This window comes from Rhizobium sp. PRIMUS64, from assembly GCF_023006465.1.
In the GTDB taxonomy this organism is placed as follows: Bacteria; Pseudomonadota; Alphaproteobacteria; order Rhizobiales; family Rhizobiaceae; genus Rhizobium; species Rhizobium leguminosarum.
On sequence record NZ_JALBGX010000054.1, the window covers coordinates 1 to 44,967 of the forward strand.

At 61.4% G+C, this 44,967-nt stretch carries 45 protein-coding genes and 3 pseudogenes; 17 read left to right on the forward strand and 31 right to left on the reverse strand.

The genetic code is table 11. The annotated features are described in order from the left end of the window. The 6 genes and pseudogenes from MOV76_RS20875 to MOV76_RS20900 form a co-directional block, all read left to right on the forward strand. Positions 1 to 220, forward strand: a pseudogene (locus MOV76_RS20875) (ATP-binding protein); the annotation flags it as partial. Positions 221 to 444: 224 nt separating this feature from the next. After that, the gene (rpsD, locus tag MOV76_RS20880) at positions 445 to 1,062 is read left to right on the forward strand and encodes a 30S ribosomal protein S4 (RefSeq protein ID WP_004676212.1); all 618 of its coding nucleotides are present in this window, start codon (positions 445 to 447) and stop codon (positions 1,060 to 1,062) included. Between the two features lie 102 nt (positions 1,063 to 1,164). Continuing rightward, entirely contained in the window at positions 1,165 to 2,094 is a 930-nt protein-coding gene (locus tag MOV76_RS20885) for a glutaminase (RefSeq protein WP_247265196.1), read from the forward strand. 60 nt (positions 2,095 to 2,154) lie between these two features. Then, a complete protein-coding gene (gene ttcA, locus MOV76_RS20890; RefSeq protein WP_018242208.1) occupies positions 2,155 to 3,024 on the forward strand; it encodes a tRNA 2-thiocytidine(32) synthetase TtcA in 870 nt (289 codons plus the stop codon). Positions 3,025 to 3,070: 46 nt separating this feature from the next. Continuing rightward, positions 3,071 to 3,898: an inositol monophosphatase family protein gene (locus MOV76_RS20895; RefSeq protein WP_026188410.1), complete on the forward strand. Its 828-nt coding sequence runs from the start codon at positions 3,071 to 3,073 to the stop codon at positions 3,896 to 3,898. Positions 3,899 to 3,938: 40 nt separating this feature from the next. Next, positions 3,939 to 4,763 carry an inositol monophosphatase family protein gene (locus MOV76_RS20900; protein ID WP_130716479.1) on the forward strand — a complete coding sequence of 275 codons (825 nt, stop codon included), beginning with the start codon at positions 3,939 to 3,941 and terminating at the stop codon, positions 4,761 to 4,763. Positions 4,764 to 4,786: 23 nt separating this feature from the next. Here MOV76_RS20900 and MOV76_RS20905 read toward each other — a convergent pair whose 3' ends face one another. From MOV76_RS20905 to MOV76_RS20935, 7 genes and pseudogenes are all read right to left on the reverse strand, one after another. Continuing rightward, a complete protein-coding gene (locus MOV76_RS20905) occupies positions 4,787 to 5,260 on the reverse strand; it encodes a GNAT family N-acetyltransferase (protein WP_247265197.1) in 474 nt (157 codons plus the stop codon). Positions 5,261 to 5,335: 75 nt separating this feature from the next. After that, complete coding sequence (locus tag MOV76_RS20910) at positions 5,336 to 6,175, reverse strand: acyl-CoA thioester hydrolase/BAAT C-terminal domain-containing protein (protein WP_247265198.1); 840 nt, start codon at positions 6,173 to 6,175, stop codon at positions 5,336 to 5,338. A gap of 102 nt (positions 6,176 to 6,277) precedes the next feature. After that, positions 6,278 to 7,558 carry a multidrug effflux MFS transporter gene (locus MOV76_RS20915; protein ID WP_130716476.1) on the reverse strand — a complete coding sequence of 427 codons (1,281 nt, stop codon included), beginning with the start codon at positions 7,556 to 7,558 and terminating at the stop codon, positions 6,278 to 6,280. Between the two features lie 37 nt (positions 7,559 to 7,595). Beyond that, complete coding sequence (locus MOV76_RS20920; protein ID WP_112903302.1) at positions 7,596 to 8,801, reverse strand: multidrug effflux MFS transporter; 1,206 nt, start codon at positions 8,799 to 8,801, stop codon at positions 7,596 to 7,598. Between the two features lie 137 nt (positions 8,802 to 8,938). After that, a complete protein-coding gene (grxD, locus tag MOV76_RS20925) occupies positions 8,939 to 9,274 on the reverse strand; it encodes a Grx4 family monothiol glutaredoxin (RefSeq protein ID WP_018242201.1) in 336 nt (111 codons plus the stop codon). A gap of 145 nt (positions 9,275 to 9,419) precedes the next feature. Next, positions 9,420 to 10,241, reverse strand: coding sequence for a cytochrome c (locus MOV76_RS20930; protein WP_130716475.1), 822 nt, complete (start codon positions 10,239 to 10,241; stop codon positions 9,420 to 9,422). A 49-nt stretch (positions 10,242 to 10,290) separates the two neighbouring features. After that, positions 10,291 to 10,520: pseudogene (locus tag MOV76_RS20935) on the reverse strand (hypothetical protein). A 165-nt stretch (positions 10,521 to 10,685) separates the two neighbouring features. Between MOV76_RS20935 and MOV76_RS20940 the strand changes: the two are divergent. Continuing rightward, the gene (locus MOV76_RS20940) at positions 10,686 to 11,909 is read left to right on the forward strand and encodes a hypothetical protein (protein ID WP_247265199.1); all 1,224 of its coding nucleotides are present in this window, start codon (positions 10,686 to 10,688) and stop codon (positions 11,907 to 11,909) included. Between the two features lie 34 nt (positions 11,910 to 11,943). Here the strand turns inward: MOV76_RS20940 and MOV76_RS20945 are convergent, their stop codons facing one another. The 4 genes and pseudogenes from MOV76_RS20945 to MOV76_RS20960 all read right to left on the reverse strand — a co-directional run bounded on the left by MOV76_RS20945 (position 11,944) and on the right by MOV76_RS20960 (position 16,475). Continuing rightward, the gene (locus tag MOV76_RS20945; protein ID WP_003579540.1) at positions 11,944 to 12,177 is read right to left on the reverse strand and encodes a BolA/IbaG family iron-sulfur metabolism protein; all 234 of its coding nucleotides are present in this window, start codon (positions 12,175 to 12,177) and stop codon (positions 11,944 to 11,946) included. 19 nt (positions 12,178 to 12,196) lie between these two features. Continuing rightward, on the reverse strand, positions 12,197 to 14,428 hold the full coding sequence (purL, locus tag MOV76_RS20950) for a phosphoribosylformylglycinamidine synthase subunit PurL (RefSeq protein WP_247265200.1): 2,232 nt from the start codon (positions 14,426 to 14,428) through the stop codon (positions 12,197 to 12,199). Between the two features lie 131 nt (positions 14,429 to 14,559). Beyond that, positions 14,560 to 14,889, reverse strand: a pseudogene (locus MOV76_RS20955) (acyloxyacyl hydrolase); the annotation flags it as partial. Positions 14,890 to 15,056: 167 nt separating this feature from the next. After that, positions 15,057 to 16,475 carry a PLP-dependent aminotransferase family protein gene (locus MOV76_RS20960; RefSeq protein WP_247265202.1) on the reverse strand — a complete coding sequence of 473 codons (1,419 nt, stop codon included), beginning with the start codon at positions 16,473 to 16,475 and terminating at the stop codon, positions 15,057 to 15,059. A gap of 81 nt (positions 16,476 to 16,556) precedes the next feature. On the opposite strand from MOV76_RS20960, the gene MOV76_RS20965 reads away from it, so the two are divergent. After that, positions 16,557 to 16,814, forward strand: a complete 258-nt coding sequence (locus MOV76_RS20965; protein WP_018242195.1) for a DUF1127 domain-containing protein — start codon at positions 16,557 to 16,559, stop codon at positions 16,812 to 16,814. A gap of 43 nt (positions 16,815 to 16,857) precedes the next feature. Here the strand turns inward: MOV76_RS20965 and MOV76_RS20970 are convergent, their stop codons facing one another. From MOV76_RS20970 to MOV76_RS21000, 7 genes are all read right to left on the reverse strand, one after another. Beyond that, the gene (locus MOV76_RS20970) at positions 16,858 to 17,250 is read right to left on the reverse strand and encodes a hypothetical protein (RefSeq protein WP_018242194.1); all 393 of its coding nucleotides are present in this window, start codon (positions 17,248 to 17,250) and stop codon (positions 16,858 to 16,860) included. An 88-nt stretch (positions 17,251 to 17,338) separates the two neighbouring features. After that, entirely contained in the window at positions 17,339 to 18,010 is a 672-nt protein-coding gene (purQ, locus tag MOV76_RS20975; RefSeq protein ID WP_105006267.1) for a phosphoribosylformylglycinamidine synthase subunit PurQ, read from the reverse strand. After that, entirely contained in the window at positions 18,007 to 18,561 is a 555-nt protein-coding gene (locus MOV76_RS20980; RefSeq protein WP_247265203.1) for an RNA 2'-phosphotransferase, read from the reverse strand. The genes purQ and MOV76_RS20980 overlap by 4 nt, the downstream gene beginning before the upstream one ends. A gap of 44 nt (positions 18,562 to 18,605) precedes the next feature. Next, the gene (gene purS, locus MOV76_RS20985; RefSeq protein ID WP_018072257.1) at positions 18,606 to 18,848 is read right to left on the reverse strand and encodes a phosphoribosylformylglycinamidine synthase subunit PurS; all 243 of its coding nucleotides are present in this window, start codon (positions 18,846 to 18,848) and stop codon (positions 18,606 to 18,608) included. A gap of 15 nt (positions 18,849 to 18,863) precedes the next feature. Beyond that, a complete protein-coding gene (purC, locus tag MOV76_RS20990; RefSeq protein WP_018242191.1) occupies positions 18,864 to 19,628 on the reverse strand; it encodes a phosphoribosylaminoimidazolesuccinocarboxamide synthase in 765 nt (254 codons plus the stop codon). A 250-nt stretch (positions 19,629 to 19,878) separates the two neighbouring features. After that, on the reverse strand, positions 19,879 to 22,176 hold the full coding sequence (locus tag MOV76_RS20995) for a bifunctional diguanylate cyclase/phosphodiesterase (protein WP_247265204.1): 2,298 nt from the start codon (positions 22,174 to 22,176) through the stop codon (positions 19,879 to 19,881). Positions 22,177 to 22,272: 96 nt separating this feature from the next. Next, complete coding sequence (locus tag MOV76_RS21000) at positions 22,273 to 22,827, reverse strand: alpha/beta hydrolase (protein WP_003559738.1); 555 nt, start codon at positions 22,825 to 22,827, stop codon at positions 22,273 to 22,275. Between the two features lie 175 nt (positions 22,828 to 23,002). Between MOV76_RS21000 and MOV76_RS21005 the strand changes: the two genes are divergently transcribed. Further along, the gene (locus MOV76_RS21005) at positions 23,003 to 23,809 is read left to right on the forward strand and encodes a DUF2189 domain-containing protein (protein WP_026188409.1); all 807 of its coding nucleotides are present in this window, start codon (positions 23,003 to 23,005) and stop codon (positions 23,807 to 23,809) included. Positions 23,810 to 23,941: 132 nt separating this feature from the next. Next, positions 23,942 to 24,421 carry a low affinity iron permease family protein gene (locus MOV76_RS21010; RefSeq protein WP_047621273.1) on the forward strand — a complete coding sequence of 160 codons (480 nt, stop codon included), beginning with the start codon at positions 23,942 to 23,944 and terminating at the stop codon, positions 24,419 to 24,421. A 52-nt stretch (positions 24,422 to 24,473) separates the two neighbouring features. Here MOV76_RS21010 and purB read toward each other — a convergent pair whose 3' ends face one another. From purB to MOV76_RS21035, 5 genes are all read right to left on the reverse strand, one after another. Further along, positions 24,474 to 25,781, reverse strand: a complete 1,308-nt coding sequence (gene purB / locus MOV76_RS21015; RefSeq protein ID WP_018242186.1) for an adenylosuccinate lyase — start codon at positions 25,779 to 25,781, stop codon at positions 24,474 to 24,476. A gap of 73 nt (positions 25,782 to 25,854) precedes the next feature. Further along, positions 25,855 to 26,340 (reverse strand): hypothetical protein, encoded by a 486-nt coding sequence (locus tag MOV76_RS21020; protein WP_047621271.1) that lies wholly within the window; start codon positions 26,338 to 26,340, stop codon positions 25,855 to 25,857. Between the two features lie 32 nt (positions 26,341 to 26,372). Continuing rightward, complete coding sequence (locus MOV76_RS21025) at positions 26,373 to 27,098, reverse strand: DUF2259 domain-containing protein (protein WP_168331552.1); 726 nt, start codon at positions 27,096 to 27,098, stop codon at positions 26,373 to 26,375. Continuing rightward, positions 27,095 to 27,772: a ribulose-phosphate 3-epimerase gene (rpe, locus tag MOV76_RS21030; protein ID WP_018242183.1), complete on the reverse strand. Its 678-nt coding sequence runs from the start codon at positions 27,770 to 27,772 to the stop codon at positions 27,095 to 27,097. The genes MOV76_RS21025 and rpe overlap by 4 nt, the downstream gene beginning before the upstream one ends. Positions 27,773 to 27,836: 64 nt before the next feature. After that, on the reverse strand, positions 27,837 to 28,919 hold the full coding sequence (locus MOV76_RS21035) for a branched-chain amino acid ABC transporter substrate-binding protein (protein WP_112903282.1): 1,083 nt from the start codon (positions 28,917 to 28,919) through the stop codon (positions 27,837 to 27,839). A gap of 286 nt (positions 28,920 to 29,205) precedes the next feature. On the opposite strand from MOV76_RS21035, the gene MOV76_RS21040 reads away from it, so the two are divergent. Then, positions 29,206 to 29,700, forward strand: a complete 495-nt coding sequence (locus MOV76_RS21040; RefSeq protein ID WP_018242181.1) for a flavin reductase — start codon at positions 29,206 to 29,208, stop codon at positions 29,698 to 29,700. Between the two features lie 32 nt (positions 29,701 to 29,732). After that, positions 29,733 to 30,050: a TfoX/Sxy family protein gene (locus MOV76_RS21045; protein ID WP_018072246.1), complete on the forward strand. Its 318-nt coding sequence runs from the start codon at positions 29,733 to 29,735 to the stop codon at positions 30,048 to 30,050. Here the strand turns inward: MOV76_RS21045 and MOV76_RS21050 are convergent, their stop codons facing one another. From MOV76_RS21050 to MOV76_RS21070, 5 genes are all read right to left on the reverse strand, one after another. After that, positions 30,051 to 30,473, reverse strand: coding sequence for an NUDIX domain-containing protein (locus tag MOV76_RS21050; RefSeq protein ID WP_247265205.1), 423 nt, complete (start codon positions 30,471 to 30,473; stop codon positions 30,051 to 30,053). 7 nt (positions 30,474 to 30,480) lie between these two features. Continuing rightward, positions 30,481 to 32,043, reverse strand: coding sequence for a DEAD/DEAH box helicase (locus tag MOV76_RS21055; RefSeq protein ID WP_018242179.1), 1,563 nt, complete (start codon positions 32,041 to 32,043; stop codon positions 30,481 to 30,483). Between the two features lie 138 nt (positions 32,044 to 32,181). Further along, positions 32,182 to 33,501: a peptidoglycan DD-metalloendopeptidase family protein gene (locus MOV76_RS21060; protein WP_130716469.1), complete on the reverse strand. Its 1,320-nt coding sequence runs from the start codon at positions 33,499 to 33,501 to the stop codon at positions 32,182 to 32,184. 105 nt (positions 33,502 to 33,606) lie between these two features. Further along, a complete protein-coding gene (locus MOV76_RS21065) occupies positions 33,607 to 34,434 on the reverse strand; it encodes a ferritin-like domain-containing protein (RefSeq protein WP_018242177.1) in 828 nt (275 codons plus the stop codon). Beyond that, positions 34,431 to 34,904 carry a peroxiredoxin gene (locus MOV76_RS21070; RefSeq protein ID WP_018242176.1) on the reverse strand — a complete coding sequence of 158 codons (474 nt, stop codon included), beginning with the start codon at positions 34,902 to 34,904 and terminating at the stop codon, positions 34,431 to 34,433. Before MOV76_RS21070 ends, MOV76_RS21065 begins: the two co-directional genes overlap by 4 nt. Positions 34,905 to 35,029: 125 nt before the next feature. Here MOV76_RS21070 and MOV76_RS21075 point away from each other — a divergent pair, with 125 nt between their 5' ends. Next, on the forward strand, positions 35,030 to 38,428 hold the full coding sequence (locus tag MOV76_RS21075; RefSeq protein WP_247265206.1) for an AsmA-like C-terminal domain-containing protein: 3,399 nt from the start codon (positions 35,030 to 35,032) through the stop codon (positions 38,426 to 38,428). A gap of 222 nt (positions 38,429 to 38,650) precedes the next feature. After that, positions 38,651 to 38,971, forward strand: a complete 321-nt coding sequence (locus tag MOV76_RS21080; protein WP_026230499.1) for a hypothetical protein — start codon at positions 38,651 to 38,653, stop codon at positions 38,969 to 38,971. A 58-nt stretch (positions 38,972 to 39,029) separates the two neighbouring features. Here the strand turns inward: MOV76_RS21080 and tyrS are convergent, their stop codons facing one another. Then, positions 39,030 to 40,286, reverse strand: a complete 1,257-nt coding sequence (tyrS, locus tag MOV76_RS21085; protein ID WP_130652474.1) for a tyrosine--tRNA ligase — start codon at positions 40,284 to 40,286, stop codon at positions 39,030 to 39,032. A gap of 131 nt (positions 40,287 to 40,417) precedes the next feature. On the opposite strand from tyrS, the gene MOV76_RS21090 reads away from it, so the two are divergent. Together MOV76_RS21090 and MOV76_RS21095 are read left to right on the forward strand one after the other, a co-directional pair. Beyond that, entirely contained in the window at positions 40,418 to 41,536 is a 1,119-nt protein-coding gene (locus MOV76_RS21090) for an anhydro-N-acetylmuramic acid kinase (RefSeq protein ID WP_247265207.1), read from the forward strand. After that, positions 41,533 to 42,060: a GNAT family N-acetyltransferase gene (locus MOV76_RS21095; RefSeq protein ID WP_247265208.1), complete on the forward strand. Its 528-nt coding sequence runs from the start codon at positions 41,533 to 41,535 to the stop codon at positions 42,058 to 42,060. The genes MOV76_RS21090 and MOV76_RS21095 overlap by 4 nt, the downstream gene beginning before the upstream one ends. Here the strand turns inward: MOV76_RS21095 and MOV76_RS21100 are convergent. After that, entirely contained in the window at positions 42,057 to 43,232 is a 1,176-nt protein-coding gene (locus MOV76_RS21100; RefSeq protein WP_247265209.1) for an acyltransferase, read from the reverse strand. The two genes, MOV76_RS21095 and MOV76_RS21100, sit on opposite strands and share 4 nt — an antisense overlap. Positions 43,233 to 43,376: 144 nt before the next feature. After that, positions 43,377 to 44,054, reverse strand: coding sequence for an alpha/beta hydrolase (locus MOV76_RS21105; protein ID WP_003559715.1), 678 nt, complete (start codon positions 44,052 to 44,054; stop codon positions 43,377 to 43,379). A gap of 217 nt (positions 44,055 to 44,271) precedes the next feature. Here MOV76_RS21105 and MOV76_RS21110 point away from each other — a divergent pair. After that, positions 44,272 to 44,967: cysteine desulfurase family protein (locus tag MOV76_RS21110; RefSeq protein WP_247265210.1), on the forward strand; the 696-nt coding region annotated here is incomplete at its 3' end.

A 44,967-nucleotide genomic window follows, 5' to 3' on the forward strand; every position in this document is an offset into this window, starting at 1 on the left:
GCCGTGCCCGTCGGATGCGCGGATCGCCCGCGCCTACGGCACCCATTCCGCCCGCCGCGCCCGCCGCCTGCTCGGTTATTTCGAGGAGCAGGGCATCATCGTCGTGCACGCCGATTTTTCCGGCAAGCGTATCGTCGCTATCCCGGATATGGACTGCCAGACGGCGCCGGGCGACGCCAACGCCCCCGACACGGGCGACCAGCCGCTGGCGGCGGAATAGTGGCGCTTTCGGGGTTTGCCGCTGTTGACATTTTCATGACGGCCCTCTAAAGACCGCCGCAAGCACCGGGCAGCAATGTCCGGTGTTTCATTTGACATGTCCCGTGGATCGTTCCTGTTCGCTAACCGGAACATCCTGTCAGATCTCGGCAGAGATCAGAGGAGGGCGTGTTTCCTTCGTGCGGTTTGGCAACAAACCGTCATAAACCTTTGAAAGGAAATACGATGAGCAAGCGCGAATCGTCCAAGTACAAAATTGACCGCCGTATGGGCGAAAACATCTGGGGCCGTCCGAAGTCCCCGGTGAACCGCCGCGAATATGGCCCGGGCCAGCATGGCCAGCGCCGCAAGGGCAAGCTTTCGGATTTCGGTGTGCAGCTGCGCGCCAAGCAGAAGCTCAAGGGTTACTACGGTGACCTGCGCGAGAAGCAGTTCCGCGCGATCTTCGCCGAAGCCGACCGCCGCAAGGGCGACACCTCTGAAAACCTGATCGGCCTGCTGGAATCGCGCCTCGACGCAATCGTCTATCGCGCCAAGTTCGTTCCGACGGTCTTTGCTGCCCGTCAGTTCGTCAACCATGGCCACGTCACCGTCAACGGTGTGCGCGTCAACATCGGTTCCTACCGTTGCAAGGCCGGCGACGTCATCGAAGTTCGCGAAAAGTCGAAGCAGCTGGTGACCGTTCTGGAAGCCGTCAGCCTCGCAGAGCGCGACGTTCCCGACTATATCGAAGTCGATCACAACAAGATGGTCGCAACCTTCGGCCGCGTTCCGACGCTCAGCGACGTTCCGTTCCCGGTCGTCATGGAACCGCACCTGGTCGTCGAATTCTATTCGCGTTAATGCATTCGTCTCGCAGTCGAAACCGATTGCGAGACAACAGCATGCGTCGATATACGGAAAGCCGCTCTTTCGAGCGGCTTTTTTGCGATCTGGAGAGAAGCGATGGCAGATTTGCAGGCGATCCTCGATAGCATCTACGCCGATATCCAGCCGCGGATCGGCGAGGGCAAGGTCGCGGACTATATTCCCGAGCTCGCCAAGGTCGACCCGAAGCAGTTCGGCATGGCGATCGTCACCGTCGACGGCAAAGTCTATCGCGTCGGCGATGCCGACACTGCCTTCTCGATCCAGAGCATATCGAAGGTCTTCATGCTGACGCTGGCGCTCGGCAAGGTCGGCGAGGGGCTGTGGAAGCGGGTCGGGCGCGAACCCTCCGGATCGGCTTTCAACTCGATCGTCCAGCTCGAGCATGAGAGCGGCATCCCCCGCAACCCCTTCATCAATGCCGGCGCGATCGCCGTCAGCGACGTCGTCATGGCCGGCCATGCGCCGCGCGAGGCAATCGGGGAGCTGCTGCGCTTCGTGCGTTATCTGGCCGATGACGAGTCGATCACCATCGATGACAAGGTGGCGCGCTCGGAAACGCAGACGGGATACCGCAATTTCGCGCTTGCCAATTTCATGCGCGCCTACCGCAATCTCGACCATCCCGTCGACCACGTGCTCGGCGTTTATTTCCATCAATGCGCCTTGTCGATGAGCTGCGAGCAGTTGGCCCGCGCCGGGCTGTTCCTGGCGGCGCGCGGGAGCAATCCGAGGACCGGCCATTCGGTGGTTTCGCCGAAGCGGGCGCGGCGTATCAATGCGCTGATGCTGACCTGCGGCCATTACGACGGCTCGGGCGACTTCGCCTATCATGTCGGCCTGCCCGGCAAGAGCGGCGTCGGCGGCGGCATCTTCGCCGTGGCGCCCGGTATTGCCTCGATCGCGGTGTGGTCGCCGGGGCTGAACAAGGTCGGCAATTCGCAGCTCGGCGCCGCGGCGCTGGAAATGCTCGCAGCGCGCACCGGCTGGTCGGTTTTCGGCGATTGATGCTGTGTTGCGAGGTGCGTTTCTGCTAGAGCAAATGTGGAATTTCTGTAGGACGAAGCAATGAATATCGCAGCTAATATCGCCGACGAGTTGGAGAGTGGCGAGGCCGACACCAGCGGCCATGCGCTGTTTGCCGATGCGCCGCGTTCCGTCTCCTTCAACAAGCTGCGCAAGCGGCTGCTGCGGCAGGTGCGCCAGGCCTTCGACGATTTCGACATGCTGAAGGGCCAGAAGCGCTGGCTGGTCGGCCTTTCCGGCGGCAAGGATTCCTACGGGCTGCTGGCGCTGCTGCTCGATCTCAAATGGCGCGGCCTGTTGCCGGTCGAACTCATCGCCTGCAATCTCGACCAGGGCCAGCCGAACTTCCCCAAGCACGTGCTGCCGGATTATCTCACCAAGATCGGCGTTCAGCACCGGATCGAGTATCGGGATACCTATTCGATCGTGAAGGAGAAGGTGCCTGAAGGCGCCACCTATTGCTCGCTCTGTTCGCGGCTGCGCCGCGGCAATCTCTACCGCGTCGCGCGGGAAGAGGGTTGCGATGCGCTTGTGCTTGGCCACCACCGCGAGGACATTCTCGAAACCTTCTTCATGAATTTCTTCCATGGTGGCCGGCTCGCCTCGATGCCGGCGAAACTTCTGAACGACGAGGGCGATCTGATGGTGCTCCGGCCGCTCGCCTATGCCGCTGAGGACGATCTCGCGAAATTCGCCGCCGCCATGCAGTTTCCGATCATCCCCTGCGATCTCTGCGGATCGCAGGACGGGCTGCAACGCAATGCGATGAAGGACATGCTCGCCGATATCGAGCGGCGGATGCCGGGCCGTAAGGAAACAATGCTGCGGGCGCTTTCGCATGTGAACCCGTCGCATCTGCTCGACCCAAAACTCTTCAACTTTTCCACCCTTGGTGTCACCGATCCTTCATGAAGGGCCGGCTATGGAGGCTGGCTATTGAATGAAGGCAGGATTTCGCATGACTATTTCAGACCAGGATATTCTCTTTCTCGGCGACTGCGTCAGGGAGGCTGCGCGCGCCGAGATCATGCCGCGTTTCCGCAATCTCGGCGCTGCCGATGTTTCGGAAAAGACTTCGGCAATTGATCTGGTGACGCAGGCGGACGTGCTTGCCGAACACCGGATCACCGCGGCGCTGAGAGAGCGCTTTCCCGCAGCACTCGTCGTCGGCGAGGAGGCTTATGATGCCGACCGGTCGGTCGTGCCGGCCCTTGCCGATGCGGAGCTCGCCTTCGTCATCGACCCTGTCGACGGGACGTTCAATTTCGCCGCCGGGCTTCCCGTTTTCGGGACGATGCTGGCGGTGACGATCAAGGGCGAGACGGTCGCCGGCATCATTCACGATCCCGTTCTCGGCGATACAGTGACCGCGATCAGGGGCGCAGGCGCCTTTCTGACGCGTCGGGACGGGCAGTCGACAAAGCTGAAGGTCGCTGAGCCGGCTAGCCTGAACCAGATGGTCGGTGGCCTGTCATGGAGCCACATGGACGAACCGGATCGCGCGCGTATCTGCGCCAACATGGCAAAGATCCGGATGACCTTCGCCTTCAACTGCTCGGCCTACGAATACTGGATGGTCGCCTCCGGCAAGATGCATTTCATCGGCCATGCGAAGCTGATGCCCTGGGATCACCTGGCCGGCGTGCTCGCGCATCAGGAGGCCGGTGGCCATACGGCGAAATTCGACGGTACGCCCTATCGCCCCGGCGAGACGACGGGTGGCATCATCTCTGCGCCCGACCGGGAGAGCTGGCAGCTCATCCGGCGCGAGATCGTCGGCATCTGATTCAAGGTTCTCCGGAGAGACCTAAGCGTGAGGATTTGACATGACTTCGACTGTTGACGTGACCGTTCTGGCCGATCTGCTGCGCCGCGCGGCGAAGGCAGAGATCCTGCCACGCTTCCGCCGGCTCGGTCAGGACGATGTGCGCGCCAAGAGCGAGGCGACCGATCTCGTCACCGAGGCCGATGAGCAGGCCGAGCGGATGATCAAGGCGGAAGCTCAGCGGCTCTGGCCGGGCGCGCTGTTCCTTGGCGAAGAATCGGTCGCGGCCGATCCTGATTTGCTCGGCAGCCTCGACCATGCCGATCTTGCGATCGTCGTCGATCCGGTCGACGGCACGTTCAATTTTGCCGCCGGCATCCCGGCCTTCGGCGTCATGGCGTCCGTCATCTCCGGCGGCGAGACGGTTGCCGGTATCATCTACGATCCGATGGGCGACGACTGGGTGATGGCGGAAAAGGGCGGCGGCGCCTGGCTGCGGCGGCCGGAAGGCGGCGCCGAGCGGCTCTCGGTCGCAGCGCCCGTGGGACTGGAGCATATGGTCGGCATGGCCTCGACCGGCTACCTGCCGAAGGAGAAACGCGTCGAAGTGCTCGGCAATCTCGCAAAGGTGCGCTTCCTCACCAATTACCGCTGTGCGGCCCACGAATACCGCACCTTTGCCGGCGGCCATGTGCATTACCTCATGTACAACAAGCTGATGCCCTGGGATCACCTTGCCGGCACGCTGATCTCGCAGGAGGCAGGCGCCTATGCGGCGCGCTTCGACGGCTCGCCCTATCTGCCGCATCATCTCGATGGCGGGTTGCTGATTACCCCCGACAAGGCCTCGTGGGAGGTGCTGCGGCGCGAGGTTTTCACGGTCTGAACAATCGCTCGACCTGCCGCATATTACTCGTAGAGCTTTTCCATGAGAAAGTTTTCCAGGCCTTGCCCACGCTTCTCGACGAATTGCTTCGTTATGACGCGGAATCCTTTGCGCTCAAAAAACGGTCGGGCCGTTCGGCTGGCTTCGGTATAGATTCGGCTAAACCCCAGTTTCAGAGCTTCGCCTTCGACCCTGCTTAACAGGTGGCTTGCTATTCCAAGCCCCTGAAACTCGGGGTGCACAAACATCATGTCCAGGCATCCGTCGCCGGTCAGGTCGGAAAACCCGGCAGGCTGTCCGTCAAATTCTGCGATCCAGGCAGGCCTGCTTGTCCTTCGCTCTGCCCATAGTCCGCGATCTTCCACCTTTGCCCAAGCCTGGATCTGAGCGGGTGAGTAGTCTTTCGACGCGACCTCTCGTATGGCGCTCAGAAAAATTTCAATCGTCGCGTCCACGTCGCCTGGCGCGTAAGGCCTGATCAGAATTCGGTCGTCCATCGAGAGCGCCTTTCGCGCAATGCTGCGCCAATCCGATGGATTGAACCATCGATCAAATCCACTGCAGCGCTCACGCTATAGCATCTCAAGAATATGTTCCCAGGCGAGTCGTCCCAATTTGGCGTCGGCCTCGTCACTTCCACCATGAGCGCGCAGCGATGATCGGGGGGTGGTTTCGCCCGGCAGCAGAATGCGATGGCCCGCATCTTCTCCCAACACAAGCTGGGTGAGTAAGCCCGAAGCTGCGCGCCGCCGAACAAGTGACGCGGCAAATTTGTCTGATGGCCAGAGCGCGTCATCGCATCCTGCTACGAGCAGAATTTCGGCATTCGTTCTCTCCAAAGGGATAGCCGCTGCTTCGATCTCAGACTCGTGCACCTGAAGGCATCTTTCGAACAGGCCTCGATAGGAGACCAGCTCGTCTCTGTATTCTCGCACCCATTCTGGGTCCGACGAAACAAAGGGAAGCGGTGTGCCTCGCAATGTCCACGACGAGCGTTCCGGCCAGCTAATGCCATCAAGCCCTGGACCAATATTTCCCCAGACGACTGACGAAGGGCTCATCGCGACGACCGCGCTGATGCGCGGATCGTATACCGCCGTGAGCAGCGCAGCTTCGGCGCCTTTCGATGTCCCCACCAGGACGATGCGTTTGCAACCGAGTTCGATCAAATAATCAGTAGCAGCGAAGAAGGTTTCCAGCGGCACCTCGCAAATGCCTGGCGCCTGGCCTTCGCCGCCGAACCAGCGAAGCGCGATGACCGTTGCCCCTTGGCTGGCAAACAGCCTGGCACGGGCCACATCCACCCGGCCACTGGAGCCGCCGAGCACCACCACGCCGGTGCCAGTATCTGGTTTGACTTGAAATATCTCGCCCTGCAATGGCGGGGGGAGACGTTGATATCCTGCATCCAAAACCAGGCTCCTTCTTCCAGGGGCATCCAGATTTAGGAACGTGCCGAGTTGCCAACTAATGCAATGCCGCCGGCGATCAATCGCTCCGGCATATTTCCTATTTCAGAAGTGGGCAGCACCCGGATCGAGCTGCGGGCTGTCTCCCGGATGGGTGAAGAGCTTACCGTTCTCAGCCCAGAGGGTGGCTGCGATGGTGACCGCACCGAAGAGGGCGAAGCCGCCGAAGAGCGGCTGCACCGTGCCGTTGAACATCTGGCCAACCAAGCCACCGAGAATGGCGCCGGCCGTCGTCGAGACGAAGCCGGTGATGGCGGTCGCCGTGCCGGCAAGATTGCCCATCGGCTCGAGGCTGATGGCGGTGAAATTGGTGGCGATCACGGCAAACATCATCAGCACGATGGTGAAGATGCCGTAGGCGACGGCGAAATCCGGCTTGCCGGCCAGTGAGAGGAAAAAGCCGGCGGCTGACAGGGCCGTGAAGATCAGCAGGGCGGCGTGCGAGATGCGGCGCATGCCGAATTTGCGCACGAAGAAGCCGTTGGCGAAATTGGCGACGGCGATGCCGCCTGCGGTGGCCGCAAAGGCGATCGGCAGCCAGTCGCCAAGGCCATAGACCTCGCCGAAGACCTGCTGCACCGAGATCACATAGGCGCTGATGACGCCGGTGAACATGGTGAGGCCGATCATGTAACCGCAGGTGATGCGGTTGGTGAGCACGGTCTTGAAGCCCTCCAAGACAGAGCTGACCGACAGCGGCAGCCGCTCTTCCGGTGGCAGCGATTCCTTCAGCCGCAGAAGAGCCCAGACGAACAGGATGGTGGCGATGATACCGAGCAGGATGAAGATCCAATGCCAGTTGGCATAGAGGATGATGAGTTGGCCAACGGAAGGGGCAACGATCGGCACGATCATGAAGACGATCATGACATAGGACATCACGCGGGCCATTTCACGGCCGCCGAAGCAGTCGCGGACGATGGCCATGGTGGTGATGCGCACCGCCGCACCGCCCACGCCCTGAACGAAGCGCATGACCAGCAGCATTTCGAAGCTGCCGGTCGCTGCTGCGGCAAACATTCCGACAACGTAGCAAGCCAAGCCGCCGAGCAGGATGTTGCGGCGGCCGAACGTATCCGAAAGGCTGCCGAAGAAGATCTGCGAGAAGCCGAATCCTAAGAAGAACACGCCGATGATGAGCTGGGCGTCGTTGGTATTGGTGACGCCGAGGGAATGGCCGATATTGGGCAATGCCGGCAGCATGCTGTCGATCGCCATGGCGATGCTGGCGGTCATGATGGCGATGGTGACGATGAATTCGCCAAAGCCCATGCCGATGCGGCGAGAGCCCTGGTTTTCCTGGTGCGGTTTATGCGGCGGCGTCATGTGATTGGAAATCCCGGATGCGGAGGAGGGCGGCCGTTCAGACGGCCGGGTTCTGCGATTGGAAGAGGCGACCCTTTTCGGCGATCAGCACGAAGACGAGCCCGATGATCGACACGGTGAAATAACCGGCGACCATCGGCAGCGCCGTGCCGTCGAAGGCCTGGCCAATGCCGGCGCCGATGATGGCGCCGCCGACCGTGCTCATGAAGCCGAGCACGGAGGAGGCGGTGCCGGCGACGTGGCCAAGCGGCTCCATGGCGAGCGAATTGAAGTTCGAGCCGATCCAACCGAACTGGAACATGGCAAGGCCGAAGAAGGAGATGAACAGAGCGAAGGGCATCGGCTCGGTGCTGGCCATCTGGACGACCAGCCAGATGGTGTTGATGGCGATGAAGCCGATGAGCGAGCCGTGCGACAGGCGGCGCATGCCGAGCTTACCGACGAAGCGCGAATTGAAGAAGGACGACAGCGACATGAAGATCGCCACGCCGGCGAATGCGAAGGGGAAATAGACGCCGAGATCGTATATGCCGACATAGACCTGCTGGGCCGAATTGATGAAGCCGAACAGCGCGCCGAAGATGAAGGTGCTGGCGATGGTGTAACAGAGCGCAACGCGATTGGTCAGAACCAGCTTGAAGGCGCCGAAGATCGAGCGGGCGGTGAAGGGCCTGACATTGGCGGGATGCAGGGTTTCCGGCAGACGGAGATAGGCCCAGACGGTGATACCAGTCGCCATGGTGGCGATGAAAAGGAAGATCAGGTGCCAGTTGCCGAAAAACATGACGATCTGGCCAGTGCCGGGCGCAATGACCGGAACGATCATGAAGACCATCATGATCAGCGACATGACCTCGGCCATCTGCCGGCCGCCATAGATATCGCGAACGATGGACACAGTGATGACGCGGGTTGCGGCTGAGCCGACGCCCTGGATGAAACGCAGCATCAGCAAGCCGGCGAAGGTGGGGACGAAGACGATGCCGATGGCGGAAACGATATAGATGACGAGACCGACCAGAAGCGGCGTGCGGCGGCCGAAGCGATCGGAGAGCGGGCCGTAGAACAGCTGGGCGCAGCCAAAGCCGAGCAGATAGGTGGAGACGACGAACTGCCGGTGATTCTCACTCTCGACGCCGAGGCTCGCGCCGATCTGCTGCAGGGCCGGAAGCATGATGTCGATCGCCAGCGAGTTGACGGCCATCAGGAAGGCTGCGAGCGCGATGAATTCACGCTTGCCCATGGGCAGGCGGCCCGCGGACACGGCTTGTGATGAATCTGTCACAATGAAATTCCCATAAACAGGTCAAGGCGCTGCTGGCCGCAGCGCCTCGAACTCAAGAAACAGATTTGGAAACCGGGCGGACGTCCGGTGACCGGTCAGGCGGCGCCGCGAACGGTGATGCCATTTTCCTGAAGATGCTGCTGCAGCTCACCAGCCTGGAACATTTCCCGGACGATGTCACAGCCGCCGACGAACTCGCCTTTTATGTAAAGCTGCGGGATTGTCGGCCAGTTGGAATATTCCTTGATGCCCTGGCGGATTTCCGAATCGGCGAGCACGTTGACGCTCTTGTAGTCGACACCGATGTAATCAAGAATCTGCACGACCTGACCGGAGAAACCGCACTGCGGAAACTGCGGCGTGCCCTTCATGAAGAGGACGACGTCGTTGGTCTTGATTTCGTTGCCGATGAATTCGTGAATGCCGCTCATGGGATCTAATCCTTTCAACAGGCGGGTTAAAGGCCCACCGTTTCAATCGTTGCCTTTAGATAGCATGCGACGGCAGGAATTCCAGCCGCCCGAACCAAAAAAAGACCAGTTCGCGCAGGCCGTTGCCGGGGTTGTTGCCGTCGCGTTACGGTCGAATGGCGAGATAGGTCTGAATCTGTTCGATTTCGACATCGGTGAAATGGCTGAAATCCCATTGGGAAACCTGTGTCATCACGCCGAGATCCCGGCCGCCGACGCCCTTGCCGGTGCGCAGCAGCGTCTTGAAATCGGCAGCTGAATAGGATTGCGCCAGGGGCTTAAGCGCCGGCGCCAGGAAGGCTTCCGACTGCTTTGCCGTATCGAGATTATGACAGTGGCTGCAATCGGTCCTGAAGGCGTATTCGCCGATATCGGTCGGACGCGTCGCGGCAGGGGAGACGACGGCAGGCACCAGATCGGCCTCGAAGGGGATCTTGTCGAGCGCCAGGCCGATTCGCCCGAGCGGTCCCCATTGCGTCGTTCCGGCCACAGCATCGGGAAGCTGCTTCAAACTGCGCATCCACGCAATGATCGCCGCCATATCGTCATCGGTGATATTGGCGAAGTTGCTTGCCGGCATGATGAAGGCGCCGGTACCGTCCTTCTTGACGCCATGGCGGATGAGGCGCACGAGTTCAGCATCGCTGTACATGGGCACGAAGCGGGTCAGGTTCGGCGCGACGATGCGGCCGATGCCCGGCTCGTCGATGAGCACGTTGCCGGCATCGTGATGACAGCCGCCGCACATCAGCGTGCGGGCACGACGTTCGGCTTCCTCGGCAGGCAGCGTCGTCTTGACGGTGAAATCGGCAACCGCAACGTCATAGGTCCTGGAAAGGCGCATCTCCGACAGGGCGTAGACGCCGGCGACGGCGATGAGACAGATCGCGGCGACGGCCGCGAGAGTGATTTTCAAAATGCGTTTCATCGGTTCAGTCCCCCAGTGTCCCGAAGATGCAGCTTTTGCTCGAAAGATATCAGCTGCGTCGCTGACGGCTGCGGCCAGCGGCGGTGCGGCGCTTGCTGACTTGTTTGCGGGCGGGCTTAGGCTTGGCCGAGGTCGTCTTGCGCGCAACCTTCGTCGTCGCGGCGGGGCGTGTCTTACGCCTCCTGCGCTTCGTCGTGGCGCGGCCGGTGGTTTTTTCAGGATCTCCTTCAGCACGCTGTCGACGACGCCTGATATCAATTCTTTGACTAGGTCGGCCACAAAACCCCTCCGTTCGTGATGGAAACGACATGGATGCTATTGAATTCCGGAAGAGTTCGGTTAGCAAGACGGCTTCGAGACCATAGCTGCTTTTTTGCCCCTATCAGCGGCGCAGCAGCCGGATCGCAGCAACATGCCGGCCATTTGCCCGGCCGGAAGAGTGGAATGAAACTGATCGAGAAGCGGGTCGTCCTGCATTTCACGGGCTTCGAGCCGCTCGACGGCGTTGCCCACAGGGCGCGCTACGAGCGTTCGGCCAGGCAGAGTGCCGCCGTCTGGGGCTATTCGCTTGAAACGGGTGCGCCGGAGGCGGGAAGTGATCCCCTCAGTTTCGTGGTCACGACGGGCGAACGGGCAGCCAAAGCGGCGCCCGCGGCAGCGCCGGTGGCAGCCGACAAGGCGGCGATCGGGGAAGGGACCGGTTCCCACGGCTGGCAGACGAAGAGCCGGATCCACATGGTCGATCATGATACGCTGGTTAGCAGGCTGCGCGGCGGCAACACGCTGAGCCAGATCATGGCAGGCTTCCGGAGCTGCGCCGAGATCATGCTCGAAGGCGGCATGCGCGGATATTTCCGCCACGCCTGGCGCTTCGGCCTGTTCTTCCTCTTCCCGTTCCTGCTGACGGCGCTGGCGATCGCACTGACGGCGCAGATTGCCATCCTGCCCTATGGTCTCGGCTTTTCGCCGTGGCACATGCTCTGGAGCGGACCGCTGGCGCTTTGTTTCTTCATCTTCGCCTTCCTGCCGTTTTCCGAACGCTTCCATACGCTGCATCTGTTCGCCGATTGGGCAATGGCCGTGGCGCTCGGCCGCATGGACCGGACAGATTTCAACGACTGGCTGGAAGGCCGGGCCACTGCCGTGCGCAAGGCGCTTGACGAAGAGGCGGACGAATATGTGATCTCCTCGCACAGCATGGGATCGAGCGTCGCCGCCCATGTCATCGGCATATTGCTGGAAAGGGAGCCGGAGATCTTCAAGGGCAAGCGTGTGGTGTTTGCCACACTCGGCAGCGCCATCCTGCAATGTGCGCTCATGTCATCGGCAACACTGCTTCGCGCCCGCGTCGGGCTGATCGCCCGCTGTCCCGACATTTCCTGGCTCGATGTGCAGTGCCTGACGGATTCGATCAATTTCTACAAGGTACCGGTCGTTGCCGTCTCCGGCCATAGGGATGCGCCTCAGGCGAAAATGATCCTGATCCGCGTCAAGCAGATGCTGACGCGCGAGCACTACCGCAAGATCCGTAAGGACCAGCTACGCGTCCACCGGCAATATGTGCTTGGGCCTGATCTGCAGGCACCCTTCGACTTCACGCTGCTGACATCTGGGCCGATGCCGGCCTCGGTCTTTGCCAATCCCGACGAAAAGAGAATGCCCGGCTGAGGGCCGGGCATCGTCATCGGGATCGCGTCGGGCTCTATTCCGGCGCGGAGGTCTGCAACGCCAGCGCGTGCAGTATGCCGCCCATATTGCCCTTCAGCGCCTCGTAGACCATCTGGTGCTGCTGCACGCGGCTCTTGCCGCGGAAGGCTTCGGCGACGACTTCGGCGGCGTAGTGATCGCCGTCGCCCGCCAGATCGCGAATCGTCACCTTGGCACCGGGAATCCCAGCCTTGATCATGTCTTCGATATCGCCGGGTTTCATGGCCATGATCGTTACTCCTTGCGCATCATTCCGCAGCAAGTTCGCCGCGGCCTTCCATGAAATCAGGGAACCACGATTCATGGGCATCGCGCAATTGCTGAATCGGCAGCGAGATGAGATCGCCGACGATGAGCGCCGTTCCCCCGACCGTGCCGAGACGGCGGAAGGGAACGCCGCCACCTTCTGCATTGACGCAGACGAAATCGGCGACATCGGCAGGCAACGTCAGGACGTAGCGCGCCTGATCCTCGCCGAAGAGCAGCGCATGCGGCGCACCCTTGCCTTCGCTCAGATCAATCGTCAGGCCTTTGCCCGAGGCCATTGCCATTTCGGCGAGCGCCACGGCAAGGCCGCCCGAGGAGATGTCGTGGCAGGCGGTCGCCTGACCGTTGCGGATCACGGAGCGAACGAAATCGCCGTTGCGGCGCTCGGCAAACAGATCCACCTCCGGCGCCGGACCCTCGCGGCTGGAAAGCACATCGCGGAGATAGACGGACTGGCCGAGATGGCTGCCGTCGACGCCAATCATGATGACCTTATCGCCATCGTTGGCAGCGCCGATGCGGGCCATTTTGCGCCAATCCGGCAGCAGGCCGACGCCTGCGATCGTCGGGGTCGGCAGGATGGCGACGCCGTTGGTCTCGTTGTAGAGCGAGACGTTGCCGGAGACGATCGGGAAGTCGAGCGCGCGGCAGGCCTCGCCGATGCCCTTCACCGCCTGAACGAACTGGCCCATGATCTCGGGCTTTTCGGGATTGCCGAAATTGAGATTGTCGGTGGCGGCGAGCGGTTCGGCGCCTGTCGCTGTGATGTTGCGCCAGCATTCGGCGACCGCCTGCTTGCCGCCTTCGAACGGGTCTGCCTCGACATAACGCGGGGTGACGTCGGAAGAGAAGGCGAGCGCCTTGGAGGGATGGCCGTCGACGCGCACGACGCCGGCATCGCCGCCCGGAAGCTGCAGCGAATTGCCCTGGATCAGCGTATCGTATTGCTCATAGACCCAGCGGCGGCTCGACTGGTTGGCGGAACCGACGAGCTGAAGCAGCGCCTGGCCATAATCCTCGGGTGCGGCGACGAGATTTGCCGGCAGGGGGCCATGCTTGCCGGATTCGCGCCAGGGGCGGTCATATTCCGGCGCCTGGTCGCCGAGATCCTTGATCGGCAGGTTGGCGACTTCCTCGCCCCGATGCATGACGCGGAAGCGCAGATCGTCGGTCGTCTTGCCGACGATGGCGAAATCGAGGCCCCACTTGACGAAGATCGCCTTGGCTTCCTCTTCCTTTTCCGGCTGCAGCACCATGAGCATGCGCTCCTGGCTTTCCGACAGCATCATTTCGTAGGCCGTCATTCTCTCTTCGCGCACCGGCACCTTGTCGAGCTCGAGCAGGATGCCGAGATCGCCCTTGGCGCCCATTTCGACGGCCGAGCAGGTGAGGCCGGCTGCACCCATGTCCTGGATGGCAATGACGGCGCCGGTCTTCATCAGCTCGAGGCAGGCTTCCAGCAGGCACTTCTCGGTGAAGGGGTCGCCGACCTGAACGGTCGGGCGCTTCTCCTCGATCGATTCGTCGAATTCGGCCGATGCCATCGTCGCGCCACCGACGCCGTCGCGGCCGGTCTTGGCGCCGAGATAGACGACTGGAAGACCGACGCCCTTGGCTTCGGACAGGAAGATGGCGTTGGACTTCGCAATACCGGCAGCAAAGGCGTTGACGAGGATGTTGCCGTTGTAGCGGGCGTCGAATTCGACTTCGCCGCCGACCGTCGGCACGCCGAAGGAATTACCGTAGCCGCCGACGCCGGAGACGACGCCGGAGACGAGATGGCGGGTCTTCGGATGATCCGGCTCGCCGAAGCGCAGGGCGTTCATCGCGGCAATCGGGCGCGCACCCATGGTGAAGACGTCGCGCAGGATGCCGCCGACGCCGGTCGCAGCACCTTGATAAGGCTCGATATAGGAGGGGTGGTTGTGGCTCTCCATCTTGAAGACGACGCAATCGCCATCATCGATGTCGACCACGCCGGCATTTTCACCCGGGCCCTGGATGACGCGCGGCCCCTTGGTCGGCAGCGTGCGCAACCATTTCTTCGAGGATTTGTAGGAGCAGTGCTCGTTCCACATGGCCGAGAAGATGCCGAGCTCGGTGAAGGTCGGTTCGCGGCCGATCAGATCCAGAATACGCTGGTATTCGTCGGGCTTCAGGCCATGACCCGCGATGAGTTCCGGCGTGATCGGGATGGTGTTTGGAATGGTCATGAGCTCTCGAAAGTCCCTGCCGTTGCGCGTTTTCCGCTCTTTAGCCTATGTAGGGACGGCGCGCGACAGGAAAATGCCCGCCGTCAACAGCGGGCAGGCAACTTCTTCCTGACGATGAAAAGTGGTCGCTGCTAGAATTTGTAGCCGATCTGCAGACCGGCGCGCGTCATGCCGTCGTTCGGCCCATCGCAGAGATTGGCATGCGAGGAGTGGGCGATCTGGGCCATGACGTTCCAGTGGGCGTTGAAACGATAGCCGGCACCCAGATATTCGTGGAAGAGGACGCGACAGCCGAGTTCCGGGCCGTCACCATCGCCCTCGAGATCGCCGGTATGAATGACGCCGCCGAAGCCGGCTTCGGCAAAAAGCTTCTCGTTGAAATCGACGGTCCAGGAGAAGCCGGTGAAGAACTGGCTGGCCTCGCCTGACGTGCCGATCGAGGTGCCGAGATGCACACGAGGTGCCATACCCAAAAAACGCAACGCGATCTTTCCGAAGTCGACCTCATTTGCTGTCCTTTGATTCGCGTCAGACGGGAACAACAAGGAGGTAGTATGGAGGTTTAGTCGGTGAAGCGCTCCGAATAGCCTCCGGATTTTTCCGAATTATGACGTGCATTTGCAACACGTCATATTTCGCCGTCATAGGCGGAGCCGCCATTTTCCAGCAGCCGGCGCAGGATCATCAAGCCCGAGATCAGTTCCTGCCCCGTCTTCGGCGAGGAAAAACCGATGCGAACGCGATGATAGGGTCTCTCTCCGCGCGCCGACTTGAACTCGTCCTCATCGTCGACGAGCACGCCGTCGCGGAAGGCGGCATTTTTGAATGTGCCGGACATCCAGGGCTCCGGCAGTTTCAGCCAGAGGAAGGGCGCGTGTACGTGCGATTCGAAATCGAAGCCCTGCAGCTGCTCGCGGGCGAGACGGACGCGCCGTGAAAGTTCCTCAACACTTGCCTTGCGGATCTCGTGCGCCATGCCGCTTTCGACGAGGCGCGCGCAAGTCTCGGCCAGGATGAAGGGCAGGCCGCCAGTAATCATCCTATGCGTCACCTTGATGCGCTGGGCAAAATGCGGCGGGCAGGCGACCCAGCCGCCGCGCACGCCGGCGGCGACCGATTTCGACAGGCCGTTGACGAGGAAGGTGCGATCGGGCGCAATCGAGGCGAGCAGCGGCGTATCGTCGTCGGCCATGCCGCCGTAGAGGTCGTCCTCGATCAGCCAGACACTGTGTTTCCTGGCGATTGCGGCGATATCAGCGCGCCGCTCATAGGGCATAATCGCCAGCGTCGGATTGTGGACGGTCGGCATCAGGAAGGCGATCTTCGGATGCTGCTGCTGGCAGAGCCGCTCGAAATCCTCGGGGATCACGCCGAGCTCATCGGAATCGACCGTCAGTGTGCGGCGGCCGAGCAGGCGGGCGCTGCGGCTGACCTGCGTGTAGGTGAGATCTTCGAAGACGATCTTGTCGCCCGGCGCAGAAACGGCGGCGATAACTGATATCGCCGCCGCATGGGCGCCGAGCGTCGGCACGATGTTTTCGACCTCCGGCGTCCAGCCGCTGCGGGCAAGCCAGAGGCGACCGGCCTCGAACCAGTTGCGCGGGAAACTGCGGGAATAAGAGGAGATTTCAGAAAGATGCTGTTCGCCGATCTCGGCGAGAATGCCTGCTATGATCTTGCCCTGGCCGAGATCGGGCGCGGCTGTCGTGTCGAAGCGGATCTTGTTCGCCGGCGCATCCTGGACGCGGGTACCGCCGAGCGAGACGGTCAGCGGATCGATCTGTTCGCCGGGCGCCGTCTCCGAGCGGTTCAGCACATAGGTGCCGCGCCCCACTTCGCCGGCGACCAGACCCCGCTCATGCACCAGCGCATAGGCGCGGCCGATCGTGCCGATCGTCACGCCGATATCATAGGCGAGGTTGCGCTGCGGCGGCAGTTTGCTGCCAACGGGCAGGGCGCCGCTTGATATGGCGGATTCGATGCTGTCGGCAAGCCGGAGATAGACCGGCCCGGAACCGCGGGAAATATCGGGAAGCCAATTTGTCATGGTGACAATTGTATATATTGGCACATTGTATCGGTCAAGCGTATGAGTCAATTCCAACGGCACGCCGAGAGGATTCCTGGAATGTCTGCCTTACCTGAGATCAAAATGCCGATTGTACCGATTGTCTCTTATGAAGACAGGAGACAGATTGTCCTTCCCGTCGCGCCCGCCGAGGCGACGACGCGTTTGGGCCGAATCTGGGCTGCCATTCTTCTCTGGCATCAGAAGCGGGAAGGCCGGCGCGCTCTGAGGGGCCTGACGGCGACCGAGCTCAAGGATATCGGAGTGTCACAGTCCGAAGCCGCGCGCGAAGTCGGCAAGTCGTTTTTCTGGGACTGATCTTGCTTTCGAGCAGATCATTCTTTCAGGGGCGATTGGGCGATCAGCTGCAGGCCTTGTTGCCTGCCGACCAGCGATTGACGTCGGTGGTGATGCGGCCAGCGACCGGCTCCTGCATCATCGGACCGAAGGCCTGCAGGCGCGACGGGCTTCCCTCGGCCTGAACGACGAGCAGCGGCCGGCTTTCCGGGCTGCCCTTGTGGACAAGCAGGATGCGTGGACGGCCGGAGAAGGAGTTGAGCTCCGGCGCCAGCTTGTAGGCTGCAAAGGCCGGATCGCCCGATTTGAACCAGCAGGCATTGGCGCCGAGCGCCACGCGTTCCATCGTCGGCAGTGCGGCGCGGTTCGGGCCTGTCGTCGGCGCCGGCGTCTGGCAGGCTGTCACCATGGCTGCGAGAGCGGTCAACAGGGCGGCGTTTGCGAGGCGAGGGCGCATTAATCTTGCTCCAGATCCGGACGGAAGGATTTTCGGGTGCATGCCGTTGCCCAAGACCGCTGTGCGGTTTTTGGGCGACGTGCAGGGCTCAGGCGGCGATGACGTCGAGCGCCGAGGCAAAGAGGCCGCGGCCGTCGGAACCGCCATGGGCGGCCTCGATCAGGTTCTCGGGATGCGGCATCATGCCGAGCACGTTGCCCTTTTCATTCATCACGGCGGCGATATCGTTGATCGAGCCGTTCGGGTTGGTGCCCTCGGCATAACGGAACACCACCTGGCCATTGCCTTCGATCGCAGCCAGCGTCGCTTCGTCAGCGAAATAATTGCCGTCATGATGGGCGACCGGGCAACGAATAACCTGACCCTGCGCATAGGCGCGGGTGAAATCCGTCTCGGCATTGACGACTTCCAGCTTGATCTCGCGGCAGACGAATTTCAGCGAGGAATTGCGCATCAGCGCGCCGGGCAGCAGGCCGGCCTCGACGAGGATCTGGAAGCCATTGCAGACGCCGAGCACCTTCACACCCTTCGCAGCCTTGTCGATGATTGCCTGCATGACCGGCATGCGGGCGGCGATCGCACCGCAGCGCAGATAATCGCCATAGGAAAAGCCGCCGGGAATGACGATCAGATCGACATCGGGGATCTCGGTTTCCGTCTGCCAGATCGTCACCGGTGGCTGGCCGGAGATCTTGGTCAAGGCGGCGATCATGTCGCGGTCGCGGTTGAGGCCCGGAAGTTGAACGACGGCTGATTTCATGGGGTCCCTGCGTTTCGCGAAAGATATTGAACTGGAACGCTTTCGGCGAGCCATACTCCATTGTCGGAGACAAAGAAAGAATGACCCTCTGAAAACATGCGGGCCGCGTCTACGCATAGGATGAGATGTTCACCCTTGCGGCGCATTGCGACGATTTTCGCCGTTTCGACATCTGCTGACAGATGAACGTGGTGCCGTTGCATCTTCTTCAAGCCTTCGCGCTCGATCGACTGCCAGTTCGTCAGAGACGTGCCGTGAAAAAGAGCGGCAGGCGGCTCGACCTGGTTCAATGCGAGATCGACGTCGACACTATGACCTTGGTTCGCGCGAATTCTATGATCGGTGAGCGAGAAGCGCTTCTTTGGATTGTTTTCGACAATCTCGATGATCTCGGCGCGGGAAACGTCGTATTTCGACGACAACGCTTTTTCGAGTTCGTCGAACGACACCCAACCCTCACTATCAAGCGTCAAGCCCGCAGATTCCGGCGCATGACGCAAAACATAGCTCATATATTTCGAGACTTCCGTCTCCAGCTTTGCTTTCATCATGACGCCAAATCCTCAAAGTCCGCCAGACGACGGGTCTGTGATCATCAGTCGATCGCGATTGCGTAGTTCTCGATCACCGTGTTGGCGAGCAGTTTTTCGCACATGGCCTTGAGGTCGGCCTCGGCCTTGCCCTTGTCGGCGCCTTCCAGCTCCAGGTCGAAGACCTTGCCCTGTCTTATATGGCCGACGCCCGAGAAGCCGAGGGCGCCAAGCGCACCCTCGATAGCCTTGCCCTGCGGATCGAGAACGCCGTTTTTCAGCGTGACGGTGACACGAGCCTTGATCACTTTGTCTTTCCTGCCTTACTTGACGAGAACCGGGCCGGTGCCGCGCACGGGCTCGTTTTCATTGATGATGCCGAGACGGCGTGCAACTTCGGAATAGGCTTCGAGCAACCCGCCGAGGTCACGGCGGAAGCGGTCCTTGTCCATCTTCTCGTGGGTTTCGATATCCCAGAGCCGGCAGCTGTCCGGCGAGATTTCGTCGGCAAGGATGATGCGCATCATATCGCCTTCGAAGAGGCGGCCGCATTCGATCTTGAAATCGACGAGCTGGATTCCGACACCGAGGAAGAGGCCGGTCATGAAGTCGTTGACGCGGATGGCAAGCGCCATGATGTCATCGAGTTCGGCGGGATTTGCCCAGCCGAAGGCAGTGATGTGCTCTTCGGAGACCATCGGATCGTCGAGCGCGTCGGACTTGTAATAGAATTCGATGATCGAGCGCGGCAGCACGACGCCCTCGTCGATGCCGAGGCGCTTGGCGAGAGAACCGGCCGCGACATTGCGCACGACGATCTCAAGCGGGATCATCTCTACTTCCTTGATCAACTGCTCGCGCATGTTGAGCCGGCGGATGAAATGAGTGGGGATGCCGATCTTGTTCAGATGGCTGAAGATATACTCGGAAATGCGGTTGTTGAGGACGCCCTTGCCATCGATGACTTCGTGTTTCTTCTTGTTGAAGGCAGTGGCATCGTCCTTGAAGAACTGGATCAAAGTGCCCGGTTCCGGGCCTTCATACAGAATCTTTGCCTTGCCCTCGTAAATACGGCGGCGACGGTTCATCGTGGTCATTCTCTGTTGTTGGCGCTCTTGGGATAGCGCGAGTGGATCGATCTCGTGGCGTCCCCTTAAAGGAAAAGAGAGGGTTTCACAATCCGCCTGTCGCTCCTTCCCTGGTTTCCGGATTTCGCGGCCCTGGTTTCCAATTTTACGGAATACCGCAAAGAGAATCGAATGAATTCGCAAGACAAGTGTAGCGCCTTTTCCTCTATGGTGGAATGAAGGCAAAATGGCGGGCCGCTTATGCAGGTTTTTATTTGGCGGCTCTGCTTCGCAGCGCGCGACGAAGTTGCGTCTGCAAGGCGCGAGCGGCGATTTGCCCGTGGCGCCAGCTTCCGGCGCGGATGAAGGAGGGGATCTGCATGGCCGGCATCGGCCGGGCGAGCGCGTAGCCCTGCAGTGTGTCACAGTCGAGTTCTTCGAGAATGCGGATATGATCCACCGTCTCGACGCCCTCGGCGATGACGAGGATGTTCAGCGAGCGGCCGATATCGATGATCGAGCCGACCAGTTTGCGCTGCTCGGACGATTGCGGCAGCATGCGGATCAGTTCGCGGTCGATCTTCAGCGTCTTCGGGCTCAGGCGCAGCAGGCTGACGATCGAGGCATGGCCGGTGCCGAAATCGTCGATCTGGATGTCGATGCCGAGCTTGCGCAACTTTTTCAGGTTGGCGGCCACCGCCTCGTCGCAATCGTCGAGCGAGATCGATTCCAGCAGCTCGAAGGAGATGGTCCAGGGCTCGATCTTCAGGGCGCGAAGCTTCTTGCCGAGATCGGGGTCGGCGAGCCGCCTGGCGGAGACGTTGACCGATATCTTCGGGATCGGCAGCCCGTCCTTGATCCAGACGCTGCGGTCGGCCAGCGCTCGCTCCAGGATCAGGGCGTCGATGGTCGAGACGACGTCGAGATCCGCGGCGATATCGAGGAAGCGGTCGGGCGTCAGCAGCCCGTGCACCGGGTGCTGCCAGCGGGCAAGCGTTTCAATGCCTGCGACATCGAGCGTGCGGGCATCGAACTGCAGCTGATAGAAGGGCACGAATTCATTGCGCTCGAGGCCGATCAGGATCTCGTCGGCGAGGTGCTTGGCGGAGATGATGTCGCGGCGGGCAGAGGCCGAGAAGAATTCGAAGCGGTTGCGGCCCAGGCCCTTGGCCCGATAAAGCGCGATATCGGCGTCGAGCAGCATCTGCTTGGCGTCGAGCGTCGATCCGCTATCGATGGCGATGCCGATGCTGGCGCCGAAACGGCAATCGTGACCCTCATATCTGACGGGTTTGCGCAATTCGCGGATAACACGTTCGGCAAGGCCGGCGATCTTCTTCGACGCGGGATCGACGGCGCAGAGGATGACGAATTCATCGCCGCCAATGCGGGCGACGAAATCGGTGGCGCGGACGGAATTTCTCAGCACGCTTGCGGCATGCTGGAGCATGGCGTCGCCAGCCCGGTGGCCAAGCGTGTCGTTGATCTGCTTGAAGCGGTCGAGATCGATATGCAGGATCGCCAGCGCCAGGCCCTTTGCCCGGCATTCGGCCGAACGCTCGCCCAGCATCTTGTCGAGATAGCGGCGGTTCGGCAGGCCGGTGAGATAATCGTGCAGCGCCAGGTGCTCGATGCTCTCCTTGGCGGCTTCGAGCTCGCGGTTGCGCGCCTCGGCCAGATCCTTGGCGCGCTGCAGCTCGTTGCGGAGCGCGACTTCCTCGGTGACGTCCCAGTTGGCGCCGATAAGCTTGCGGTGGCCGTTGCCGTCGATGAAGAAGGCCGAGCGGGCACGGATGACGCGTTCGACGCCGTCGCCGCGAATGATGCGGTATTCCTGCTGGAAATCACTGCCGCTTTCGACGCTACGGTCGGACAAGCCAAGCACGCGCTCGCGGTCGTCGGGATGCAGGCTTTTCGCCCAGGCGTCGCTGCCGATCTGCCGCGAGGCGCCCTGCAGGCCGTAAATGGCAATGAGGCGCTCGTCCCATTCGACGACATCATGCTCGATATCCGCCTCGAAGACGCCGATGCGGGAAATCTCCAGCGCCAGATCGAGCCGGCGCGACAAACGCGACAGCGTCTCCTCGGCCTGCTTGCGGGCGGTGATATCCGTATCCGTGCCGACGATGCGCGTCGGCACGCCACTCTCGTCCCATTCCACGCAGGCGCCGCGACACTCGATCCAGACCCAGTGGCCATCCTTATGGCGCTCGCGATACTCGAAGATCTGGTAATTGGGATCGCCGGCATTCTGCCGGTCGATCGCATGGACGACGAAATCGCGATCATCGGGATGGACCAGTTGCAGCCAGGCATCGTAATCGCCGGCGGCTTCCTCGTCGGGCGCCATGCCGCGGATAGTTTTCCACGTCTGCGAGTAATATTTTCGGTCGAGACGGTAGTTGTGATCCCATACGCCAAGGCCCGAGCCGACGAGCGCATGGTTCCAGCGGCTTTCCCGCTCTGCCAGGTCGCAATCGTCGGTCGCCCCATTGCCGATACCTGCCTCAGCCGCTGCGGCATCGCCATGCGGATCACCGGCCTCTGAATGGGCTTTCTTCACGGGCATTCTCGCTTATCTCACCTCGGCGCAGTCTGCGGTCATTCCATTAAGAAAGACTTAGAAAGCACTTGCTCAACAAGCGGGATAGCGCCTTTTCCTCGATCAAGGGGAGAGCCGGCCGAGGAACTGGGCAAAGACCATGGTGCCTTCCGGCCAGGGACCGTGACCGGAATCGGCATTGATATGACCGGACTCGCCGGCATCGACGAGGAAGGAGCCCCAACTGCTGGCAATCTCGTCGGCATGCTCGTAGCTGCCGAACGGATCGTTGCGGCTGGCGACCGTGATCGACGGGAAGGGCAGCGGATCACGCGGATAGGGACCGAAAGTCATCAGGTGCTTTGGGCGGATGTCGGGATTGGCCACATCGGGCGGGGCGACCAAGAAAGCGCCTGCCACGCGGTTGCGGAAATGCGGGATGGCGTGGATCACCGAGGGCACGCCCAGCGAATGGGCGACCAGGACGACCGGACGGGTCGACGCGTTCACCTCCTCGGCGATGCGGGCGATCCAATCCTCGCGAACCGGCTTCGTCCATTCGGCCTGTTCGACGCGCCGCGCCGTGCTGAGCTTTGCCTCCCAGCGGCTTTGCCAGTGGCTCGGGCCGGAATTGGTGTAACCGGGGATGATGAGGATATCTGCGTCTGAGGCTTTCATAGTGTCGCCGATGTGAGAAAGCTGGTCCAAGATGTCAAGAGGGGGTGCCAAGGGAGAGAGCGACACGGGCGTTGAAAGTTGCTATATTGCTCCAGTGCCGGTTGCGGATTTCGTGTCGGCTTGCCCGCCGATGCTGTCCGCCGCCGATCAGGTCTCGGCTGAGGAGGAGAAAACCATGGCGGCATTTCATGTCATGACGGGTGCTAGCGAAAGCTTGGCGCGGCCCGTCGTCAATCGCATCGGTATAGCTGACGTCTTCGACGCGCTGAAGCGCGGATACGAGGATTTCATGGAGAAACCGTCCCACTATGTGTTCCTGTGCCTGATGTATCCGATCGCCGGCGTCTTCCTGACGCTGTGGACCTCGGGCGCCAACCTTTTGCCGATGGTCTTCCCGCTTATGGCGGGTTTTGTGCTGATCGGCCCGATCGCTGCGATTGGCCTCTATGAAATCAGCCGCCGGCGCGAGGCCGGCCTCGACGCGTCCTGGACGCATGCGCTCGATGTGCGCCATTCGCCGGCACTGCCGTCGATTGTGGCGGTCGGGCTGATGCTCTGCGGCCTCTTCGTCGTCTGGCTGGTGACCGCACAGACGCTCTACAGCAATCTGCTCGGCGAGGTCTTTCCGCGCAGCATGGCGGATTTCTTCCGCCAGGTCTTCGGCACGTCAGAGGGCATGCAGCTGATCATCTGGGGCAATCTCATCGGCTTCGTCTTTGCGCTCGTGGTGCTGGCGATGACCGTCATCACCTTTCCGCTGCTGCTCGACCGCGATGTCGGGGCGGTAGCCGCCGTCACGGCGTCAATCCGCGCGACGATTCTCAATCCGGTGCCGGTGCTGCTCTGGGGCCTGATCGTCGCAGCACTCCTCGTCATCGGCACCATCCCGGTCTTTGCCGGGCTTGCGCTGGTTATCCCGATCCTCGGCCATGCGACCTGGCATCTCTATCGCAAGCTGATTGCGCGGGAAACCACAGCGTAACCACAGCCCTTTCAGCAGGGAATCTCGGATCCCTGGGGAACCTCGAACCTGCCTCGGAGTTTGTTTAGCCAGAGCATGATGTCCGTCGACCTCATGCTCTGGAGACTTCGAGGGAGGATCTTTGAGGTGACGATGAAGCATCTGTTTGCCCACTTCGCAACCAAGGTATCGGAATGGGCGGGCAAACCCATCATCTTCATCCTGGCACTGATCGCCGTCGCTATCTGGGCGGCCCTCGGCCCCTTCTTCGATTATTCGGAAACCTGGCAGCTGGTCATCAATACCGGCACGACGATCATCACCTTCCTGATGGTTTTCGTGCTGCAGAACGCCCAGACACGCGACACGCGGGCGATCCAGGCCAAGCTCAATGAAATCATCCTGACCAGCCATGCCGAGAACCGTTTCATCGGTATCGAGAATCTCGACGAGGAAGAGCTGAAACGTCTCGACGAGCTGGTCGCCAAGGCCGCCAAAGGCAGGGGCGAGACGGAGGCTTGCCGGACAGCGGAGACAGTGAAAGCGGCGCCGTTGAAAAAGGCGGAGGCACGCAAGCGTCCTGTGGCTGCCAAAGCACCGAAGCAAAAACAACGGCCGCTTGAGAAAAGCTAGACATAAAAACGGCGCCTGCAAGGGCGCCGCCATATCGTTGATCTCGAACCGCTCACGCGTTGCCAAACACCCGTCGGAAAATCGTGTCGACATGTTTGGTGTGGTAGCCGAGGTCGAATTTTTCGCGGATGTCCTCTTCCGACAGAGCAGCGCGGACTTCGGCGTCGGCAAGCAGTTCTTCCAGGAAGTCCTTGCCCTGTTCCCACACTTTCATGGCGTTGCGCTGGACGAGGCGGTAGGCATCCTCGCGGGAGGTGCCGGCCTGGGTCAGCGCCAGCAGGACGCGCTGCGAATGGACGAGGCCGCGGAATTTGTTGAGGTTCTTCTCCATATTCTCGGGATAGACCAGCAGCTTTTCGATGACGCCGGCAAGCCGCGACAGGGCGAAATCGAGCGTCACGGTGGCATCTGGGCCAATCATGCGCTCGACCGAGGAATGCGAGATATCGCGCTCGTGCCAGAGGGCGACGTTTTCCATCGCTGGCATTGCGTAAGAGCGGACCATGCGGGCAAGGCCGGTCAGGTTTTCGGTCAGAACCGGATTGCGCTTGTGCGGCATGGCCGAGGAGCCCTTCTGGCCAGGCGAGAAATATTCCTCGGCTTCCAGCACCTCGGTGCGCTGCAGGTGGCGGATCTCGGTCGCTAACCGCTCGATCGATGAGGCAACGACGCCGAGCGTGGCGAAATACATGGCGTGGCGGTCACGCGGGATGACCTGTGTCGAGACCGGCTCGGCCTTCAGGCCAAGCGCTTCGGCGACATGTTCCTCAACGCGCGGATCGATATTGGCGAAGGTGCCGACGGCGCCTGATATGGCGCAGGTCGCGACTTCCTCGCGGGCGGCGACGAGGCGCTGGCGGCAGCGTTCGAATTCGGCATAGGCGAGCGCCAGCTTGACGCCGAAGGTGGTGGGCTCGGCATGGATGCCATGCGATCGGCCGATAGTGACGGTGTCCTTGTGTTCGAAGGCGCGGTTTTTCAGCGCTTCGAGCAGCCGGTCGATATCGGCAATCAGGATGTCGGTGGCGCGCACCAGCTGGACGTTGAAGCAGGTGTCGAGCACGTCGGACGAGGTCATGCCCTGGTGGACGAAGCGCGCATCCGGGCCGACGATCTCGGCGAGATGGGTGAGGAAGGCGATGACGTCATGTTTGGTGACGGCCTCGATCTCATCGATGCGGTCGACGTCGAAGGTGGCGGCGCCGCCTTTCTCCCAGATCGTCTTTGCCGCCGATTTTGGGATGACGCCGAGTTCGGCCAACGCGTCGCAAGCATGCGCCTCGATCTCGAACCAGATGCGGAACTTGGTTTCGGGAGACCAGATGGCGACCATTTCGGGCCGGGAATAACGCGGGATCATGAGCGGCTGCCTTCACTTCAAGAGGTTTGCTTTATCGAGGTTAGCGCCCCTGTAGCAAAGACGGGCGGCAATCTCAACGCATGCGTTTGGCAAGATGATAGCTGCTTGCGACAAGGCAGACGAGGCCAAGCGGCAGAAAGAGGCGCAGGCCGATCACCAGAAACTGGTAGACGGCGCTGGCACCGGTGAAGACGAACTGGAAAGCCCAGACGACGCTGCCGAAGGGCGCATGCCAGCGCGAATAGAACATCCGGTATTCCATGGCGAAGAGGAAGGCGGTCATCAGGATCGTTGCTGCTGTCAGCGTCACGAAAAAAGCGGCAAAACGCGCTTCCGGCGGCCTGCCATAAGCAAAGAAACGGGCGACCGGCAGGGCAAATGGCCAAGCGAACAGACCGCCGGCGAAATAGAGTGCTGCGACCTCGGCAAGGCGGCTCGTCTGCAGGCCGTTGCGCAAGTAAAGGCCGAGCATGGCGGCGGCAAGCATCTGCATGCCCCAAAGCAAAGCGCCGGCGATCAGATCGGGGTAGGGTGGCCGTGCAGCTCTTAGACGATCCATCCTGGGGCGATCCGTCCTCGGGTGATCCGTGCTCAGGGATGAACCGGAACGGCGATCCAGCGGCCGTTCCGTTCGGCATCGAAGGCCAGGACGAGGGCGATATGGACCTGGTTTCCGGTTTCGGGCTGGTAGACCACAGCGCCGCCGATCCGGTATTCGACGGAACATGCGCGCTCGGCCGGAACCGCCATCGCCTGGCGCGCCGCCTGCCGGTTCGGAGCGCCTTCCTTTTCGATCATTTGCAGGCTGAAGCCGATGACCCGCTTGTTGGCCGCAGCGCAATCCTTCGGCGTCGGCACCGGCATCTCGCCGAGCGAGAGCGTATAGGGCGATTTCGGCGGACCGTCGGTCGCAAGCGTCGTGTAGCGGATCGTCTTCGAAGGGGAGCCGAGTTCGGTCGGCGGATTGAATGCGGCGATCAGGCCCGGATTGGTCAGAAGATCGTATTTGTCCATCTGGCTGCGCGCCGCCGTCAGGTTCTGCCGCCGCGCCTTGGAAAGATTGGCGTCCTTATCGGTCAGCTCCGTGTGGAAGGGCGTGCCCTCCAGATATTGGCCGCTGTCGGTATCGACAAAATAAGTGTTGGAGTAGGGGACGCCGCCGCTCTGCTCGATGCCGAATTCCTGGAATCCGAAAACCTTGCCGTCGGCGGAAAAGCCGATCGGCTGGATATTGGCGATGTCGCCGGCAAGTGACAGGCCGGGCAGGCCGGCAAATGCGACGGCAAGCATGCCGCCGATGATCAGACGTTTTTTCATGCTCGTGCCCCTTCGGCTGCCTGACGCAGATCGGCGACAGTGCGGCGATAATCCTCGACCGTATCGCCCTTGAAAATTGCCGAGCCGGCGACGAGAACGTTGCCGCCCGCCCGGGCGATATCAGGCGCCGTTTCCACTGTGACGCCGCCGTCTACCTGGAGTTCGATCGGCCGGTCACCAATCAGTGACTTCGCCGCGGCAATCTTTGCCGCCATCGCAGGAATGAACTTCTGTCCACCGAAACCGGGATTGACCGACATGATCAGGATGAGGTCGACATCGTCGAGCACGTTCTCGATGGCGCTGAGCGATGTCGCCGGATTGATCGTCACGCCGACCTTCTTGCCGAGATTGCGGACGGTCTGCAGCGAGCGGTGCAGATGCGGTCCGGCTTCGGCATGGACGGTAATGCGGTCGCAGCCGGCCTTGGCGAAGGCTTCGAGATAGTCGTCGACCGGCGAGATCATCAGGTGGCAGTCGAAGGTGGCTGATGTATAGGAGCGCAGCGACTTGATAACATCGGGGCCGAAGGAGATGTTCGGCACGAAATGCCCGTCCATGACGTCGAGATGGATCCAGTCGGCGCCAGCGGCCGTCACGTCGCGCACCTCCTCGCCAAGCCTGGCGAAATCCGCCGCGAGGATCGAGGGGGCAATGCGAATGGGCAGCGTCATCGAATCTTACTCCGTATGGGCCGCCATTTGACCGCGGCGCCCGAATTCAAGGCTGGCGCGCCGCTCATTGTGTCGGCGCGCCAGGTGGAAAAAAGCCGTTGCCCCGCCATTCGAGCAGGCGGTAGGGGTTTTGCGAAAGCTCATGCGCATCGGTGAAGGCGATGGCGCCGACCGGCGTCTGGAATGTCGTGCCGAGAAGCGTCTCCTGCAGGGGCTTGCCCGCCGCAGCGGCGGCTTGCCCCGCCTGGCCGGCAATGAGTGCCGCGGCCAGCGACGGCAGGACATAACCTTCCGGCTCGATGCCTTTGGCGCGCAGCGCGTCGGCCGCAGCCGTGCCTTCCGGTAGAACGGCGTATTCGGGCAGGGCGACAGCGCGCACGCCTTCATTCAGCGGCAGCGGCTGGTCGGCAGCGCGCATGGCATCGCCGCCGAGGATGGACAGCGGGATATTCTCCGCCTTGGCGTCGCGGGCGATGACGGCGACGTCGTTGCGGTCGCCGCCGATGAAGACCCTGGTGGCACCGGCCCGTTTCAGGCGGCGGACAAGGGCAATCTGCTGCTCCTGTCCTGGCCGGTAGGTATCGGTAAAGACCGGCTTCAGGCCGTTCTGCTCCAGCGCATTGCGCACCGCTTCCGTCAGCTCGCGGCCATGAATGGTGCCGTCCTCGATCAGGGCGATCGGATCGGCGGCCCAGTCCTTCAGGATCGCCTCGATGATCTTTGCCGCCTCGGCACCGTCGGCGGGTGCTGCCCGGAAGAGCGGCCAGCCGTTCTTCAACGCATCCTCCATGAGGATGCGGGAGCGCACCGAGACGGTGATCGCGGGAATGCTGGCGTCCTTCAGCTTCGGCAGCGCGCCTTCCAGCGTTTCGCTGCAGAGAAAGCCGATCGCGACCTGCACCTTGGCATTGACAAGCGCATCGGCGACCGCAGCACCGCTGTTGTCCTCGCAGGTCTCGTTGATGGCGACGAGGGTATTTTCTGACTGCTGAATCTCGAAGCCGGCACCGGCGGTAATCTGGGCGCCGAGCAGGGCGAGCGGGCCGTTCTGGGGGGCGACGACGCCGATTGTCACGCCGGCCGCATGGCCTTGCGCCGCCGCTCCCAGCAGCGCCAGACAGGCTGCTATGCCACGCAGGTTGATCATGAAAGGCGGAGATCCCTAGCCATCGTCCATGCCCTTTTATCCGCAAGGCCGCGATCGTCAAAGAAAAACAAGCGCAACACAGCGCTTTTCACCGGTCCTATTGTAGAAAAGGTAACCGATGCTCGCCATATTGGCGCGATAGCAAGTCGAACTACAGCGCCACGCGTCTTTTCAGGCGCGCAAACGACGCTGTAGCACTTTGAATGGCTGCATAATTTTGTCCTTAAATCGATTCCGATTTAAGGATTTATGCAGTAGGCAGAATAAGCGCGTACGGGAGAAGCAGGTGTTGAACAGGCAGCATATCGACCCTGGCCTTTATCGCGATGCCATGAGCCGTTATGCCGGCCATGTACAGCTCGTGACGACGGCGATGGGCGAGCTGCGCCGCGGCGTCACCATCACGGCCGCCTGCTCGGTTTCGGACAATCCGGCCTCGGTGCTGGTCTGCCTCAACAACACCAATCCGAAGAACGAGATCTTCTTTCGCAGCGGCATTTTCGCGCTGAACACGCTCGGCGCCCATCATCAGGGCGTTGCTGATGCCTTTTCCGGGCGCACGTCGCTTGCCAATGACGACCGTTTCGCCAGCGCCCGTTTCGAGATGCTTGCCACCGGTGCGCCCGTGCTCGCCGACGCGCTTGCCGCCTTCGATTGCCGGGTGATCGATATCAAGGAACTGCCGACGCACAACGTCATCTTCGGCGAGGTCGCGGCTGTCCGTTTCAGCGAAAAACACCCGGCGCTCATCTATTTGAACCGGGATTATCACGCGCTGTGATTGGAGTGGCCGGGATTTCGAAGGAATAAAGAATGGACAATGCCGGGATCGAGGAAATGTTTCAGGGGCTTGGCCCCGTTACGGTCAAGCGCATGTTCGGCGGCAAGGGCATCTATCATCTCGGGCGCATCATCGCGCTGGAAGTGCGTGACGAGATGCTGCTGAAGGCCGATGAGACGAGCGCCCCGGAATTTGCCGCGGCCGGCGCCACCCAATGGACGTATGAGGGCAAGAACGGCAAGCCGGTGAAGATGCCCTATTGGTCGATCCCCGACGAGGCCTACGATGATCCCGATCTGATGGCGAAATGGGTGCGGCTTGCCTATGAGGCGTCGCTTCGCGCCGAATGACTAGCCGCGTTCGGCGGTCGGCAAGGCTGCTATGGCAGCCTTGGTGAAGGCCGACAGCGGCTCGGGCAGATCCGTCAGGGGAAACCAACCGAAATCCGAAAGCTTGTCCGGTTCGGTCAGTTGCGGCTCGCCGTCGACGTCACGGGCGAGATAGAGGATCGAAATCCAGTGCTGGCGATCGGCCTCGATGATCTGCTCGCTCATGCAGAGGCGCTCGATGCGGCCGATCGTCAGGCCGGTTTCCTCTTCGGCCTCGCCGCGCGCAGCTTCCTCAGCCGGCTCCATGTGATCCACCTTGCCGCCGACGATATTCCAATAGCCGGCTTCAGGTGGACGCATGCGTTTGTAGAGAAGGATCCTGGCGTCGCGCAGAATCACCAAGCCGACGCCGAGACCCGGAAAATCAATACCGGGCCTGCCCATCGGAAGTTCAGACCTTGGCGCTGCCGGCGATCAGCATGAAGGCGGGGATATCGTCTCCGAAGCCGATCGGGGTCGGGCCGTCGTCGTGATCGCGATGACGGCGGCGGTCGCGGCTGTCATCATTTGCCGGGTAAGGCCGATTGTTACGCGCATTGTTCTGCGGCTTCTGCTCTGCTTTGCGCTCGTTCTTCACGATGTCGGCCTTTACTGGTGCTGCTTCGATCACGTCTACGCCATTATCCTGGATGTCGTTGTCAGATTTATGACTCGCAGCGCTGCGACTGCCGCGTCCGCGGCCACGATCCCTGTCGCCATTCTCTCTCGGCGCGCGATCTCGGGCTGCGCCATCTCTGGCACCACGCTCGCGGCTGTTGCGCCGCGGGCGTTCAGTTTCCCGGCTTTCTTCTGCCGGTGGCAGGGAATTCAGGTCGCCGCTCAGCCATTCGACCTTTTCGCCGATCAGCTTCTCGATGGCGTCGACAAATTTGGTATCGCGCTTGGTGACCAAGGTGAAGGCGGCACCCGAGCGGCCGGCACGGCCGGTGCGGCCGATGCGGTGGACGTAATCCTCGGAATGGATCGGCACGTCGAAATTGAAGACGTGGCTGACATCGGGAATGTCGAGGCCGCGGGCGGCGACGTCGGAGGCAACCAGAAGCTGGAGGTTGCCGTCGCGGAAGCTTTGCAGCGTCATCGTGCGGGAACGCTGGTCCATATCGCCATGCAGGGCGCCGACGGAGAAGCCGTGGCGTTCAAGCGACCGGAAGAGATCGGCGACATCCTTCTTGCGGTTGCAGAAGACGATAGCGTTCTTGAGCTCGGTCTGGGCGCGGACGAGTTCGCGCAGAACCGCTCGCTTCTCGTAATCCTTGCCGTGCGAAGCGACGAAGCGTTGCGTCACGGTTGCAGCAGCGGAAGCCGGCTTTGCGACCTCGATGCGCTCTGGATTCTGCAGGAAGCGGTCCGCGAGCTTCTGAATCTCCGACGGCATAGTTGCCGAGAAGAACAGCGTCTGGCGGGTGAACGGGATCATCTTGGCGATGCGTTCGATATCGGGGATGAAACCCATGTCGAGCATGCGGTCGGCCTCGTCGATGACGAGGATCTCGACGCCGCTCATCAGCAGCTTGCCGCGCTCGAAATGGTCGAGCAGGCGGCCGGGGGTGCAGATCAGCACATCGGCGCCGCGCTCGAGCTTGCGGTCCTGGTCCTCGAAGGAAACGCCGCCGATCAGAAGGGCGACGTTAAGGCGGTGGTTCTTGCCGTATTTCTCGAAATTCTCGGCGACCTGAGCGGCGAGTTCGCGCGTCGGTTCGAGAATCAGCGTGCGGGGCATGCGCGCACGCGCACGGCCCTTCTCCAGAAGCGACAGCATCGGCAGAACAAAGGATGCCGTCTTGCCAGTGCCGGTCTGCGCGATGCCGCAAATATCGCGGCGCTCGAGCGCAAACGGGATGGCGCCCGCCTGAATAGGCGTTGGGATCGTGTAGCCCGCGTCCGTAACAGCGGATAGCACTTTTTGGCTTAAGCCAAGGTCAGCAAATGTCGTCAAAGGGAAAACTGTTTCCATTCCGTTCGGCCGAGCTCTGAACGAGTCGGCGGGATTGCATGCCGCAATGCAGCGCGACATAGCCCCGAATGGCCGGCAAGTCAAGAAATAGAGACGCCGCACCCATTGCAGAGTGAAGCGTTGGTTACCGGGCAGGAGTTACTTGATATAGGTGGCGAGTTTAAGGCCGGCATTCATGAAATATACTGGATCGACCGCGTGGCCGTCCTGGCGCACTTCATAATGCAGGTGCGTGCCCGTCGAGCGGCCGGTGCTGCCGGCAAGGCCAATGACGTCATCGCGATCGACAGTGTCGCCGACCTTGACCAGAACCTGGGACATATGCCCGTAGCGCGTCGAGATGCCGTTGCCGTGATCGATCTCGACCATGTTGCCGTAGCCGCCGGTCCAGCCGGCCGAAATCACCTTGCCGGGGGCCGTCGGGCGGATCCTTTCGCCCGGCGAAAAGCGGAAGTCGATGCCGGAATGGAGCGCGAGGCGGCCGAGGAAAGGGTCGCGTCGATTGCCGAACGGGCTCGTCACGTCCTTGCCGATAGCGGGATTGCGGAAAGGCAGGGATTCGGCGGTGCTGCGCACCTCTTCGAGACGGGTCAACGCGCCGTCGAGCGCGACCAGAGAATTGTTGAAGTCGTCGTTGCTTTCGGGCTCGACATAGGGGCCGCCGACGGCATCGTCATCGTCTTTCTTGGCGGCGGTCTCGGGCATCGGAATCTTGAAGCGGGTCAGCACGGTCTCGATGGCGTTGGCGGCATTGCCGGCATCGCTCGTCAGCTGTTCGACACGGCTGCGCTGGTCCTGTTCGACATCTTTCAGCGACAGCGTCACCTTGGAGAAGATGCGGTCGGCACGGTCGCCGACCGTGTCGGTCGCCGGCACATAGGCAAGCGTCGAATTGTCGGGCGTCGCATCGGCGGGCGCGCCGCTTGCCAGCTGTTTCTCGATCGCCTCGATGCCGCCGCCGGTGAGTGAAGCACGCTTGTCCTTGATATCGGGGGCATAGGACTGAACGGGCGAAGACGGCGCAGGCAGGGCGCCATCTTTTTCCGTCAGGCCGGAGCTTTCGGCCCGGTCGAGCAGATTGTCGAGTTTGCCATGGCGGGAGGTGAGCGCCATCTGCTGCTCCATCAGCTTGTCGACCTTGTCTTCGACCACCTGCTGGTCGAGAAGCTGGCGGGAGGTGATGCGGTCGACCTGCGCGCGGAGGGCAGCGATGCGGTCTTCATAGTCGTGCTGCATGCGGGCCTGGCGGGCCATGGTGGCGCCGATCAGGTCGTCGCGCAGCACGAGATAGGACGTGGCCAAGAGGTAGCCGATCGAGAACACGCCGACGAAGCAGAAGGCCACCGCAGCCATCCAGGGCCGGACCGTCATATGGCGAACCTTGTCACCGCTTGCCAGGATGAGGATATGTTCCTGTGCCCGCCTGCCGAATACCCGGTGCTGATGTCCGCTGTTCACGCAGGCTCTCCCGATTGATGCTCTACGCCTCTTTCGGAAAATTAGACACTGTTATGGTTAATGAATGCTTTCATTGCCGCCGTCGCATCATAAATTTCAGTGACTTCAAGCGTGGCTGATCGATGCCAACGATCTGTAGAAGGACGGCGTCAGCCCGGCTTCGGCGCGGGCAAGGTCGTTGAAGGGCGGCTTCAGCGGTCCGCGGAAATTGGCCCGTACCAGCTCCTGGAAGGCTTTTGCCGGGTCGCGTTTCTCGCGGGCGCAGAGGAAGCGGAACCATTTGGCGCCGACGGCGACATGGCCTTTCTCGTCGTTATAGATGACGTCGAGGACATCGGCACTTTCGAGATCGCCGGTCTGGCGCATCTTTGTCTGCAACGACGGCGTAACGTCGAGGCCACGGGCTTCCAGAATCAGCGGCACGACGGCCAGCCTTGCCGTCAGGTCGTTGCGCGTCGAATGGGCGGCCTGCCAGAGCCCGTCATGCGCGGGTAGGTCACCGTAATCAGCACCGAGATCGTTGAGCCTGGCGCGCACCATGCGGAAATGCTTCGCCTCCTCGAATGCGACCTGCATCCAGCCGTCGAAAAAGGAATTCGGCACCTGCTCGGTCGCGAATCGCGCAACGATATCGAGCGCCAGATCGACGGCGTTAAGCTCGATATGAGCGATGGCGTGGAGCAGAGCGATCCGTCCTTTGAGCGTATGCAGCGAGCGCTTCTCCACCTGGGTCGGCGGCGTCAGCACCGGTTTGTCGGGCCGGCCGGGCCTGTCGGGCAGGGCCGCATCGAGCGGCGAGCGCAGCGACACCCGGCGAGCGAACCAGCGGGTGGCGCTTTCCTGCGCAAGTGCCGTCTTGCGGTCGAGATCGGCCGAGCTGATCGCATCGATGGCGCCGCCGCGCAGCGAGCTTATCGCCAGATGCCCGGTCACGCCGCCAGATTCCTCACGGCCTCGAGTACGGTTTCGGCATGGCCCTGCACCTTCACCTTCTGCCAGATGGTGGCGATCGTGCCGTCCTGGCGGATCAGGAAGGTGGTACGCTCGACACCCATGAAATTGCGGCCGTACATGCTCTTTTCCTTCCAGACGCCATAGGCCTGCAGCGTCGTCTTTTCCTCGTCCGAGGCAAGCGCCACCGAAAGACGGTGCTTCTTGATGAACCTGTCATGGCAGGCGGCCGAATCGGGCGACATGCCGATGACGGCAGCACCGGCCGCTTCGAACTCGCTTGCTAACGCGGTGAAAGCCAATGATTCTGCGGTGCAGCCCGTCGTGTCGTCCTTGGGATAAAAGAACAATACGAGCGGCTTGCCGTGGAATTCGGCCAGCGTGACGCGGCCGCCGCCGTCGCGGGGAAGGTTGAAATCAGGGGCCGAGACGCCGATGCCGGGAACCGCCATTGGGAAAACCTTTCTTTTGCCGGGTTTGTGGATGACACTTTCTCTCCCCGAATTATATAGTGGACGGATACCCGTCCAGCATGGCCGGGTTCAATTCTTCACTTAAAGGGAGAGCCCGAGGGCGCATGTCAGCCATCCGCGGCGAAAAGGTCACGTTTCGCAAGAAGGATATCGTTGCGCTGGACCGCTTGCCGTCCGCCCAGGCCGAGGATCCGATCATCGTTCATTGCCCGCCGCCGCGTTCGCCGATGCGCCGCACGGCGAAGCTGACCTCAGGATTTCTGGGACTGATTCTCCTTATTCTCGCTGGCATCGTTTTCACCGTCGAGAGCGGCATGTTCGACAAGCCGATGTCGCAGCAGGCTCAGGCGGCGCTGAATGGTGTGGCCGGACCGCGCTACCGCGCCGAGGTCGGCTCCACCGTCATCCGCTTCACTTCGGATTTTCGGCTGGCACTTGAAGCGCGCAACGTCAACATGATCGACCAGGAGAGCGGCCAGCACCTGTCGACGACGGGTTCGGTGCGGCTGGGGCTCGATCCGCTGCAGCTTTTCCGCGGCCGCATCGCCGTCGCGGACATCGAAGCGGAGGATATCGCGCTCGATACCGCGCTTCTGCCCTCCGGCAATCCCGTCAAGCTCGACGATCTGCGCATCGACGCCGTGCCGGCTGCGATGGAGAGGATCTTCTCGCAGTTCGACATGTTCGACAGCATCGTGACGCGCGGCTCGACGAATTCGGTGCGCATCTCCGGCATCGACATCAAGCTTGCCGATACCGCCAACGGTCCGCTGTCGCTTGTCATCGACAATCTCGTCTTTGCCCATGCCGGCCCGTCCTCGTTGCAATTGACCGGCGAAGTCGCGCTCAACGGCGAGGTGGCGGAGCTCGACATGCTGGCCGAGAAGGAAGACGGCCACGTGTCGAAGGTCGTGGCGACGCTGAAGCATGCCGACCTCACGCCCTTTGCGCTGAAACGCAACGATCAGGGCGTGATCCGGCAGGGGCTCAGCGCTTTTGTCGACCTGACGGTGTCGGCCACCAGAGCGCGCGATGGGGCGCCACCGGCGCTTGCGGCGACGATCGACATCGATCCTGGCCAGATCTATGCGGATGGCGATCCGCAGGAGCTGTCGGGCGGCCAAATCAATCTCGTCTATGATTTCTCCAAGCAGACGGTCGAGATCGCCAGGTCGAACGCCCGATTCGGCGCGACCACGCTTCCCATCAACGGCGCGCTGATCGATCTCGACAAGCTCGACCGGCAGGCCGGCAAAGGCTTCGGCATCGACCTGCTCGTCAGCGGCGGCACGGCAGCCCCCGGCGGCTCCGGCGAGCAGCCGCTCTCCTTCGACATCCAGGCGACGGGACGCTACATGGTCGCCGGTCGCGAATTCCAGTTCCCCAACATGACGGTTTCCAGCCCGCTTGGGGCGCTCTACGGATCACTTGATGTCAAGCTCGGCGACAAATCACCGGAGATCAGCTTCGCCGGCCAGTCGTCGCAGTTGCAGACGATAGCGATCAAGCAGCTCTGGCCGTTCTGGATGGCGCCCAAGGTGCGCAACTGGGTGCACGGCAATCTCTTCGGCGGCACCGTCACCAATGCCGCCATTTCCGTCTTCATTCCCTTCGGCAGGCTGGACGAGGCAGCCGGCGGCAAGGGATTGAAGCTCGACGCCAACCAGATCCGCATCGGCTTCGACATCACGGGTGCGCGGATGAACGTCGCCGGAGACATTCCGCCGATCCGCGACACGTCAGCACATTTCGACCTGACCGGCCCGGTTGCGACGATCGCGATCAAGAGCGGCACATCTTATTTCCCCTCCGGCCGGTCCGTCGGTCTCGGGCAGGGCACGTTCATCTTGCCTGCCACCTACGATAAACCTCTGATGGCCGATATCGATCTTGCGGTCTCCGGAGCGGCGGACGCCGTTGGCGAGCTTCTGACCTACAGGCCGATCCGGGTGCTGCAGCGCGCCGGCTTTACGCCCGACGATCTCAAGGGCCGGATCGAGGCGAATGTGAAGGCGCATTTCGGCCTGCTCTCCTCGCAAAACCCGCCGCCGGCCGAATGGACGGCGGCAATGAAGCTCACCGATATCGATCTTGCCAAGCCGTTTTCCGGCCGCACGATCAGCAATCTCGACGGCACGCTGAACGGCAATCCGAAACGGATCACGCTCGACGCCAAGGCCCAGATCGACGGTGTCCCGGCCGATATCGATCTTACCGAACCGGTCGAGGCATCCGACACGGCGGTGCGGCAGCGGGTGATCACCGCGACGCTTTCAGAGGACCAGCGCAACAAGCTGATACCCGGCCTTTCCGGCATCGTCGGCGGCAGCGTGAAGATGGTGCTGACGCGGATCGACGACGACCGGCAGGACGTCCAGCTCGACCTCACCAAGTCGCTGCTCGAACTGCCTTGGATCGGCTGGTCGAAGGGCAGCGGCATTGCCGCCACGGCCGAATTCGAAACGTCCGGCCCGGCCGACAATACCCAGATCAAGAATTTTCGACTGAAGGGCGATGGTTTCGGCGCCAACGGATCGCTGAACATTGGCAAAGGCGGGCTGATCTCGGCTGATTTCGACAGCGTCAAGCTGTCCTCGCTCGACGATTTCGCCCTGTCGGTGAAACGCAGCAAGGGCAATTTCGACGTCTCGGTCTCCGGCGACAGCGCCGATGCGCGGCCGGTCATCGCGCGGTTGAAATCGGGCTCGGACGGCGATGATGATGGGGATGCCGGCGACACCGGCGTATCGGTGCGTGCCAGGCTGAAAAACGTCATCGGCTTCAACGACGAGAAGGTCGGCAATTTCCAGGCGCAAATATCACTGCGCGGCGACAAGCTGCAGGCGCTCAATTTCTCCGCCGTTACCGACAGCGGCGAGGCCGTGGTCAGCCAGATGAAGGACGGCGGCGTCATCAACATCACCAGCGGTGATGCCGGCGCGGTATCGCGTTTCGCCGATCTCTATCAGCACATGCAGGGCGGCCTGCTTAATCTGGCGATCCGGCTGGGGGCAGAGGGCGGCTGGGATGGCTCGCTCGACGTGCGCCGCTTCGCGATCGTCAACGAACAACGCCTGCGGTCGATCGTTTCGACGCCTGTCGGAAATGAGCAGCGCAGCCTCAACGAAGCCGTCAAGCGCGATATCGATACCTCGTCGCAGCGCTTCCAGCGCGGCTTTGCCCGTGTCGTCTCGCGCAATGGCATGGTCGGCATCGAGAACGGCGTGCTGCGCGGCGACCAGATCGGCGCAACCTTCCAAGGCATCGTGCGCGATCGCAAGGGCAACATGGACATGACCGGCACCTTCATGCCGGCCTACGGCCTCAACAGGCTTTTTGCCGAACTGCCGCTGATCGGCGTCATTCTCGGCAATGGCAGCGACCGCGGCCTGATCGGCATCACCTTCAAGCTGACAGGCAAGTTCGACCAGCCGAACCTGCAGATCAACCCGCTGTCGATCATCGCGCCTGGTGTTTTCCGCCAGATCTTTGAGTTCCAGTGAGGCGAGTGAAGCCGGGAGGTCGCAAATCCCGGCAGGTGCAAAAGGTTCCGACAAAGCGTCCGGTGTGTGACTTGTGGCCGGATAGCAGTAGAGAAATGCGCAGGTTCGTTCTCGGCAAGGCCAATTCCGACCTATCCTGACAAGTCCGACATTGATGCTTTGCCTATTTTAGGGAAATCTGATGTACTATATTGTCCCGGCCAGGAAGCAACGGCCGGTGCAATGTCGGAGGATGCGATGCAGTGCGCCCGGACAGTTTCTTTCGCATCGGTCGCCATGATGGCTGTGACAATTGCCGATACTTCGCTTGCCGCGGAAAAGGTCGTGCGGCTGAAATCGCAAGAGGCGGTCATCCGGTCCGACCACGTCCTCATGGTTCCCCTCGACGCGATGATGACGCCGCCGATCTTCTCGATCAGCTGGTGGTCGCGGGTGAAGCCCGATTCAAGTGTCGATCCGCCGGCTATCTTTTCCGAGAGACCAAACGAGATGACGCGGAATGCCGACGGGGAGCTGAATGATCTTGCTCGCCGACCTGAATAGTGAGGCACAGAAAAAGCCGGCGCGGGCGCCGGCTTTGGTATCTGTTCGGTAAAGCCGCTTACGCCGCGCGGCGGATCAGGATGTGTTTCTTCTTGCCGAGCGAGAGCTTGATGATGCCGTCGGCGGTGATTTCGCCGCTGCCGATCATCTTGCGTTCGTCGCTGACCGCCTCGTCGTTGATGCGGACTGCGCCGCCCTGGACGTGACGGCGTGCTTCGCCGTTCGAACCGGCAAGGCCGGCACGTACGATCAGCGACAGAAGGCCGATGCCAGCGTCGAGCTCGGAGGCGGGCACGTCGACCGACGGAAGATTTTCCGAGAGGCCACCTTCCTCGAAGGTCTTGCGTGCCGTTTCGGCAGCCTGTTCAGCGGCCTGGCGGCCGTGCAGGATTGCCGTCACCTCGGTCGCAAGGATCTTCTTGACCTCGTTGATCTCCGAGCCGCCGAGTGCGGAGAGACGGGCGATTTCATCCATCGGCAGCGTGGTGTAGAGCTTCAGGAAGCGCGAGACGTCGGCATCCTCGGTGTTGCGCCAGTACTGCCAGAAATCATAGGCCGAGAGCATGTCGGCGTTCAGCCAGACAGCGCCTGTTGCCGACTTGCCCATCTTGGCGCCGGATGACGTCGTCAGCAGCGGCGATGTCAGCGCATAGAGCTGCTGTGTCCCCATGCGGTGACCGAGATCGATACCGTTGACGATATTGCCCCACTGGTCCGAACCACCCATCTGCAGGCGGCAATCGTAGCGCTTGGCAAGCTCGACGAAGTCATAGGCCTGGAGGATCATGTAGTTGAATTCCAGGAAGGACAGGGACTGTTCGCGGTCGAGACGCGTCTTGACGCTGTCGAAGGACAGCATGCGGTTGACCGAGAAGTGCTTGCCGACATCGCGCAGGAATTCGAGGTAGTTCAGCGAGCGCAGCCATTCGGCATTGTTGATCATCAGCGCGTCCTTCGGACTGTCGCCGTAGTTCAGGTAATTGGAGAAGACGCGCTTGATCGAAGCGATGTTGCCTTCGATCGTATCTACGGTCATGAGCTGGCGCGCTTCTTCCTTGAAGGAGGGATCGCCGACCATGCCGGTGCCGCCGCCCATCAGCGAGATGGCGCGATGACCGGTCTTCTGCATCCAGTGCAGCATCATGATCTGGATCAGCGAGCCGGCGTGCAGGCTGGGCGCCGTCGGATCGAAGCCGATATAGGCCGTCACGGTTTCCTTGGCGAACAGGTCATCGAGGCCGCTTTCATCGGAGACCTGATGAATGAAGCCGCGCTCTTTCAGCGTGCGGAGGAAATCGGACTTGAACTCGGACATGGGTTTCGTCTCTTGGTGTCTGCGCTACCCCGTGTGGGCCTCACGCAAGTTCGTTGTTGTTGATCTGTCGCGGCGCGTTTAGCACTGTTTTTACAAAAGTGCATCCGGGAATCGCATGGGAGGCAAGCCTCATGAATGTCATCAGGACCGCGATCGGTTTGATGAGCGGCACGTCGATGGATGGAATCGACGTCGCGCTGATCAGGACCGACGGTCGCGGCTTCATCGAGCGCGGGCCGTTCATGGGCGTGCCCTATGATGCCGATTTTCGTGGGCAGCTCAAACGGGCGCTGGAAATCGCACGTCCACTGAGCGACAGGAACGAAAGGCCCGCTGAGCTTCGTGCTATCGAGCTTGAACTGACCTTACGGCATGTAATTGCCGTTACGGCATTCATGGAGCGTTTCGAGCTCTTAGCCGATGGCGTCGATGTTCTCGGCTTCCATGGCCAGACGGTGCTTCATCGCCCTGATGAGGGATTGACGATCCAGATCGGCGACGGCCCGGAACTGGCGCGCCGAACCGGCATAGCGGTGGTCTACGACATGCGTGCCAACGACATGGTCCATGGCGGGCAGGGTGCGCCGCTGGTGCCGGCCTATCACGCAGCACTTGCGGGAAAATTCCAGCAGCAGGGACAGGCGGTGTGCTTCGTCAATATCGGCGGCATCTCCAATCTCACCTCTATCGGCACGGACGGCCGGATATCGGCCTTCGACAGCGGGCCGGGCAATACGCTGATCGACCAGTGGGTGGAGATGCAGACCGGCAGAACTTATGATCCCGGCGGCGAGATTGGCGGGCGCGGCAAGGTCGTTGCCAGCCTGGCTGAGCGTTATCTGCAAAGCCCATTCTTTCGCGGCAATGTTCGCCGTTCCCTCGACCGCGGCGATTTCGCCCCGCTTCGGCCCGAGGAAGCAAACCTTGAAGACGGCGCCCGGACGCTGGCGCATGTGGCCGCCGCGTCGATCATCAAATCCGCCAGCTTCCTGCCCGAAACCCCAGCGGTCTATATCGTCTGCGGCGGCGGGCGGCTGAACGCCACTCTGATGGCGGAATTTTCGGTCATGGCCGAAAGGTTCGGCTCGAAGGTACTGAGTGCCGAGGAGGCAGGCTTCGATGGCGACGCGATGGAAGCCGAGGCCTGGGCCTATCTCGCCGTCCGGTCGCTGGACGGGCTGCCATTGACATTTCCCGGCACAACGGGAGTGGGCGCCCCCGTCAGCGGCGGGGTGGTGGCAACGCCATGAGAGAGCAGAGGATCATACTGAAGACGCCGCGGCTGAGCTTCGTCATGTGGGACGAAGGCGATGCGGCCCTGGTGCAGCAACTGCATTCGACGATGGCGACGACCCGCTATCTGTCCGGCAATGCGCCGTGGAGCCTCGAGAAGGCTGAGCAGCGGCTGAAGGGCTGGTTCGAAGAGCAGGCGCGCGACGGCACGACCAAATACAAGCTCCTCGCCGAGGACGGCAACTTCGTCGGCCGCGCCGGCATTTCGAAGTTCAGGAGCGAGCAATTTGAACTCGGTTATTCCCTGCGCGAGGAGGCGTGGGGCAAGGGCCTGGCAACGGAGGCGGCAGGCGCCTTGGCCGACTGGTTCTTCGAAAGGCAGTTTGCGCAAGGCTTCATCGCCTTCACGCATCCCGAAAACATCGTCTCGCAACGCGTCCTCAGAAAGATCGGCATGCGCGAACGCGCGCCGATCCCGATCGACGGAGTGGTTGGCACGGCTTTCGAACTCACCGCCGACATGCGGCCGCTAATGCCCTAACTTTTTACCGCGACCGGCCGGACATTTGATTCGCGACCAGCCTGGTGGCCATCCTCGACGCCCCTGACCTGAGCAATGAACGAGAACTTCTTGCGAAGGCCAAGGATCGGCTTCTCGATGAAATGCCAGGACAGCACCGCGACGGCGAGAGCCGATGGTAGGCCGACGAGATAGAGCGCCAGCGCACCATATTTCGGGTAGAGAAACACCGACGGGAACGAGCTGATCCAGATCTGCAAAAACGGGTCGTGATAGAGATAGACGCCGTAGGAATAGTCGCCCTTCCTGAAAAAGGCCGGAATGGGCACCTCGGACAGGCCGACGAAGACGGTGATGTAAACGAGAGAGGTGATGACCAGGGGTCGGTTCATCACCGACTCCGTCGCCCGGCTGTCCAGGGTGAGAATGGCGACGATGCAAATCAGGCAGGCGGCGGCGAACAGCCAGCGGGAATGCGGAATGACCGCTTTGAACTGAAAGGCGACGATGCCCATCATGAAGGCGGTTATCAGCTGGGAGCCTCGGCTCATGAACAGGAAGCGAGCGATCGGCTTGATTGTATCAGGTAACAGATAGGGCATCTTCTGCACGATAAGGCCGATGACGATGTAGGCGATCGTCACCGCGAGCAGCTTGTAGCGCGTCTTGACGATCGCGGTGATCATCAGGAACGACATGATGATGTAGCAGAAGATCTCCCAGGGAACCGTCCAGAGCGCGCCATTGACGCGCTGGCTTGGATTATTCTCGAACACGCCCGGAAGCTCGTAATGGATCCAGCCGACGATATTCAGGAAGTATTTGAAAAATCGCTGATCGGTAAAATATTCGGAATGATAAACGACCGTTATGATCGGCCCTATAATCAAGGAACAGACGACGATATCGACCGCAAGGGCCGGGACGATGCGCAAGCCTCGGTTGATCAGGAAATTCCGGAGGCTCAGTCGCTGGGCGCTGCCGGCGATGAGAAATCCGCTCAAAGCGAAGAACATCGGAACAAGAGCGTATTCAGTAAACCAGAATACCGACCCCCTGATGAAGTCATTGTTCTCGGTTAACAAAAAGGAATGGGTCAATACGATGGAAAAGGCGAGCCCTATTCGAAGAAAATCGAACCCCGGACCAATTCCCCTATACTTATCCAGGACTTCCCCGAACGACTTGGTCATTGCGGACCTCGCTTTTGTTAGGATCGCGAGGACCCTACCGCACTGCAACATACATTGCAACACGGTAGGTGATCTGTTCTGACACATCCGGCCCGGTGGTGTTCCGGACCGTCACGGCATCGATGAGGCCGAGATTTTGTGGTGTCAGCGAATCCGCTTGGCGGCCGGTTCCGGCACCAGTTCGCCGTTGAGGCGACGGTCGAGATAATCCTCGCATTCGCCCATCAGCGTTTCCACCTGGCCATTGAAGAAGTGGTTGGCGTTGGCAACGGTGCGGTGGGTGATGAGGATGCCCTTCTGGGTCTTCAGCTTCTCGACCAAGCCGTTGACATCCTTTTCCGGCGCCACCTTGTCGGCTTCGCCGTTGATGATCAGGCCAGAAGAGGGGCAGGGCGCCAGGAAGGAAAAGTCGTAGGTGTTCGGCTGCGGCGCGATCGACATGAAGCCTTCGATCTCCGGCCGGCGCATCAGGAGCTGCATGCCGATCCAGGAGCCGAAGGAATAACCGGCGACCCAACAGGTCTTGGAATCAGGATGCAGGCTCTGCACCCAGTCGAGCGCCGAGGCGGCATCCGAGAGTTCGCCTGCGCCATGGTCGAATTCACCCTGGCTGCGGCCAATGCCCCGGAAGTTGAAGCGCAGCGTCGTGAACCCGCGCTTCTGGAACATGTAGAAGAGCTGATAGACGATCTGATTGTTCATCGTGCCGCCGAACTGCGGATGCGGATGCAGAATCAGGGCGATGGGCGCGCTTTTTTCCTTGGAGGGCTGGTAGCGGCCTTCAAGACGGCCGGCTGGGCCGTTGAAAATAACTTCGGGCATTGGTACTCCGGGTTTTATTTCGCGTTCGCGCTGCGCTGGATGACAACATGACTTGACTAGTGTTGTCAGCTTTTCTAAAACGCAGTTTAGAACAATTCGAAACTTGCATGGCGATCCACGCATCGTGGAACGTGTCATAAGGCAAGCCCGGCGGAAATTTCAAGAAAAATGAACCGCGGCCGCTGAAGCAAGCTCGTCAAGCGCAGGACTGAAGATCATGGCGCCGCCACGCCTTTATCTCGACTGGAATGCCACAGCGCCGCTGCACCCCGCAGCACGCGCGGCGATCATGCGCGCCATCGATGTGTTTGGCAATCCGAACAGCGTGCACGGAGAGGGCCGCGCCGCGCGCGCCGCCATCGAAGGCGCACGGCGCAAGGTGGCGGCACTTGCCGGCACCGGTCCTGGCAATGTGGTCTTTACCAGCGGTGCGACCGAAGCCGCTAACCTGGTGCTGACACCGGATTTCCGCATGGGCCGCACGCCGCTTCGGCTCGGCCATCTTTATTTTTCGGCGATCGAGCATCCGGCTGTGCGCGAAGGCGGCCGCTTCGCCAGGGAGAGTATGACGGAGATCCCGGTGACGGAAGCCGGAATCGTCGATCTCGATGCGCTCGGCCTCCGGCTTGATGCGCATGACAAGGCCGCCGGCCTGCCGATGGTCGCTATCATGCTCGTCAACAACGAGACGGGCATCGTGCAGCCGGTTGAGGCGGCGGCAAAGATTGTCCACGCCCATGGCGGGCTCTTCGTCGTCGACGCCGTTCAGGCGGCAGGCCGCATCGCGCTCGATATCGAGAAGATCGGCGCCGATTTCATGATCGTCTCCTCGCACAAGATCGGCGGGCCGAAGGGGGCCGGCGCGCTCATCGCACGCGGCGAGGCGCTGATGCCCAGGCCGCTGATCCAAGGC

What these genes read in the sequence shown, in the direction of transcription:
- ttcA (WP_018242208.1), top strand. Translation starts at nt 2,155, where the DNA reads ATGAATATCGCAGCTAATATCGCCGACGAGTTGGAGAGTGGCGAGGCC.
- MOV76_RS20885 (WP_247265196.1), top strand. Translation starts at nt 1,165, where the DNA reads ATGGCAGATTTGCAGGCGATCCTCGATAGCATCTACGCCGATATCCAG.
- MOV76_RS20900 (WP_130716479.1), top strand. Translation starts at nt 3,939, where the DNA reads ATGACTTCGACTGTTGACGTGACCGTTCTGGCCGATCTGCTGCGCCGC.
- MOV76_RS21100 (WP_247265209.1), bottom strand. Translation starts at nt 43,232, where the DNA reads ATGACCAAGTCGTTCGGGGAAGTCCTGGATAAGTATAGGGGAATTGGT.
- MOV76_RS21000 (WP_003559738.1), bottom strand. Translation starts at nt 22,827, where the DNA reads ATGAAAGCCTCAGACGCAGATATCCTCATCATCCCCGGTTACACCAAT.
- MOV76_RS20905 (WP_247265197.1), bottom strand. Translation starts at nt 5,260, where the DNA reads ATGGACGACCGAATTCTGATCAGGCCTTACGCGCCAGGCGACGTGGAC.
- rpe (WP_018242183.1), bottom strand. Translation starts at nt 27,772, where the DNA reads ATGACGCTGCCCATTCGCATTGCCCCCTCGATCCTCGCGGCGGATTTC.
- MOV76_RS20960 (WP_247265202.1), bottom strand. Translation starts at nt 16,475, where the DNA reads ATGACAAATTGGCTTCCCGATATTTCCCGCGGTTCCGGGCCGGTCTAT.
- MOV76_RS20940 (WP_247265199.1), top strand. Translation starts at nt 10,686, where the DNA reads ATGAAACTGATCGAGAAGCGGGTCGTCCTGCATTTCACGGGCTTCGAG.
- MOV76_RS21045 (WP_018072246.1), top strand. Translation starts at nt 29,733, where the DNA reads ATGGACAATGCCGGGATCGAGGAAATGTTTCAGGGGCTTGGCCCCGTT.
- grxD (WP_018242201.1), bottom strand. Translation starts at nt 9,274, where the DNA reads ATGAGCGGCATTCACGAATTCATCGGCAACGAAATCAAGACCAACGAC.
- tyrS (WP_130652474.1), bottom strand. Translation starts at nt 40,286, where the DNA reads ATGTCCGAGTTCAAGTCCGATTTCCTCCGCACGCTGAAAGAGCGCGGC.
- MOV76_RS20945 (WP_003579540.1), bottom strand. Translation starts at nt 12,177, where the DNA reads ATGGCCATGAAACCCGGCGATATCGAAGACATGATCAAGGCTGGGATT.
- MOV76_RS21005 (WP_026188409.1), top strand. Translation starts at nt 23,003, where the DNA reads ATGGCGGCATTTCATGTCATGACGGGTGCTAGCGAAAGCTTGGCGCGG.
- MOV76_RS20895 (WP_026188410.1), top strand. Translation starts at nt 3,071, where the DNA reads ATGACTATTTCAGACCAGGATATTCTCTTTCTCGGCGACTGCGTCAGG.
- MOV76_RS21010 (WP_047621273.1), top strand. Translation starts at nt 23,942, where the DNA reads ATGAAGCATCTGTTTGCCCACTTCGCAACCAAGGTATCGGAATGGGCG.
- MOV76_RS21070 (WP_018242176.1), bottom strand. Translation starts at nt 34,904, where the DNA reads ATGGCGGTTCCCGGCATCGGCGTCTCGGCCCCTGATTTCAACCTTCCC.
- purB (WP_018242186.1), bottom strand. Translation starts at nt 25,781, where the DNA reads ATGATCCCGCGTTATTCCCGGCCCGAAATGGTCGCCATCTGGTCTCCC.
- MOV76_RS21025 (WP_168331552.1), bottom strand. Translation starts at nt 27,098, where the DNA reads ATGAAAAAACGTCTGATCATCGGCGGCATGCTTGCCGTCGCATTTGCC.
- MOV76_RS20970 (WP_018242194.1), bottom strand. Translation starts at nt 17,250, where the DNA reads ATGCGCCCTCGCCTCGCAAACGCCGCCCTGTTGACCGCTCTCGCAGCC.
- MOV76_RS21055 (WP_018242179.1), bottom strand. Translation starts at nt 32,043, where the DNA reads ATGGAAACAGTTTTCCCTTTGACGACATTTGCTGACCTTGGCTTAAGC.
- purQ (WP_105006267.1), bottom strand. Translation starts at nt 18,010, where the DNA reads ATGAAATCAGCCGTCGTTCAACTTCCGGGCCTCAACCGCGACCGCGAC.
- MOV76_RS20915 (WP_130716476.1), bottom strand. Translation starts at nt 7,558, where the DNA reads ATGACGCCGCCGCATAAACCGCACCAGGAAAACCAGGGCTCTCGCCGC.
- MOV76_RS20930 (WP_130716475.1), bottom strand. Translation starts at nt 10,241, where the DNA reads ATGAAACGCATTTTGAAAATCACTCTCGCGGCCGTCGCCGCGATCTGT.
- MOV76_RS21105 (WP_003559715.1), bottom strand. Translation starts at nt 44,054, where the DNA reads ATGCCCGAAGTTATTTTCAACGGCCCAGCCGGCCGTCTTGAAGGCCGC.
- MOV76_RS21095 (WP_247265208.1), top strand. Translation starts at nt 41,533, where the DNA reads ATGAGAGAGCAGAGGATCATACTGAAGACGCCGCGGCTGAGCTTCGTC.
- purL (WP_247265200.1), bottom strand. Translation starts at nt 14,428, where the DNA reads ATGACCATTCCAAACACCATCCCGATCACGCCGGAACTCATCGCGGGT.
- MOV76_RS20980 (WP_247265203.1), bottom strand. Translation starts at nt 18,561, where the DNA reads ATGATGAAAGCAAAGCTGGAGACGGAAGTCTCGAAATATATGAGCTAT.
- MOV76_RS21035 (WP_112903282.1), bottom strand. Translation starts at nt 28,919, where the DNA reads ATGATCAACCTGCGTGGCATAGCAGCCTGTCTGGCGCTGCTGGGAGCG.
- MOV76_RS21075 (WP_247265206.1), top strand. Translation starts at nt 35,030, where the DNA reads ATGTCAGCCATCCGCGGCGAAAAGGTCACGTTTCGCAAGAAGGATATC.
- MOV76_RS21050 (WP_247265205.1), bottom strand. Translation starts at nt 30,473, where the DNA reads ATGGGCAGGCCCGGTATTGATTTTCCGGGTCTCGGCGTCGGCTTGGTG.
- MOV76_RS21080 (WP_026230499.1), top strand. Translation starts at nt 38,651, where the DNA reads ATGTCGGAGGATGCGATGCAGTGCGCCCGGACAGTTTCTTTCGCATCG.
- MOV76_RS20995 (WP_247265204.1), bottom strand. Translation starts at nt 22,176, where the DNA reads ATGCCCGTGAAGAAAGCCCATTCAGAGGCCGGTGATCCGCATGGCGAT.
- MOV76_RS20965 (WP_018242195.1), top strand. Translation starts at nt 16,557, where the DNA reads ATGTCTGCCTTACCTGAGATCAAAATGCCGATTGTACCGATTGTCTCT.
- MOV76_RS21090 (WP_247265207.1), top strand. Translation starts at nt 40,418, where the DNA reads ATGAATGTCATCAGGACCGCGATCGGTTTGATGAGCGGCACGTCGATG.
- MOV76_RS20920 (WP_112903302.1), bottom strand. Translation starts at nt 8,801, where the DNA reads ATGGGCAAGCGTGAATTCATCGCGCTCGCAGCCTTCCTGATGGCCGTC.
- MOV76_RS21020 (WP_047621271.1), bottom strand. Translation starts at nt 26,340, where the DNA reads ATGGATCGTCTAAGAGCTGCACGGCCACCCTACCCCGATCTGATCGCC.
- purC (WP_018242191.1), bottom strand. Translation starts at nt 19,628, where the DNA reads ATGAACCGTCGCCGCCGTATTTACGAGGGCAAGGCAAAGATTCTGTAT.
- rpsD (WP_004676212.1), top strand. Translation starts at nt 445, where the DNA reads ATGAGCAAGCGCGAATCGTCCAAGTACAAAATTGACCGCCGTATGGGC.